The organism is Aggregatibacter segnis ATCC 33393, from assembly GCF_000185305.1.
Lineage (GTDB): Bacteria > Pseudomonadota > Gammaproteobacteria > Enterobacterales > Pasteurellaceae > Aggregatibacter > Aggregatibacter segnis.
Map to the genome: position 1 here is coordinate 382,843 of NZ_GL622200.1, position 57,025 is coordinate 439,867.

The following is a 57,025-nucleotide window of genomic DNA, read 5'->3' on the forward strand; positions in this document are numbered from 1 at the left end:
CCAGCTATTACAACCATGAAACGATTTTTCGCGTTAATTTTTTTATTGATCAGTGTCAATGCCATTGCTGAAATGGTGGATACCTTTGAATTTCATAACCAGGCGGATCGTACTCGCGCCGTGGAATTGGCGAAATCTTTACGTTGCCCACAATGTCAAAATCAGAATTTAGTCGAGTCTAATTCACCGATTGCCTACGATTTGCGCATCGAGGTGTATAACATGGTGAATGAAGGTAAAACCAATCAGCAAATTATTGATTCCATGACATCGCGTTTCGGTAACTTCGTCAATTATAAGCCACCGTTCCAATGGAATACCGCATTGCTTTGGTTATTGCCGATAGGCTTGTTGCTCGCAGCATTTGGGTTGATTTGGTATTCCAGTCGCAGTTCATCACCGCTTGAACCGGAAAAACAGGCGGAAAATCGACCGCGCTTTCAATCCTTAAAAGAGAAAAGTGCGGTCAAATTTGAGCTTAAATCGACGCTCCTGGTTTTCGCTTTATTGCTTGTTATTCCTTTAGCCTATTATTTTTCTTTGGAACGTTTTTCCCGCGCACAGCAAGGTGAGCAGGAACAAATTACACAACATAATCAGCAACTCGAAACGCCGGAAGAAAATAAAACCGAGGCGATTATCGGCAAAATTCAGGATAAATTACGTCAAGATCCGAATAGCGCGGAAAATTGGATTAAGCTGGGTGACGCCTATATGCAGAATAACGATTTTGACAGCGCCCTTGTTTGTTATGGCAATGCCGAAAGAATTGACGGTCGTAAGCCGACGACGCAAGGCTTGATGGCCATGGCATTGTATCTCCAGGCACATCAACAGATTACGCCACAGGTGCAACAATTCTTGGCAGAGGCGTTAGCGCAAGATTCAAAAGAAGTCTCCGCGTTATCTTTGTTGGCGGCAGAAGCCTTAAAAACACGTGATTATTCCACCGCTCTTGACTATTGGCAGCAAATCTTAGATTCAGGTAACTCCGCGGTGGATCGTCGTGCCACTATTCAGAAAATGAAAATGGTCGGTTTCATGCAAAAGGGAGAGTTGCAGTGAGCAACCATGCCATTGAAACACTCATTATCGGTGCCGGGGCGGCAGGCTTATTTTGTGCGTCGCAATTGGCAAAGTGCGGTGGCAAAGTCAGAATTTTAGATAACGGCAAAAAAGTCGGACGGAAAATTTTAATGTCCGGCGGTGGTTTTTGTAATTTCACCAATATGGAACTTTCTTCAGGTCGTTATCTCAGCCAAAATCCCCATTTTGTGAAATCTGCCTTAAAACGCTTTACCCAATGGGATTTTATCGGTTTAGTGGCAGAGTACGACATTCCTTATCACGAAAAAGAGCTCGGTCAGTTGTTTTGCGATAACGGTGCGGAAGATATCGTCAATATGCTACTGGCGGAATGTAAAAAATACGGCGTAGAGATTGCCTTAAGACAAAGCATTTCTGCTGTGGCAAAAACGGAAAACGGATTTTCTGTCGTGGCAAACGGCGAAACGTTGTATTGCACTCATTTAGTTGTCGCAACGGGCGGTTTGTCTATGCCGGGTTTAGGGGCGACGCCTTTCGGTTATCAAATTGCCGAGCAATTCGGCATTAGTGTGATTGCGCCACGGGCAAGTTTGGTGCCTTTTACTTGGCGTGAGTGCGATAAGTTTTATGCCGTGTTATCCGGCATTTCCTTGGATGTCGCTGCGACCAATCAACACAAAACCTTTACCCACCAAATGCTGTTTACTCATCGCGGTTTATCCGGACCGGCGATTTTGCAAATTTCCAACTATTGGCAACCGGGTGAAAGTATTCATCTTGATTTATTGCCTTATAACGATATTCGTCATCATTTAAACGAACTGCGCCAATCTTCACCGAAATTACAGTTAAAAACCGTATTAAGCCGTTTATTACCCAAAAAATTGGTAGAATTATGGCTTGCTCAGGGGTTTATACAAGACGAAGCCATTGCCCAATTAAGTAAAGTGCGGTTAGAAAATTTGGTGAATTTAATCCACCACTGGCAGTTTGTGCCGAATGGCACGGAAGGGTATCGCACCGCAGAAGTGACTATGGGGGGCGTGGATACCCATGAAATTTCGTCCAAAACCATGGAAAGCAATAAAGTACAAGGCTTGTATTTTATCGGGGAAGTGTTAGACGTTGCCGGCTGGCTTGGCGGCTACAACTTCCAGTGGGCATGGAGTTCCGCTTATGCTTGTGCGCAGGGGATTGCGGCAAAATTAACAGAATAAGCTTGTGCCATTTCAAGTACGGTCATAAAAAACAATGTTTTTGAATTTCGTAACATTCATCATCAGCGTTTCTGAATAGGTTTGAATGTTTATTCATGGATAAATTTTCACCTCAGTTTCTCTCATCAAAAATAATCTTAGATTGCATTGAGCTTCTTCCTGAAATTCATTGGCATAGCTTTCGTTCACTTCGGTGGATTTATGTTAAGTTTAACTTCCAATCTAATTTAAGGAGTCTTCTGGATGAAGCATCTTATCGCGACTGCGGTGCTTTCTTGCAGCGCAATGGCTTATGCCAACACCTCTTTACCTAATTACAATACTGATTCTCATCTGTATGAATTCACCCAAACTTACGACTTAATTGCGCCGAAAGGTTCACAAGGTCAAGCAAATTTGTGGGTGCCGTTACCATTTAACGGAGAGTATCAACAAGTCAAATCCATTCAATTTGAAGGCAATTATTTGGATGCCTATGTGACATAAAACAACAAATACGGTGCGAAAACCTTGTTTGCTACATGGGATAAAGACGCGCAAAAACGTGATTTGAAAGTGACCATGGTGATTGAAACCAAAGATCGCGAACCGATGGTAAAAGGCGCTTTGGATAACTACATGCCACCGAAAGACATTCAGTATTCCGTCGATGTACACATAAATTAAATTACACGGCAGAAATCGTTCGATAAAAATAAAGGGCTATTTTAAATAGCCTTTTTGTTCTTGTTATTTCTATAAGCAGCGAGTTAATTCACTGTGAATTACAACCGCTCTTTTTCTCCGCCGAAATCGTGCAATAGATTTTCTGTGAGTTGACTTAAAATACCGGTCATTAATACAAAATCCGCATCGAAACGTTGGGCATAGTCTTCTTTCAAAATATCGTCATTTTTTTCTCGAATCTGATCGGCAAATTTTAAGCGTTTCAGGCTGCAATCTTCGTTTAACACAAATGACAGACGCTCTTCCCATTCCAGTGCCAGTTTGGTGACGAACTTTGAATGGACTAAAGAGAGAATCTCTTCGCTATCTAACGCTTGCTGTTTGCAACGAATCACAGCGTTCGTTTGGCTATCGCGTAATTCAGCTTCTTCCAATGGCACAAGCCATTCCGGCGTATTTTCTTGGGCGATCCAGTTTTGCATGATAAGTGCCGGTTCATTGGCGAAAGTCAGTGGCACCACAGGCAGCGAACCCAATGATTTACGTAACATCGCAAGCACCTCTTCAGCGCGTTTAGCCGAGGCTGCATCCACATAAATCAAATTATTTTCTGTATCAATCCAAATCGCAGTTTGTTGATATTTACTGAATGCGCGAGGTAATAAGGTTGCAATCACATCGTCTTTTAAGGTTTGTTTTTCTACTTTTTTCAGCTTACGATTTTCCGCCTGTTCGAGTTTTTCCACACGTGCGTCTAATTCACGTTTTACCACATGAGAGGGTAAAATTTTCTCTTCTTTTTGGGCGAGCAATAAAATCTGCTTCCCGACAGCAAAATATAAAAGTTCGCTGCCTTTGAGCGGTTTAGACCAACCAAATTTGCTTTGTTCCGATTGGTGGCAAGGGTGATATTGATTGTTTCCAAGGGCGGTGGAGAGGGTTTGTGCCGACCAATCAAGGGATTTAGTTAGGCGGTAAATCATGGCGTTTTTGAACCAAAATTGAAATCTATAATTCATGATAATTCATCCTGTATAATTTTCATCTTAAATCAATAATTTACTTATTTTTTGACACTGTTTATAATTCATAGTGTATCATCATATTTCAAAATTTTAGTAACCATAATAGTAACTCATTGCAAAAAGGATAAAATTTTTGGTTACTAAAATACATTAATGTTCATTTTCTATACGTAAATGGTGTGTTATGGCTAAAAAAGTAAAACCACTCGTTGATACAGAAATCAAAAAAGCAAAAGCATCTGATAAACCATATACATTAACAGATGGCTATGGGTTATTTTTAATCATTTCACCAACAGGCTCAAAATCTTGGCGATTCAATTATTATAGACCTTTAACAAAAAAACGAGCAAAAATTGCTTTAGGCGTATATCCAGCAATCACATTATCAAAAGCAAGAGAATTACGAGAACAATATCGTCAATTACTTGCTCTCAAGATTGATCCCCAAGAACACATAAAACAAAACGAGTTGTTGCAACTACAGCGACAACAAAACACATTTTTTGCTATTGCAACACAATGGAAGCAAAAAAAAGTTTCTGAAATCAAGGAAGCAACACTTAAAAGCCGTTGGCGAACAATTGAAAAATATGTATTTCCATATTTAGGTGATAATCCTATTGCTGACATTACACCACAACAGTTACATGATATTGCTATGCCATTATTTGAACGCGGTGTTTCTCATACCGGGAAGCTTGTAATTGCACTTGTAAATGAAATTATGGGCTTTGCTGTTAATAAAGGTGTAATTGAATTTAATAAATGCGTAAACGTATCAAAAGCGTTCAATGTAAATAGAACAACGCATCATCCAACAATTCGCCCAGAACAACTTCCCGAATTTATGTCTGCGTTACGTAATTCTCATATAGATCTAATGGTGAAATATCTAATTGAGTTTTCACTTTTGACGATGACAAGACCAAGTGAAGCTGCAAATGCACTATGGGATGAAATTGATTTTGAAAAATCATTATGGAATATTCCTGCTGAGCGCATGAAAATGAAAAAAGCCTTTACTGTTCCGTTGTCGCCACAAGTGCTTAAAATACTTAATAAGCTAAAAAATATTTCAGGTCGTAGTCGTTTTATTTTTCAAAGCCAACGTTACCCTGAAAGATCATTACATTCAAGCTCTGCAAATGCAGCAATTAAACGAGTCGGTTATAAAGATCAATTAACATCACATGGATTACGTTCTATCGCAAGCACCTATCTTAGCGAAACATTTACCGAAATGAATCTAGAAATTCTTGAAGCTTGTCTTTCTCATCAAAGCAAAAACCAAGTTCGTAATGCCTACAATCGCTCAACCTATCTTGAACAACGGAAACTATTAATGAATGCTTGGGGAAATTTTGTTGAGGAATGTATGAAAAAAAGTATCTAAAAATAAAGGGAATCAACATTGATTCCCTTTATTTACCTACCCTTTCTTCAATAACGCTACCATTTCTCTAAGTAGCTTTATTTCATTATCTTTTTGCTCTACTAACTTGTTCAAAAAGCCTTCTTTTTCTTCCAATAATTGCTGACAATGCGATAACGATAATTTGAGTTTTTCAATCTCAATCAATAGAGATTTCTCATTGTCTCCCTGAAATGATGAACCAAAATGAGAATTCTCATTGAATTGAACGAAGACATTTCGTTCACCAGAATTAATCAATTCAACAATATCTATATCTAAAATCTGTGCAATTTGCTCTAACTTATCCAGATGTAATTTCGTTTCGCCACGTTCAATTTTTGCATAGCCATTCAATGACATACTCATTTTTTCAGCCATTTCTTCTTGTGACCAATGCTTGGTTTCACGCAGTTTTCTAATTTTTTCATGTACGTTCATGCTCAATACCTACAATTTGGTGTAAATTACACACTAACATTAGTTAACAATATACACTGTTCGTTACTACACATCAAATATTCGACAATATATTATCATCACGTTTCACACATTCTGTGTGCTTATAAACCTAATGAAATCAATGACTAGTAGGAGACTAACATGAAAGCTCTTTCAATCGTAGCATTAATTTTTGCTGCTATTTCTATCTTTATTCCTGTAATTGGCTTGTACATTGCTATTCTTTGCAGCTTACTCGCTTTAATATCCTTTTATTCCCAACCTACATTATCAGGAATAACAATTGGTATTAATATTTTAAGCACTATTTTCTTATCTCCTAGTTTAGCATTACAAGCTGGCATGGCTGAGGGAAATACTTCAGGTGGTGGTTCTCAAATTCTTGGGTTTTACATAGGAATTCATGTAATATGTCTAGTTGTTGGATTCTTATTGATTATTTTGAGAAAAATATTCTCTAAGAAAAAAGTGATAACAGAATAATATACTACATTATATTTATGAGGATGAAATATGATTAAAACCGTTTTCTCAATGCTTGTTTTAATGACCAACATTGCATACGCAGGAATACGAACTATTGAACTACCACCTGAACAATCAGGCTCAATACCAATGAAATGCGGTGATTATATTTATTTTGGAGAGAAACGCTCTCCATATGATGTATGCATGATTACAGGGCTTTTAAAAACATATGAAAAAGGTCAATGTATTTCTCGTGATGAATACAAACTTTTGAACAAAGCGTGCAGCACTAAACCTGACAATGTTTCACAAGCCTACAAAATGAGAGATTCATCTTACTATGTTGAATACTCACCGGAAACTGATGGTTTTGTGCCAATGAGTGGTGAAAACTAAAATCATCATAAAGAGCTCTAAAATGAGCTCTTTTTCATTTTATGTATTACTAATAGGTTCTATCATTTCAATAAACTAAATGCATCTAGACATCATTTAGGATCATTCTAGCTTAAATTAAATACCTATATACATTGATCAAGCATGATGAACTTAAAAATGATGAAAAAATTTCCAAATTTTAAACCGCACTCTGATGCAGAAACTGAAGAATTACTTAGCTTGCTATTTAGAAAACTTGACGTTGATGAACTCATCTTTCTGTTACGTGTTTTACAACGTGATATCCGTGAAAAATATACACTAACAAAAATAATAAAAAAAATTGTCAATTTAAAGTTAGATTTATAAATTTCTGTGTTAAGCTCCTAAAAAATATGTATAAAATAGGAGATCATAATGCAAATATCAGATAATGTCGGCTACTACTTTACAATTAAAGAACTTCAAGAACGTTTACGTGTAAGTCGTTCAACCATTTTACGTTTAATCGAATCTAAAAAATTATCATCTATTAAATTCGGAAGACAAGTTCGCATTCCAGAATCTTAGATTCTAAGTTATCTTGAAACTTGTAAAGTATAAAAAATAAGCCACCAAAATTGGTGGCTTTTTGTTTATGATTTATGATATCGCTTAAAACACATCTTTGCACTACCTTCCGATATTGATAATTGCTTTGATATTTCTCGCCATTTAAGACCTTTTGATCTTAATAACACAATTTGTTGATATTTACTTTCTAAATCTTTTTTAGAGCTCGTCCAACCAAATTCTTTAGCCCAACGATTTAAAGTGCTTAAACTAATACCAAATTGTTCAGCAATTTGCTTTAATGTCATGTCGGGTTTATTATTAGCAAACTGATTAAATAAAGTATCTTTAATCAATTGTTGTTTCCGCCATCGTTTTTTAGAACGATTTGACTGAATTTGTTTGAATTCTGATTCAGAGAATCTTTCCCAAATCCACCGAGATGAACTTTTAGCAATCCCTTTCAATTCTCGATACGGCAATGGTGGCTGCTGACATTGATTCAATTGCACTAATAATGAAAATAAATACTGATTAAATTGTTCTAGATTTTTATTTGAACGCTTAAATTGTAATACATAGCGATAACCAATTCGCTTAATCTTATTAAACAAATCACAGTTTCTACCTTCAGCATTATCATCAGCTTCTGTATTAAACAAAGAATAATCTGATAAATTAACAAAATCAGCTAAATAATCTAAACTATATGCAGGTACATTAAATACTATTGTTCGCCAAAAATTTGAATTAGGATTTTTTGTAAATATACCTACGTAATGTTTGTCCTATTTCAATTTCTTAACATAGGCTCGCTGTATCTTTTTAAAATAACTTATTGGCTTAAATCGAGCATTTTTCGTATTACAAATCGGCGTTTCTAATGCATAAATGTAGTGACATCGACCATTTTCTGTATTTTGTACAACAATATTTGGGCTCGGAAGCCCTAAAAAGTCCCAGTCCATTGCTGAATTCTCTCGATCTAAATCAAACACCATAAACTTAATGAATAAATCATTAAATTGAATATACTTATGTGTTAATGCTACATCTTTATGATTTAACCATGTGCCGTTATTAAAATCATCTGTCTACTTGAGCTGAGCAGCTAAACTTTGATTAAAATCATCTAATGTATAAATTTTACGATTCAACATATTTTCCCCTTAATCTGAATAACATTCATGCTATGCCATATCAGATACTATTAATAATTAGTAAAATATAACTAAGTAACAAAATATTATCCCATATCAGATATTAATGATTTAGAAATAATTATAGAATGAAATAACATAATGTTTGATTACGTATAGCTACATATGATTGATGTTCAATGTTTAATGTTCAATGTTCAATGTTCAATCAAAAACCAGTTTACAATAAGATTTTGATTTAATAAGTTCAAATTGAAATTTTTTTAGATACATTCGATGATTTTTGGTGTATTGTGCAAAGTAGTCATAACAATACACATATCAATGATCAATTCTTAAACAGCTACAATGAGCATATCTTATTATGGTAACCATTTTAGTAACCAATAAACACCATCACCTATAATGAACCCATTGTTTGCAATGGTTTGATACGGGCTATTAAATTTTTGAACCAAACATGGTAGATCCTTATGCTTATTCAGGTAAAATGTGCGCTATTGTAACTTACTTGAAGGTGAAATATGCAACATAAATTGGTGTGCTTTATCGGTGGCGGCAATATGGCGCAAGCTATTGTGTTTGGCTTATTAAAACAAGCTTATCCTGCCGATAAAATTATCGTGTGCGATCCGAATGAAGAAAAGCGTGATTTATTTGCACAAAAAGGCGTACGCACCTCAACGGATAATGTCGCCGCCGTCTCACAAGCGGATGTTGTGTTGTTAGCCGTCAAACCGCAAGTGTTAGCAGAGGTTTGCTCACCTTTAAGTGCGGTGGATTTTTCCGATAAATTACTTATTTCGATTGCTGCCGGCATTTCAGTGGCAAGATTGACCGCATTTTTACCGACAGCGACGTCTATTGTACGTGTGATGCCAAATACGCCGGCCTTAGTAGGTGAGGGGATGGCGGGGTTATTTGCCGGCCAAAACACCTCAGAAAATGACCGCACTTTTGCGCAAGATTTGTTGTCTGCCGTAGGCAAAACCCTTTGGGTGGCGTCGGAAGAACACATGCATGCCGTCACAGCCGCGTCTGGCAGTAGCCCAGCGTATTTTTTTCAATTTTTAGAAGCCATGCAACAAGGCCTAATTGATATGGGATTGTCTGCAGACAACGCTCGTGAATTGGTTCAGCAAGCGATGTTAGGTTCGGCCAAAATGGTGGTGGAAAATCCGCAGCTAGATTTATCGACATTGCGCCAAAATGTGACCTCCAAAGGCGGCACAACGGCGGCTGCGCTGAATGTGTTGAATCAACATCAATTTAATGACATCGTGCAACACGCTATGCAAGCTTGTGTAGCACGTTCAAAAGAAATGGAAACGTTATTTTAATGCTTGTTCGTCCTTTTACTTGGCTCGCTTTGAGCTTTTTCGGTTATTACTGCGCGTATGGCGTTTTTATCCCCTTTTTCCCGGTGTGGTTGAAATCGCAACACTATGGGGAAGAGCTGATTGGCATGGTGTTGGCAAGTGCTTATGTCTTTCGCTTTGTCGGCGGTTTGTTTTTTTCAGGTTTAATTAAACGCGCTTCACAGTTGATCAATTCTTTGCGTGTGTTGGCGCTTGCCAGTGCATTGATTATGGCCGGTTTAAGTGTTGTCGCAGAGAATTTTTGGTTGCTGTTTTCTGCTATCGGCTTATTTGCCATGGTCAATGCGGCAGGTATGCCGATTACAGATTCTTTAGCAAGCACTTGGCAACGACAAATTCAGTTGGATTACGGTAAGGCTCGGTTAATCGGATCTGTTGCTTTTGTGGTTGGCGTCACTTTATTTGGCAATGTTATCGGCTTTTTCGGTGAGCAAAATATCGTTTGGATTTTGACCGCACTTTTATTAGCGTATTCGGTGATGCAGTGCGTGACACCGACGATTCCCCCGCAAGATGAATCTTCGGAAGAGTCCGGCACCGATGTGGGGTATTGGGCTTTATTAAAAAACAACACAACCTTGCGGGTTTTGTTGGCGTCGTCTTTAATTCAGGGCTCACACGCCGCCTATTATGTTTATAGTGTGTTGTATTGGACCAGTCTGGGGATTTCCGTTTCGCAGACCAGCTTGCTATGGGGCTTGGGGGTGATTGCCGAAATTTTGTTGTTTTTCTTTTCCCGCCGTTTACTGCAAAACTGGAAGGTCAGCACCCTTTTTCATTTGGCGACCTTGGCGTGCATTGTGCGTTGGGTAGGCCTTGCTGCCACAAGTGAGGTTTGGCTCATCGGGCTTTTGCAATTACTTCACAGTCTAACGTACGCGGTGGCGCATTACGGCATGGTGCGCTATATCACAACCCAACCGCAGTCCCACATTTCCAAATTGCAAGCGTTGTATAACGGCATATCAAACAGCGCAATGGTGGCGATTTTGACCGCACTTGGCGGTGTGATTTACCCGTATTCGGCATCAATGACGTTCGTCTTAATGGCCATCATTGCGGCGTTGGCGTTCGTGGTGACGCCACCTAAAGTTGAAGCCTTTTTACTTCATCGAGACTAAACATGAATGATCTTACTTTGCTCGATTTATTTCTAAATGAATTATGGATAGGCAAAGGCTTGTCGCCTAATACTGTGCAATCTTATCGTTTGGATCTCACCGCACTTTGCGATTGGCTTAGTGAGCGCAAACTGTCATTGCTCGATTTGGATTCGGTCGATCTTCAAACTTTTCTTGGTGAGCGGGTAGAGCAAGGGTATAAAGCCACCAGTACGGCAAGATTATTGAGTGCTATTCGAAAGCTTTTCCAATATTTATATCAAGAAAAATACCGCACCGACGATCCAAGTGCGGTGTTAAGTTCGCCTAAATTACCCAGCCGTTTGCCGAAGTATTTAACCGAACAGCAAGTCACGGATTTGTTGAATGTGCAAAGTTTGGAACAGCCGATTGAACTACGCGATAAGGCGATGTTGGAGCTATTGTATGCCACGGGATTGCGGGTGACGGAATTGGTTTCATTACATACCGATAGCATTAGCCTAAATCAAGGCGTCGTGCGGGTCATCGGCAAAGGCAATAAAGAACGTATTGTGCCGATGGGAGAGGAGGCCACCCATTGGGTGAAACAATTTATGCTGTTTGCCCGACCGATTTTATTGAATGGACAAAGTTCCGACGTGCTATTTCCTAGCCGTCGCGGTACGCAAATGACACGGCAGACTTTTTGGCATCGGATTAAACATTATGCGGTGCTGGCGGAAATTGATAGTAATATGTTGTCACCACACGTTTTGCGTCACGCGTTTGCTACCCATTTGGTAAATCATGGTGCGGATTTACGGGTGGTGCAAATGCTGTTAGGACACAGTGATTTATCAACGACACAAATTTATACCCATGTGGCGAAAGAACGCTTGAAACGTTTGCACGAACGCTATCATCCACGTGGTTAATTTTGTGTAGATAAATCGAGCGTTTTTTAATCAATTATGCGCTTTTATCGTGCATTTCCTCGACTGAAAGGCTTTGTCCCGTTATAATTCATCGTCTTATTTTCTATTAATAACGTGTTCGGTGTGAGCATTCGCCGAGTGCATCAATTTGAGGTAACATCATAATGTCATTAAATATTGAAACGACTCAAGGTTTAGAGCGTCGTGTAACCATCACCGTTCCGGCTGAAACCGTTGTTCAAGCTATCCGCGAAGAATTAAAACGCGTTGCTAAAAACGCACGTGTTGACGGCTTCCGTAAAGGTAAAGTCCCTCCACACATCATTGAAAAACGTTTCGGCGCTTCTGTTCGTCAAGACATTTTAGGTGATTTATTACAAAACCATTTCTTCCAAGCGGTTATCGAAAACAAAATTAACCTAGCAGGTCGTCCAAGTTTCACTGTTGAACAATTTGAAGAAGGCAAAGAATTAAAATTCAGCGCAACCTTTGAAGTGTACCCTGAAGTTGAGTTAAAAGGCTTAGAAAATATTAAAGTAGAAAAACCGATTGTTGAAATCTCTGAAGCAGATGTTGACAAGATGGTTGAAGTGTTACGCAAACAACAAGCAACTTGGACTGAAAGCCAAGACGCAGCGAAAGCTGAAGATCGCGTAACTATTGACTTCGTGGGTTCTGTTGACGGCGAAGAATTTGAAGGCGGCAAAGCATCCGATTTCGTTTTATTCATGGGTCAAGGCCGTATGATCCCAGGCTTTGAAGAGGGCATCGTTGGCCACAAAGCGGGCGACAAATTCACTATTGATGTGACCTTCCCGGAAGAATATCACGTTGAAAACTTAAAAGGTAAAGCAGCGAAATTTGACATTACGTTGAAGAAAGTTGAAGTGATGGTATTACCGGAATTAACCGATGAGTTCGTTGCAAAATTTGGTCCGAACACAAAATCTGTTGCAGATTTACGCAATGAAATTCGTAAAAACATGCAACGTGAATTGAAAAATGCGTTGACGACTCGTGTGAAAACTCAAGTGATTGACGGTTTAGTACAGCAAAACCAAATTGATGTGCCAAGTTCTGCAGTTGAACAAGAAATTGATGTATTGCGTCAACAAGCAGCACAACGCTTTGGCGGTAATGCACAACAAGCAGCACAATTACCACGCGAATTGTTTGAAGAACAAGCTAAACGTCGCGTATTAGTAGGTCTATTATTAGCACAGGTTATTGCTTCTAACGAATTAAAAGCAGATGAAGAACGTGCTAAAGCAATGATCGAAGAAATCGCGTCTGCTTACGAACAACCGGCAGACGTGGTTGAATACTACAGCAAAAACAACGAATTAATGAATAACATTCGTAACGTAGTATTAGAAGAACAGGCTGTTGATGCGGTATTGGCGAAAGCGCAAGTCACTGAAAAAGCAGCAACCTTCGATGAGATCATGAATCCACAAGCTTAATGATTCTCCGCGAAGTGCGGTTAATCTTTTAAGTGTTTTTTAGCTGAATACCTCAATGAAAATCGGGGTATTTTTTTGCCTTGTGAATATTCCCATGAGGCTTTGCTAGGCAATAAAAAAGGGTATCTGAAGATACCCTTTTTTCTATTAGAACGTTACTTACTTGGAGATTGCATAAAGCGGAAGAAATCGCTGTCCGGTTTTAAAATCAACAAGTTATCAGAATTAGAGAAGCTGCTTTCATAGGCTTTAAGACTACGAATGAAGCTATAAAATTCCGGTTCTTTACCAAAGGCATCAGCAAAGATCTTCGCTGCAGTAGCATCGCCCTCACCGCGTAATTCTTGCGCTGTTTTTTCTGCATTCGCAATGATTAACGTCACTTTACGATCAACATCTGCCTGAATAAATGCGGCTTTTTCTTTACCTTGTGAACGGTGTTCGCGAGCAACTGCATCACGTTCTGCACGCATACGTTGGTAAATAGAAGAAGACACTTCATCCGGCAAGTTAATTTGCTTGATACGTACGTCTAATACTTCAATTCCCAATTCAGCAGTGCTGTCTTGTCCACTATTGAGCGCATTTTTAGCCCCGGCCATGAGTTCACCACGTGTACCTGAAACGATGTCTTTAATAGTGCGGGAACCGATTTCAGAACGCAAACGGTCGTTAACTTTGCGGCGTAATAAATTGGCTGCTTGTGCGTAGTCGCCACCACCGGTGGTAGTAAAGAAACGACCGAAATCGTTAATACGCCATTTCACGTAGGAATCCACCAAAAGGTCTTTTTTCTCTACGGTGACAAAACGATCTGCTTGTCCGTCTAAGGTTTGAATACGAGCATCTAACGCTTTCAAATTATCAATAAAGGGAATTTTGAAATGTAATCCCGGCGTATAAATTGCCACTTTATTATCGGCATCGCGTTGCACTTTGCCAAAGCGTAACATAATGCCACGCGTACCTTCACTGACAACCACAATACTGGAATAAAGCACTGCGATAAGCACGAAAATAACAGGTAATAAAAATTTACGCATTAGTTAATTCTCCCTTGGCGACCATTGTCGGTACGCGATTCCATTGGTCTAAGTGGTGCTGTTTGCTCATGCGTGCGTGAAACAGGCAAAGAAGTTACCGCACTTTGTTGTGTTTCATTGGATTCACTTACATTAGCACTACCGTTCGAGCCAGTGGACTTTTTACCTTTTAACAATTGTTCTAAAGGCAACACGGTTAAGTTATTTCCATTGCCGGAATCCAACATGACTTTTGGTGTATTTGCCATGACTTTTTCCATGGACTGAATATATAAGCGTTCACGGAAGACGGTTGGTGCCGCTTTAAACTCAGGTAAGAGCGGTTGGAAACGTTCTACTTCCCCTTTAGCATCTAACACTACGCGATCTTTATAAGCGGTTGCTTCTTCTAAAATACGTTGTGCATTACCACGAGCAATCGGCTCTTTCTCACGCGCATAGGCTTCTGCTTCACGAATATAGCGTTGTTCGTCTTCTTGCGCTTTAATCGCATCATCAAAGGCTTCTTTCACTTCTTCCGGCGGACGTGCAGATTGGAAGTTCACATCAATCACTTCTAACCCCATATCATATGGTTCAATAATTTGATTTAACGCTTTCCAGGTGTTTTCACGAACAACGGAACGACCTGTCGTCAAAATATCGTTCATCGACATGTGGCCGATAACATAGCGTAATGCACTGTCGGTAGCCTGATTCAAGCTGTCATTGGCATTGATTGCACTGAACAGGTATTTTTCAGGGTTTTGGATGCGATACTGCACGGTCATTTCTACTTTCACCATGTTTTCATCTTGGGTGAGCATGGAACCTTGCGTTCTTAATTCAAGTACACGTTCTACGTTGACCGGAATCACTCGATCAATAAAAGTCGGTTTCCAGTTTAAGCCTGGTTGTTGAATGGAATGGAATTGTCCTAAACGTAGCACGACGCCACGTTCTGCTTCTTTGATGGTATAGAAACCGCTGGCGCCCCATATAATCACGCCGGCTGCAATTACAATCGGTAATAATTTACCTAAGCCGGAAGGCAGGTTAGATGCACCGGAGTGATTGTTTTTAGCTCCTTTACCGCCCATTTTTTTCAATAAATTATTGAAAACCTCTTCTAAATCCGGTGGTGATTGTTCGTTCTTTTTTTGTGAATTGGAAGAACGATCCCAGTTAGACTGACCTTCATTTTTACCGGAATCCTGATTACCCGAGGATTGTCCGTTTTGCTTTGGTTTGCCCCAAGGATCTTGATCTGAACCATTTAAAGACATTGCTTTCTCCATTTGTCAAAAAATTGTTGCAAGTCTAAACAAAATCGCGTGTTAAGTCTAACGAATAATGGGAAAGTCTATCGATTTTAAAGGGTTAATTATTCACGTTGTAGTGAATTTTATGCACAAGCCTTTGAGGTTGAAGATGGTCTCCGTCCCACGCCCAAAAACAGGGCGATTTTATAGGTGTTTGGTTAACAAAATAGGCGAGATAAAAGGGAAGCTCCTCGGTAAAACACAGCTGTCCACGGGGGCAATGCGCCGAGAAAATGTGTAAGGTTTCGGGATGATGTGTCACTTCTGATAATTTTGCGATGCCCACGCCTTGGGATTTCAGCACGGCTTCACGTAAACACCAAATACGATAAAAAGCGGATTGGGATTCAGTTTGTTGTTGAAACCAGTCGATTTCTTCCGCGCTTGCAAAGTGTTCCAACAGGGCTAAATAAGGACGTTCTTTACTAGGCGATTCAATGTCGATTCCAACCGCACTTTTTTCGCCTGGTGGACTGATATGTAAAATCACTGCCACCCAATCACCAGAATGGCTGATATTAAAATCAAGTTCAGAAGGAGGAAATTGCGGACGGTCGCTTTTTGTTCGCGAAATTTGCCCTAAAAGTGCGGTCGGTTTTTCTGCTGTTTTGAGTAATTGCCACAGCAAGAAATGCGCTAAACGACGACATTGCCAACGTTGTTGCATACGCGGGTTGCCGTGGCTTGACGTCAGTAAATTTGCCGGAATCAGGTCGGCTGGGATGTCATGAAAAGGGAAGGGGGTGTGAATATTTCCCCAAGCGATTAGCGTTGTCATCGTGATAAGAAAAGTGCGGTTAAAATTCGTTGAATTTTGTCACCGCACTTTGTCGCCTTATTTCAATAAATAAGCTCTTAACTGCGCAAAATCGTTTTCCATTTCATCGGATAACAACGGCAGTTTGTTGTGTTTATCCAACGCTTCCGGTAGCGGCAGCGTTAAATCCAGAATACGTTCGACGGATTCTTTAAATTTTGCCGGATGCGCAGTGCACAGGAATAAGCCGGTTTCGCCTGGTTGTAAATCCTGTTTTAACACTTCATAAGCTACCGCGCCGTGTGGTTCGCACAAATAACCCAGTTGGTTCATGGCGCGTAACGTGTCTTCTGTTTGTGCATCGGAAATTGCAGCCGAATGTAACTCAGTCAATGCCCAACCGTTACGTTTGAACAATTCTTCTACGCGAGGCCAGTTGTTTGGACGAGAAACGTCCATGGCGTTGGAAAGGGTGGCCACGGTTGCATTTGGTGACCAGTTTCCGCTGTGTAAATAACGCGGCACGGTGTCGTTGGCGTTGGTGGCTGCGATAAAACGTTTAATTGGTAAGCCGAGGGTTTTAGCGATTAATCCGGCAGTGAGGTTGCCGAAGTTGCCGCTTGGCACAGAAACCACCAAGTTTTCACGTTGTTCTTTTGGTAATTGTGCCGCCGCTTCAAAGTAATAGCATACCTGTGCCAATAAACGGCTGATATTGATGGAGTTCGCCGAATTTAAGCCGATGGCTTGGCGTAGTTCTGCATCATCAAAGGCTTGTTTGACTAACGCTTGGCAGGCATCGAAATCGGCATTGATCGCGATGGTGCGAATATTACCGCCAAGGGTGCAGAAGAGTTTTTCTTGTAACGGGCTGATTTTACCTTTCGGGTATAAAATCACCACATCGATATTTTCTAAGCCATAGAATGCATGAGCAACAGCTGCGCCAGTGTCACCGGATGTCGCGGTTAAAATCGTGATTTTGCCGTCACCGCGTACGGTTGCAAGCGCTTGCGCCATAAAGCGTCCGCCGAAGTCTTTAAAGGCAAGGGTCGGACCATGGAACAATTCCAATGCATAAATATTGTCTTCCACTTTGGCAATCGGTGCCGGGAAAGTGAAGGCGTTGCGCACCATTTGTTCAAGCTGTGCTTGAGGGATTTCCTCACCGATTAAGGCACCAAGGATTTTTTGACTGCGCTTAACCAGTGGCAATGCCAATAGCTCATCGATATTGCTTAAGTGCGGTATGTTTTCAGGGAAAAATAAGCCCTGATCTTTGCCTAGCCCTTGGCGTACGGCTTGGGCAAAATTGACCTGTTCTTCGGGGTGTTTGATGTTGTATAAATTCATGTGAAACCTGTTCTTTTGTTTGGCACCTTTAAGACAAAAGTGCGGTGATTTTTTCCGGTGTTTTAATCAAGTTCTCTTGCGCCGGCATTATCGACTTTGCAAATGTGCACAAAGCCTTCGTTGTTTTGTAAATAATGATTTTCAAGGTAAGTGGCAAGTTTGCCGGCAATATGTAAATCCGGTGCGATGGAAAAGATCGTCGGGCCGGACCCCGAAATTCCGGTAGCTAACGCACCTAAATCGCGCGTCGCTTGTTTGACCTCAGCAAAGTTAGGTAACAAGGCTTCACGATAAGGTTCGGCAATGACATCTTTCATCATCATGGCGGCTAAGTTTTCCTGTTGTGTGTGGCAAGCGTGCACGAAACCACCGAGATGGCGACCATGTGCGATAACATCTTGACGCGTATAGCTTTTCGGTAAAATTGCTCGGGCTTCCGCCGTGGAGACTTCAATACCCGGATACGCCAAGACCCAATACCAATGATCAAAAAACGGCAAGGTTTGGCAAATGTTGCCGAGTGATTGCACCATAAACTGCACGCCACCCAAGTAGCAAGGGGCCACATTATCGTAATGAATGGAGCCGGAAATGCGTCCTTCCAACTCGCCCATCATTTCTAACAATTCCATTTTAGAAAACGGTTCGTCATGGAATTTATTCAGCGCGACCAAGGCGGCAACAATAGAGCAGGCACTGGAGCCCAAGCCTGAACCGATAGGCATATTTTTCTCTAAGGTTAAGCGTAGCGGTTTGACTTTTGTGTTACGTAATTTGAGTTGTTCACTGAATAACACATAGGCTTGATAAACGATATTTTTTTGCGGTTCTTTTGGTAATTTACGCACAAAATAACCCGCACTTTCTAACTCAAAGCCGGCGGCGATAGGTTCGATTTGCACCACATCGCCTAATAATGAGCCGTTAATCGGGGAAATTGCCGCACCTAAGGTATCGAAACCGACGCTGATATTGGCACTGGAGGCCGGCGCATAGACTCTTAGCATAACATTCTCCGTTTAGTGCTTTAAGGTTCTTAAAATATCGGCAAAAATGCCGGCAGCAGTGACAGCATTGCCCGCGCCGTAACCGCGTAATAATAGCGGAATCGGTTGGTAATAACGAGTGTAAAATGCCAACGCATTCTCACCGTTTTTCACCTTGTATAGCGGATCATCTTTGCCCACGGCAACAATAGACACTTTGCATTTGCCGTTTTCAATTTGTCCAACGTAACGTAAAACTTTTTCTTCCGCTTCGGCTTTTTCGACACGTGCAGCAAATTCGGTATCCAATTGCGGCAACATCGCCATAAATTCTTCGGTAGATTTGCCCTCGGCAAAACCTTTTGGAAGAACGCCTTCGACTTCGACATCTGACAACTCTAGTTCTAAGCCGCTTTCACGAGCAAGAATTAACAATTTGCGGGCAACGTCCTGACCGGATAAGTCATCGCGCGGATCCGGTTCAGTGAAGCCTTTTTCGCGGGCAAGTGCGGTCGCTTGAGAAAGGCTTAAACCTTCTTCCAATTTACCGAAAATAAAAGAAAGGGAACCGGATAAAATCCCGTCAAAACGTTCCACTTCATCGCCGGCGGCTAATAAGTTTTGTAAGTTCTCAATGACCGGTAAACCTGCACCGACGTTGGTTTCGTATAAGAATTTACGTTGGTTTTTATGGGCTAGTTCACGCAGTTTGTGGTAGTAAGTTAAGTCGCGAGTATTGGCTTTTTTATTTGGGGTTACCACATGGAAACCTTCTGCCAATGCACGTTCATACAAACTCGCTAAGGATTCAGCCGATGTACAATCTACAAAGACCGGGTTCACAACGTGATGTAATTTAATGAAAGATAACAACACGTCAAAATCAGATGGCTGGGTGGCATTTTCCAAATCTGCTTGCCAATGGTCTAAACTTAAGCCGTTTTCATTCAGCAACATTTTATTGGAGTTGGCTAATGCACAGACACGGATTTCAATGTCCTTCTTTGCTAAATACTCTTTTTGCTGTTTGATTTGTTCGATTAATTCACCGCCGACACCGCCAACGCCCACGAGAAAAACTTCCACGATTTTTTTGTTATTAAATAAGGCTTGATGTGTTGCTTTTACCGCTTCAATCGCTTTATTTTGTGGTACCACAGCGGAGATGGAACGCTCGGAAGAACCTTGCGCAATGGCATTAATACTGATGTTGGCTTGAGCTAAGGCTGAGAAGAAACGTGCGGCAATGCCTTTGGCTTGGCGCATTCCATCACCCACCACCGAAATGATGGAAAGGTCTTTAATCGTTTCGATAGGATCTAATTGGTGGGCTTTTAATTCTTGCTCAAATTCCGTTTCTAATGCTTTGAGTGCAACCTCCAAAGATTTTACCGGCACACAGAAACTGATGCTGTATTCGGAAGAAGATTGAGTGATTAAAATCACCGATACATTGGCGTTAGACATGGCAGAGAATACGCGTGATGCCATACCGACCATGCCTTGCATTCCCGGACCGGAAACGTTGAACATGGCAACATTATCTAAATTGGTGATGCCTTTGACTTGCAACTCTTCGGATTTGATATTGCCGGCAATAATGGAACCTGGTGCGGTTGGATTACCGGTATTTTTAATTAAGCATGGAATATTCGGACGTATTAACGGGCCGATAGTGCGTGGATGAATCACTTTTGCACCAAAGTAGGAAAGCTCCATGGCTTCGCGATAAGACAGGCTTGGCAACAAACGTGCATCCAATACTAAACGAGGGTCGCAAGTATAAACGCCGTCAACATCGGTCCAAATTTCACAGACGCTAGCGCCTAAACAGGCCGCCAAACAGGCAGCGGAATAGTCGGAACCATTACGGCCTAACAAGACCAACTCACCTTTATCATTGCCGGCAGTAAAGCCTGCCATTAACACAACTTTCTCTTTGGCGATGGCGCCTGCATTCACACGTTTGGTGGATTCTTCAATATCTACGGAGGATTCTAAATAACTGCCTTGAGCCAATAATTGTTGAACCGGGTCAACAACGTGTACGCTATATCCATTGGCTTCAAACCAGGCTTTCATCATCGCAATAGAGAGTTTTTCGCCGCGGCAATCAATGGTCGCCTTTACCGCATCTTCCACTTTACCGGCTTCACGAATTTGTTCTAATAAAGAGGCAATTTGTTGGAATTCTTGATCAATCAGTTGTTTGGTGCCAGCAAGGTCAAACTTATTGTTTTTGGCATGTAAGCCGTTAATGATGGTATAGAAAATATCTAATGCTTCGTTGAAATGGGAATCGGTAGGTTGATTTAAGCTGGCTTTTTCGGAAAGGGCAACAAGATGATTGGTGATTTTGGCCGGTGCCGATAGCACGCCTGCCGCCTGCTCCTCTAAATGGGCTTTCTCAATAAGCTCGGCAGCCTGCAAAAACCGTTCCGGATTGGCGAGTGATGTGCCGCCAAATTTTAATACGCGCATGATATTCTCCTGAGTATGATATATAAAAATGTTTGCATAAAAAAACCCGCTTTATAGAGGAAGCGGGTTTATGAATCTTATTCTTAACGCACTAGCCCGCCCCATTAATCATCGTAATGGTAATCATGGAGGTTGACATAATAATAGTGCGGTTAAGTTGACGCATAATTTATTTTACATGGTGAAAAATTGGATATAGAAATACCGAAATTTCATATCCTTGTCAAACGGAAATCGGAGAATTTTGCATTATTTTCTAACTTTTTTAGTTGGTGTAAAATAAATTACCATTTTTATTACAAGGACGCCTTATGATTGCGCAAAATCTTGCTCATATTCAGGAACAAATTACACAATGCGAATGCCATTCTGAGACTCAAAGTGCGGTCAAATTACTTGCCGTTTCTAAAACTAAACCGATTGAAGATATTTTAACCGCGTACGAAGCGGGTCAAATGGCATTTGGCGAAAACTATGTGCAAGAGGGCGTTGAAAAAATTCAATTTTGCCAACAACAGCAGATTGAATTGGAATGGCATTTTATCGGGCCATTACAATCTAACAAAACCCGCTTGGTGGCGGAATATTTTGACTGGATGCAAACTCTTGAGCGTGCAAAAATCGCTGACCGTTTAAATGAACAACGCCCACCGCACAAGGCACCATTAAATGTGTTAATTCAAGTGAATATCAGCAATGAAGCCAGTAAATCCGGCGTGCAACCCGATGATATTTTGCCTTTAGCAAAACACGTGGAAAATCTACCGCACTTACGTTTACGCGGTTTAATGGCGATTCCTGAACCTACCGATGATGTGGTGCAACAGGAACAAACGTTTCGTCAAATGCATACCTTGTTTGAAGGATTGCAGCAGGCTTTGCCTCATGCCCAAATTGATACTTTATCCATGGGCATGACCGACGATATGCAAAGCGCCATTAAATGCGGTTCTACGATGGTGCGCGTAGGCACCGCGATTTTCGGGAAGCGAGTGTAATTTGCATAAAAGTGCGGTCGTTTTTGGCCGCGTTTTTTATTTTAAAGGAAAGCAAAACGCCACATTCAATTGAACGTGGCGTTTTGTGTGAACTGGTTAATTATCTTGCTAAGACGTTTTGTAACGCTTGATAAATAATCTGTGCTTGTTTTCCGGAAAGTGCGGTTTTCTTTTCATCGGAAATAACCACCGCACTTTGTTTGCCGGCGGTAGAAAGTTGCATTTGGTAATCCCCTTTTTCTAGTTCAGGAAGTTGTGTGCCGATGCGCAACCATTCTTCTTGAGATAAAGGTTTATAAGTTAATTCCCGAATGCCTCGTGCGCCTTGTTCTTCGCTGATTTCAAATCCTAAGATTGGTAATGCAGAAGCTAAACGGTGCCATGCTTTTTCAAACGGTGCATTTAAAACCAAAGCGATACGACCATTAGAATCTGTTGCAATGGCGGATTGAATTGGTGAGGATTGTACCCCTCTTAGTTCTTGCTGTTGTTTTTGATATGCGCTGTTAAGCTCTCCAACGAATTGATTTAATCGGTCAGAAGCATAACGTTGTTTATCCGCAAGGTTTGGCGTGAAAACCGTGTCATCGCGTTTCATTTGCAGCACTGAAACCGTTAATGCATTGGCTTGGCGGGCATTCACTTCTTCAATTTGATAGCGTATTTGGGTATTTTTTAAGTCATCCACGCGTCCGGTCTCTGTCCAATCAGTCACTAATTTCTTACCTTCTAAGTGATAACCAATCTCTTGTTCTTTCAGTAAACGTTCAATTTGTTTTAGGTTATACACCTGTTTTTTATTGGATTCATAAACGATCAATGCACGTTCACCGTCAAATTGGGTGATAGAACCATTGATAATGGCTAATGGAATTGATGGAGGACGAATATCCACGTTTTCTGTTTTCGCAATTTTGACTTGAGGTAATTGATATTCTGCGCTTTGTGTCGGTAACTTGACGCCGCCACTGGCGAGTGGAGCGAAAAATGGCAATTCGGGGTTTGATTTTTGATAGTTATCTCCCGCTTGTTGTTTACTTTCATTGCTGGCAGAACAGGCACTTAATAGGGCAACCATTGCTGCAGTCAGTAACCATTTTTTCATAACATATCCTTTTGGCGTGTAATCAAGAGTGAGAAAGTCTGTTTTCGACAGAAGAGAAAGAGAAAAGTTCGGGATCTATGTGTAGATCCCGATATCAATTTAAAGTAGTCCGGCAAGTTTTAGGGCTTCTAATACAGACGGTTGTGCTTTTTCACTGAGTACGGTGAGAGGCAAACGAAGAGTAGGCTCTTGAATAAGTCCGAGTTTATAGCAGGCCCATTTTACTGGGATAGGGTTGGATTCAATAAAGAGATTTTTATGTAGCGGCATTAAACGTTGGTTAATTTTTTCAGCTTCTTCAAATTTACCTTCACGAGCTAAATGGCACATTTTCGCCATCTCTACAGGCGCAATGTTATTTGTGACTGAAATCACGCCTTCCGCACCTAGTTTCATAGCTTCTAAACTGGTCGCATCATCGCCGCTTAATACGATGAAATCATTCCCGGCAAGTTGTTTGATTTTTTGTACGCGGGAAACATCACCGGTGGCTTCTTTAATCCCTATAATATTTTTGATTTTGGCTAAACGACCAACCGTTTCCGGTTGCAAATCACTTCCGGTACGTCCTGGTACGTTATACAGGATTTGCGGAATATCGGTACATTCAGCAATGGCTTTGAAGTGTTGATACATGCCTTCTTGCGTAGGTTTGTTGTAATAAGGGACAACGGATAAACAACCGGAAATGCCGCTATTATTTAATAATTTTGTCATGGTAATGGCTTCGCTGGTGGCATTGGCGCCGGTACCGGCAATAACCGGGATTCTGCCGGCGGCAAACTCAACGGTCTTTAAGATGGCTTTTACATTTTCGTCAATGCTTAGGGTGGCGGATTCACCGGTTGTCCCAACAGAAACAATTGCATCCGTGCCGGCATTAATGTGAAATTCAACCAGCTTTTTCAAATTTTCAAAATCCACTTCGCCATGGCTATCCATTGGTGTCACTAATGCAACGATGCTTCCCTGAAATAAAGGGTGATTTGACATAAAAGCCTCCATTTTTTGTTATTGGATTCCGGTTTAAATAAGAAATTACATTGCCGGAAAAAAGAGTTGTGTTTGCTTGCTAATGGTCGTTTAAGATCGCTAAAATACCCTGAATTTGCAAGAAATTTTTTATTTTTTTAAGAGGATTTTTAAATGAATACATTAAAAGTCGGCGAAAACGCACCGCACTTTTCTTTACTGAATCAAAATGGCGAATTAGTTTCTTTGGAACAGTTTAAAGGTAAAAAAGTGTTGGTTTATTTTTACCCAAAAGCGTTAACCCCTGGCTGCACGACACAAGCCTGTGGTTTACGGGATAGTAAATCGGAATTGGAAAACTTAGGCGTGGTGATTTTAGGAATTAGCCCAGATAGCCCGAAAAAATTAGCGCAGTTTATCGAAAAGAAAGCGCTAAATTTCACTTTGTTATCCGATGAAGATCATCAAGTCGCCGAGCAATTTGGCGTGTGGGGGGAAAAGAAATTTATGGGACGCACTTTTGATGGTATTCACCGAATCAGTTTTCTTATTGATGAAAACGGTAAAATTGCGCAGGTGTTTGATAAATTTAAAACAACAGAACATCATCAGGTTGTGTTGGATTATTTGAAAAAGTGATTTTTTATAACATTAAAATAAAACGACCGCATGAAGTGATCTATATCCCAAAAGTGCGGTCCATTTTTGACCTGTTTTTACTCAAGAAATCAGGCGGCGCTTTTCTGATAAGCAATGCCATGCATAAAAAGCTGTAACACATCTTTAAAGAGTTGCTGTTCTTTGCCGGCATAATGTTGTTGCAAAACAGAAGAATGAATCATTTCATCCATTTTTTGAATCAACACATCAATTAAAATCACAGGAAAATCATCACGCACACTTTTGCGTTGTTGTAACGTACTGAAAAAATAGTGCATATAGAGATATTTTTCCTGTGCCATTTGCCGAAAAAAAGCCTGTAAGGTTTCATCTTGATCATGATTTAAATCATGTAATACGGCGGTGGAATACAGAGTAGTCATGGATTCTTGCTGCATCGTCAAAATCTGCTGGATCACCGTGGCTAAATCTGCCTCTGTGGCTAACAGTCTATCAAATTCCTGCCGCATATTATTTTTTTGTTCTTCGAAAATACATTTCACTAAATCTTGCTTGGTGGGGAAATATTTATAAAACGTCACCCGACTCACCCCCGCCGCCCGACAAATTTCTGCGACAGACGTTAATCTCCAACCTTGTTGATAAAACAGTTCAGTGGCAACCTGTTTCAAAAAAATATCTTTTTTCATGGTTCGCTCCTTAAGGGGCAATAACATAGCCGAAAGCCTTTAATTGTCAAATGTCAAATTTGAGAAAAATTCTTATTTACTTTCGTATTGTGATTGTGCTAGGTTTACATTATTAATCATTTAATGCAAAAAGTGTAAACTTTAACTCAAAATGAAGCCTAGGAGAACCTATGAACAAGTTATCCTCACGACTCAGCCTCATTAGCCTTTGCCTGATGAGTGCCTATTCTTTTTCTACTCATGCTGAAGAAAGTCAGCAGACCACGGTACTAGACGAAATCACTGTCACCGGTGAAAAATTCCAACGTAGTCAATCATCTACTGGTTCAAGCACATCCGTGGTAACCGCCACTCAACTCAAACGAGAAGCCAATTTACTGTCCGCTACCCAATTATTAAAACGCGATGTGAATATTTTAGACACCGGTTTGGGCAATGACTTACCTACTGTGCGTGGCGTTGACGGGTCCGGCCCGGCGGTAGGTGCGGTGGCATTTTTTGCCGGTTCACGCCCACGACTAAATATGCAAATCGATGGCAGAACCTCCAGTTATAACGAACTGGCGTTCGGTACAAAATCCCTCTGGGATATGAAACAGGTAGAAATTTATCGTGGCGCGCAAAGCTATGCCCAAGGGCGTAACGCCATTGCCGGTGCAGTAGTCATGACCAGCAATGACCCAACGCAAGAATGGGAGGGCGCAGCGAAATTGAATATGGGGAATCATCGATTGGCACAAACAGCCGCCCTGATTTCAGGCCCTGTGGTGAAAGACGAATTAGCGTTTCGTTTAAGCGTAGATCATCAACAACGCGAAACGGCTGTGGATTTACCTCATTATGATCCAGTTGGTAACCCACGTTGGTTTAAAGCCACTAACACCCGCGCCAAATTACTGTGGACACCGTCAGCCTTGCCGGATCTCTATAGCCGTTTAACGTTCAATCATTTAAATGCAAGAGCGCCACAAAGCGAAACAGAGTTACAACCTAATTCAGCACGTTACACGCCGGAACGCCCGGTATTCCAAACACGCTCTGCCAGCACTATTTGGGACATTAGCTATCAACTCTCAGAGCATTGGAAATGGGAAAATAAATTGGTTTATACCCACTTTATTCACGATAGAAAAACGACTTCGCCATTCAACACTGCATTGCCGCCAAATCGTCGAGGTGTTCCGGCTCGCGTTGATGGCAATGAATTCCAAATTGAACCCATTGTAAAATACGAAAACGAAAAATACCGTGGGTTATTCGGTTTGTTCTATTTCAATGCGAAACAAGATGAAAGTGTTACGATGCTCAACGGACGCATTGCTCGCACGCCGATTACGACAAATTTTAATGATAAAACGAAAACCAAGGCGGTCTTTGGTGAAATTACCTTTACGCCTGATATTCCGTTTGAATTGACGCTTTCTGCTCGCTATGAACAGGAACATCATCAGCGTAAAGGCAAAAGTGCGATGTTTTTCATCAATCGGGATAAAAAATACAATGTCTTCCTGCCAAAAGCAGACATTGCATGGAAAATTAACGATGATCAACGCTTAGGCTTTAAAGTAGGCAAAGGTTACAACCCGGGCGGTGCCGGTGTGACTTTTGGTGTGCCGTACACCAGCTATGAATATGACGCGGAATATGTCTGGAACTACGAACTTTATCATCGTTGGACATCCGCAGATAAACGCCTACGCATTAACAGCAACCTATTCTATAACGACTACAAAGACATGCAGTTACCGTTCACTCTTGGCCCAAATTCCATCGTGATCCGCAATGCTGATAAAGTCGTCACCTATGGTGCGGAAATCAATACCGAATGGCAAGCCACCGAGAAACTGGCGTTAAATGCCGGAATCGGTATATTGAAAACCGACATCAAACGTTATCCGAACAGCAACATTGAAGGGAATAAACTTGCTCGCGCACCAAATTTCAGCGGAAAACTGGGCGCGCATTATAGCCTGCTTGATCATTGGGAAATCGGTGCAAATTACAGCTACAATAGCAGTTATTATTCCACTGCCGACAACTTAGCCAATGGTAAAGTAGGGCATTATGACCAACTTGATGTTTATTTAGCGTACGACTTTAAGCACGCCAGAATCACGCTTTATGCCGACAACGTGCTTAACTCACGCAAAGATATCTTACTCGTACCGCGCTCTGGCGACATTACTCGTCAGCCGGAACGTCAAATTGGACTATCCACCGAGTTAAGATTTTAAGCAATGAGTCAGCAACACCAACAAATTTGCCAACCTGTTGCCGCGCAATTACGCGCCTCAATGTGGTTGGCAACCTTCGCGCAAGGCTTAAAAATCGGGATTTGGCTTTTGATGATCCACATTGTGTTCACCGTCAGCCAATCTCTTACGTTTCCTTATTGGCAGATTTTCGCGCTGCTTGCCACGTCCATTTTGTATTACACCTGCAAAATTAAAGCGCACGACAGATCTCATTATGCGGCCTTTGAATTGGAAAAAATGCTACGCCAACAGCTTGCGAAAAAAATCAGTCAATTATCGTTAGGCAAAGTCAATGAAATCGGTTCAGACGGTTTAACCAAAGTGCTGTGCGATGACGTAAACGAATTGCACACCTTTGTTGCCGATGCGCCTCCCCTTAAAGCAGAGGCTTATTCCACACCGCTTTTCGTGTTGGCAGCATTGTTTTGGTTAAATTGGCAAATGGCATTGGCTGTGGTGATTTTCCTTGTCGTGTTGTTTACGATTCTGCAACATTTAATGCAAAAAAGTCGGTTGAATTATCGTGATTACGGTGCTGCCGTGAGCAGAATCAACAGTGCTATTATTGAATATATTCAAGGCATGAGCACGATTCGTACCTTTGATGCGGGACAAAGTTCGTACAGCCGTTTTAGTACCTCATTGGAAAATTTTAATCAGGTTATATTCGCTTTTTTAGCCAAAGTGGGCGCACCAACACGCCTTGGTCGTTCGCTTTTTACACCAATGCCGATTATGCTGTTTTTGATCGTGTTGGGCGTGTATTTACACTCGCTTGCGCTGTTTTCCACTTTTGGCTTTTTTGCCTTTTTAGTATTAGCCGCCGGGTTAATTGAAACCATGCATCCATACATGGGACTGTTTCATTTGTTGGAACGTTCCCGCGCCGCCATTGAACGCATTAACGAAATCAAAACGTTGGAAAATGCCACCGCACTTTTACCGCTACAAACGCCAAAGGGGTATGCTGTTCAATTTGAACAGGTCAATTTCAGCTATGATGCCGACAAAGCAACACTGAAAAATATCGACTTCAGCGTACCGCAAAATAGTTTTACTGCCATTATTGGCCCTTCAGGCTCCGGCAAAACCACCTTACTCAATTTGCTGTTGCGCTTTTGGGATGTCGATAGCGGAAAAATCACCTTAGGTGGTGCGGATATTCGTCATATGGAACAGGATCAACTTATGAAATATTGTTCGGTCGTATTTCAGGATAATTTCTTATTTTCTTGCTCTATTGCCGAAAACATCGCTTACGGCATAGAAAATGTGACGGAGGAAGCGATTATCAATGCCGCCAAACAAGCCCGTATTCATGACTTTATTATGACCTTGCCGGAGCAATATCAAACGAAAGTGGGTGAACGCGGACAATTATTGTCAGGCGGACAAAAACAACGTATCAGTATAGCCCGCGCTTTTTTACAAAATCGTCCGATTTTATTGCTAGACGAACCCACGGCTTTTTCTGATGCGAAAAACGAGGCAGATTTAATGCAGGCATTTCATGCGCTGATGCAAAATAAAACAGTGATCATGGTGGCGCATCGCCTGTCTAGCATTACCCAAGCCGATCAAATTATTTATTTAGAGAACGGCAAAATCATCGCTCAAGGCAACCACCAAGCCTTGTTGCAAACCAATGTTGCCTATCAAACCCTTTGGGCGGAATATCAACAGGCAAAATCTTGGACGATACATTAGAGAATGTTATGCAATCTTACTTTAATCCTGAAACTCAACGCGTAAAAAGCCTGTGGCAAACTTATCACGCCTTATTTGCCGCCGCCCAACAGCAACAAAGCGCATTCTTACGCTGTCTCGCTTTTGCAGCACTGTCTGCAACCTTATTCGGCGTGGCTATCGGCTTGCTGTATCCGCTGCTTTTGGCATTAGAACAAACTGAAGCAGGGCAAAGTGCGGTCATTTTTTGGAGTGTTTTATGTGGCGTGCTTTTAATCGTCAGCCTCCTTTTCCGCATTTGGGCGGAATACTATGACACCAAAGGCGATTCATTTTTGGCGACATATCAATTAAGACGTCAACTGGGCGAAAAACTTCGCCGCGTATCTCTTGCCGTCCTCAGTGGATTTCGTGCAGGGGAACTCAGTGCCGTTGCCATCCAAAGTATTAATGAAGCGACGAATTACGCTTTCAGTTTAATCAGTATTCTAATTTACGGCATCGTAACACCGGTGTCTGCCGCCCTTTGTCTTTGTTTCTTTGATTACCGCTTTGGGCTACTGATCTTCATTATTTTTCCGCTTATCGTGCCACTTTATTTATGGCGGAGAAAAGCTTTCCGTCGTGGATTTAGTATTTTGGCAGAAGCTAATCAGCGACTTAAAGGCGAAACCATTGAGTTTGTGCAAGGTTTGGAAATTCTGAAATCAACAGGGCAGACTGAAAACAAACAACATATTTTCAACCGTGTGATTGAAGATGTGGCAAACATTCAACGCATCGGCACAAAAAAAGGCGAACGTCCGAATTTGATTATTACCTCAAGCATTCAATTCAGCCTGATTGCCGTATTAATTGTTGGCACATTTTGGGTGATTTCCGGTAGCGCCCATTGGGTATTGTTAGCCACGGTACTGATTTTAATTGCGCGAATTTCAGATGTATTGAACTTCTTTGTGCAAATGTCTTCGCTCTTAGAAATTTTTGTGATTAGCTGTGAAAAATTTGAAAAACTGATGGCATTGCCTGAATTGGCGGAAAATCATGGCAGCAGATTACCCACAGATTATCGTATTCGCTATGAGCATGTCCGCTTTGGTTATAATGCTGAAAAAACCATCCTAAACGACATTAATCTGGACATAAAACCTAACAGCCTCAATGCTTTTGTGGGCACCAGCGGTTGTGGTAAAACAACATTACTCCGCTTGTTATTGCGTTATGCTGATCCACAATCAGGGCAAATTACGATCGGCGGTGTCGATATTCGGGATATTAGCCAAGAACAGCTCATGCGCTTAATTTCTGTGGTGTTTCAAGACGTTTATTTATTCCAAGACAGCGTATTAAATAACATCCGAATGGCAAAACCCAATGCCACCGATGAAGAGGTGATTCACGCCTGTAAACTTGCCCAATGCCACGATTTTATTCAGGCATTACCACAAGGCTATCAAACGCAAGTTAATGAAATTGGGAGTAATTTTTCCGGTGGTGAAAAGCAACGACTTGCGATTGCCCGCGCGATTTTAAAAGACGCACCGATTCTCATTTTAGATGAACCGACAGCATCGTTGGATACTCGCAATGAGCTGGCAGTGCAAAAAGCGTTGGATCAGCTGGTTAAAGACAAAACCGTGTTGATTATTGCTCACCGACTTTCCACCATTGTGGGCGCGCATTGCATTTATGTGTTGGAAAACGGCAACATTGCCGAACAAGGCACGCATCAAACACTCTTAGAACAAAAAGGACGTTATGCAGCGTTTTGGCAATGCCAACAAGGCAACATTACTTACTAAGCAGGATTGGGCAATCCTTGCCACGACTGCCGGTTTTAAATTCTGCATAGTGGCATTTTATATGATTGGTCTCATCACCATGTTAAAAGAGATGGGGTTCGATCTTAAACAGCTTAGTTGGTTCTATTTGTTTGGTGGAATGGAAATGGCGAAATTCATCGTCTCGCCGTTAATTGAACGCTATCGTCTCAAGCGTATCGGGCAATTTCGCGGTTGGCTATGCCTTTCCTCGCTAATCATTTTTATTGCCTTATTTATGTTGCATTTCATCCAACCGCAACGGGATTTTACACTGCTTATGGTGGCGTGTGTGCTATTGAACCTAAGCAGTCTATTTTTCGGTTGTGCGGCGTTGGGGCTGACGTGTGCCATCCTACCTTTTGAGCAACGTGGCTTTGGCGGTGTCATTCAGGTGATCGCAGGACGCGTGGGTAAAATGCTTGGCGGCGGTTTGGTGTTACTGATTTATCATCATTATGGCTGGCAAAGTGCGGTGGATTTAATCAGTGTTTTTGCACTACTATTGATTCTGCAAATTAGCCTATATTCCGAACCTACAGTTGCCGCTGAACCGCAAAATCCGTCATTGCGTTTTTTATTCACACGCTTTTTCTACTTTTGGCAACAACCGCACATTTCATTTCGTTGGTTGATTTTATTGTTATTTGTGTTTATTCCCAGCGGCATGGTGGTCAGTAGTTTCATTCCGCGTCTAAATGCCTTGGGCTGGAGCAGCCAACACATTGGGCTATTACTTTCAGTATTCGAACCCCTTTGTGCTATCGCCTTTGCTCCGCTCAGTGGTCTATTACTCAAAAAATATTCTCGGGTTTCTGTCACCCAATGGGTATTATTTAGCCAAATTTTTGCCTTCTGCTTATTTATTTTATTTGAATATGTCGGCACGGATTTTCCTTATCTTATCGCCGTACCAATCTTATTATTAAGTATGACTTACGCATTACTTGTGCCGTGCTTGCTCGCCATGATTATGGACAAATCCACTCAAACTTACGCCACGCTCGACAGCGCATTGCAATTCTCCGTTGCCCTCTTCGGCGCTTACCTAGCAGGCTTTGTCTCTCTCCGTCTCGCGCATGCCTTTGGCTATCTCACAGTTTACCTCGCCGCCACCTTCATTGCTGTTGGAATATGGCGATTTTGGGGATGCCGAAAAGAAGAACTATCATAAATTTACAAAGCTCCATGACAAAAAGCTCAGTTACTTTGTTCTATTTTATTGATGTGCTAACAAATGGTTCTCTTCATTATCGTGCTATAAGGTTCGATGTCAGGGATAGTTTTCATGTCTTTGGCTGAAAGTTCTACTTAAGCTCTGTTGCCTCGCCGCCATGGTTTGAGCTTTCACCATCTCTTTTTCTGAGCGATTTTTACGGGCAGTAACGGTATTAAATTTTTCTAATAAGCGATTAAAATCGTCAATGTTCTTATTTAAATCCTGTTGTAATTCCAGGCTATCCTTTCCGATGCGCGCAGATAAAAAGTAAAATAAGGCAAAGTAAGCCAAATGACATGACGAAGCATAATTTGGTTGGAGAATTGTTATGTCAATGCTGTGATAGCGAGTGCCTTTAACACCTTAAAATCATTCCAGCCAGTTCAATAATATTGATGAATTAGAGCAGGTATACATGGCTATATTCGTTATTATAACGAGGTATGCCTTAAACTCAGATTAAAAAATTTGAGCTCTGTGCAGGACAGAGCTCAATATTTAATATCAGTCCAAGTTTTGGGACAGGTTAAAGTGCGGTCGTTTTTTTAGGTGTTTTACCAACTATAGTTGAGTTTTACCCCAAATTGGTTCTGTTTCTCTTTGTTTTTACCTCGGCTATTGCCAGCATACATTGAGACTTTCCAAGGTTTATAACCAAAGCTGAGGTTTGCCTCATGGTAAGTATAATGACCAAATGTTTGCTCAAATTCTTGCTCATTAATACGTTGGCTATAAGATTTATTTCCTGTAGAAACGTAGTAAGTTGAGATCTCCGGTGTAATTTCCCAACCGTTGACGTTAAAGTGATAGCCTACTTTTACGCCTGTGTGGTAGGTCGGCAACTTGATTGCCGGGTTTTTCACAATAACGCCATTTAACTCGCCTTCGCTTGAACTGATTTGATGATAACGAACGCCGAGCATTGGTGTAATTTGCAGACTATTTATTATCACGTCATAAGCCATATTTAGACCGACATTTACGATATTGCGATCAAATTTATGCTCTCCATCAATTTTACTGCGCGACCAACCATAGCTTGTATCAATAGCCCAACTAAATCGATCGATTTGCTGTTTTGCATACAGGGTTGCTAAGGAGAGGGTGTTTTTACCATTTAATGATGAAAACTCATTATTGGTTTGTGCGTGGGTGACCATCGCCCCTAATACAACACCATTCGTCATTTCAGGTGTTTCCGCACCTAATGCAACCTGATTACTTTTACTGTGGAAGTTTTTGTAATCATCTGAATGATATTTATGATTACTATTGTTATAAGAAAGCCACATACCAGAACGTTGAGTCAAAATTGTTCGATCTAAGCGTGAAGCTAACTGAAGATTAAGTGCGGTCAACATCGCTGTATCAGATAGGACAGCATTGGTATTCGCACTGATAATCTCTTTTTGTTTGTATGTTACCGGTTTTGTTGTTGTATTACGTGGACGAGCTTCTTCGGCTAAACGAGCTTCCTCTTTTTCTTTCGCGATACGTTCTGCTTCAAGACGAGCTTGTTCTTCTTTCTCTTTAGCAATGCGTTTCTCTTCGAGACGCGCCAACTCACGTTGACGGGCTTCTTCCGCTAAACGAGCTTCCTCTTTTTCTTTCGCGATACGTTCTGCTTCGAGACGAGCTTGTTCTTCTTTCTCTTTGGCAATACGCTCCGCTTCGAGACGTGCTTGTTCCTCTTTCTCTTTAGCAATACGTTCCGCCTCTAAGCGAGCCAATTCATGTTGGCGGGCTTCTTCAGCTAAACGAGCCGCTTCTTTCTCTTTTGCGATGCGTTCTGCTTCAAGACGTGCTTGTTCCTCTTTCTCTTTAGCAATACGTTCCGCCTCTAAGCGTGCCAATTCACGTTGACGAGCTTCTTCGGCTAAACGAGCTTCCTCTTTTTCTTTCGCGATGCGCTCTGCTTCAAGGCGCGCTTGTTCTTCTTTCTCTTTAGCAATGCGTTCCGCTTCGAGACGCGCCAACTCACGTTGACGGGCTTCTTCCGCTAAACGCGCCTCTTCTTTTTCTTTCGCGATGCGTTCTGCTTCGAGACGAGCTTGCTCTTCTTTCTCTTTGGCAATACGCTCAGCTTCTAAACGTGCCAACTCACGTTGACGGGCTTCTTCCGCTAAACGAGCGTCTTCTTTTTCTTTCGCGATGCGCTCTGCTTCGAGACGAGCTTGTTCCTCTTTCTCTTTGGCAATACGCTCCGCTTCTAAGCGTGCTAATTCACGTTGGCGGGCTTCTTCAGCTAAACGAGCTGCTTCTTTTTCTTTCGCGATACGTTCTGCTTCAATTTTTTCGTTTTCTAACTTGGCATTATAGAGTCGGAAAATACCATCTTGTTCAATCAAACTATAAACGTAGGCACCAAGATCTACATGATTTCTAGCTAATGATACTTTTAATGCCGGATCTCTGATTGCTTTAGAGGCATCCAATAAATCAAGTTTTTCATATTTAGCTTCGCCACCACTGTCTTTAACATCTAGCACAAAATTACCGCTTGCCTGATGGGTTACAGTGACTTTATCGCCGCGTTGATTGGTAAGCGCGGAAGCATAATGAAATGTTCCTTCTCCGTTTAACGCATTAATTGTTAAGTGATTATAGACTGTAGGGTTTTCTTGGCTATTTAAGAAAATATGGCTTTTTTCTAGATTTAAGCGGGCAGTTTGGCTATCACCTGTCAGTGTCCAATTCGCATTTTCTGTCAATCTTACTAAGCTATTTCCTGTACCGTTAATCGTCCCGAATAAATGTGCTTTACCTAAGATCAGTTGGGCATGGTCAGTGAGTTGGGTATTGCCACGGATTTCAGTTGCCGTAAAGCTATTTAACGCTTTGGCTGAAATATCATCATTGCTACAAGTGACTTTGCCTGTGTAATCAGAGCGAATACAAACAGGATCACCGCTTTTATAGCCTAAATGTATTTGACCATTTTGGCTTGCATTGAAGTTGGCATTAACTTGTGCAACGTTACGGCTACTATAAAGGACAGAATTATTGTTTACATTAATGTTGTTGGCATTAAAAGTGCGGTTAATCCATTCATCATCAAAGACGACATCTTTCCCTTTGTTACCATTTAAATAATCATTGGCATGAGGAACAGGTCTGCCGGAGAATAACGCAATACCCTGATTTAATGTGACGTCACCGTTAAGCTGACTACCGCCGGTAAACAGGAAAGTTGATTGGTTGTTTACGGCATTGATATTAACGTTTAATTTTCCGTTATGGAGAGCGGCATTTGTTTCGCCTAAATAACCATCGAAAGCATTAATCGTCACATCTTTTCGTTGTATTTCCCTTTGGGTAACAATATTAATTGCTTCTTCACGATCCGTTGCTACGATTTCCCAATCCTCTGTACTGCCTTGATCCGGTTTGCAAGGGAATGACGCTTTCATATTGTCGTGTTTAGAGACAAAGTAACGATTTTCACAGCCGTTTTGCCAATGATATAAGTGATATCCTGCGGGGCGGTTTGAATTCTGAACTTCACGGATCGTAACTTGTTCCGGGAGAAATAAGTTTTGACCTGTTAGCGTAAGCGTTGATGCTTGATTTGCATTATGATTGACAATCATTGCGCCTTCATCAACGTTACGAATGCGCTTAAACGTTAAGTTATTCCCGTTAAGATCTAAACGACCGCCACGGAAACCAAAATAGATACGATCCGGATTGACTTGTTCAGCATCATTTAAAATAACTGTTGGGCGACCACTCACAATACCGACTTCTTTAAATGCCTGTTTATTGCCATTTTCGTCTGCTTTTTGGTTTAAAATAACGGTGCCATCACCAACGCTGATTTTACCGTCATTTTTCCCGGTTCCATTAACGTGCAATGTACCGCTGCCAATTTTAGATAAAATGTCGTTATTGCGAATTTGCCAATTAACTTGTTTTCCCTCAGCAATGGATATTCCTGCACCAGTCCATGTGGTGTTTGCATTTTGTCCGCTGACGGTATAATTTCCGTTAAAATAAAGCCCTCCAGCGCCTTGATTGATGTCGCCTTTGAGTTTTAATAAACCATTATTTCCGTTTAAATAAGCGGTTTTACCATAGTTAAGTTGTTCTTCTGCTGTTTTTAAAGAAGCATCAATTAAATCAACGACTAAGGTTTTATTGTTATTTCTTGTACTACGAATCGTACTGGTTTTATCTGCTGCTTCCCAAATGAACTCTTCATTGTTATCTGCAGAAATTTGACCCGCAATATCTTCAGCATATCGCTGTTGATTAAAATCATTGCGATAAATAATGTATTCCTGCCAAGTGGTGTTTTTATACCCACCCCAATAGGTATAAGTGCCTAAAAAGACCCATTTATTTTGTTGCTTATCAAAGGTAAAAATCGGTGAGCCGCTGTCTCCTGGAACAGCATAGTTGGTAAGCGGTTTATCAAATAAATTGCCGTATAGATCGAGGAATCCCTGTTTTTTAGGCTGTAAGTCATAGGATTGTCCACCGATGGCGTAGTTATAAGCACCTTGTAATTCTTCACGGTCTTTATCTGCGCTTTCACGGAATTGTGTTCCTGCTCCGACCCTGAGCATATAAGGGAAACGGGCTGTATCCATATAAGTATTCGGATCTGTTCCTGCCGTTGTTGTTGGCATTGGAATAACTTCAGTGACAAAACGGTGTAAGCGAGGAGAATGGTAGTCTTCATGACGACGATCGTATTTCCACCAAATATCTGGAGGGCCATCGTTATTTCTGTCCACTAATCTGTAAGTGTCATCAGGAATGTCGCTATGACCGGTTTTTATACCAAAGCGAACATTTTTGTAACCGCTGTTATGTTTTACGCTCACGACATACTGTGGATCAACGAGGGTTGCCACACGCATTTGTACATCAACAGGGCTAAAATCGATCATCGGTAAATTAGGCAAAATAGTACCTAATGCATTGCCGTTTTTATCCCGGATTTCCACATTTGTTGCGCCGACATGGAATTTACCTTTGTTTTCGGCAAAATCACGGAAGATTTGGTAATCCACATCGCTGCGTACTATGGCAGCAAAAGCGGATTGATGTAATGCCAGAGCAATAGAGGATGCTGTAAGCGTGCGACAAAGTGGTTTTAATAATTTTTTCATAAAGACCTTAGATATCAATTTAATAATGCTTTACGTTTTTATATGAGAAAATTTAGGGGGTTACATATAAAAGTGCGGTGCGTTTTACAAAACTTTTGAAAAACGCACCGCACTTTTTAGATTTTAAACGAATTAATGTGTGCTCGTGCTGGTTGTTGTTCTATTGGCACGTTTACGATCCGTTTCCGTTAATAATTTTTTACGAATACGGATAGATTGTGGGGTGATTTCCACCAATTCGTCATCATCAATAAATTCAATGGCTTGTTCAAGGCTCAATTTAATTGGTGTGGTTAACGCAATGGCGTCATCCTTACCGGAAGCGCGCATATTGGTGAGTTTTTTCCCTTGTAAGCAGTTCACAGTTAAGTCGTTAGAACGGCTGTGAATACCGATGATTTGACCTTCGTACACTTCGGCGCCGTGATCGATCATCAGTTTGCCGCGCTCTTGCAAGCCCCATAACGCGTAAGCCAAGGCTTTACCTGTCGCATTGGAAATCAATACACCATTTTTACGCTGACCGATTTCGCCCGGTTTCACATCATCGTAATGACTGAAACTAGAGTAGAGCAATCCGGTACCGGAAGTCATGGTCATGAATTCATTACGGAAACCGATTAAGCCACGGCTTGGGATCACATATTCTAAACGTGTACGTCCTTTACCATCCGGCACCATGTCTTTTACTTCACCTTTGCGGATACCAAGAGCTTCCATTACCGCGCCTTGGTGTTGCTCTTCAATGTCGATGGTGACTTGTTCAAACGGTTCTTGTTTGTGTCCATCCACTTCTTTAAAGATGACTTTTGGGCGGGAGACAGCTAATTCGTAGCCTTCGCGACGCATATTTTCGATTAACACGGATAAATGCAATTCACCACGACCGGAAACACGGAATTCATCCGGGTTTGGGGTTTCTTCTACGCGCAATGCTACGTTATGCACAAGCTCTTTGTTTAAGCGCTCTAAAATCTGACGAGATGTCACGTATTTCCCTTCTTTACCGCAGAAAGGTGAGGTGTTAACGCAGAAGAACATGGTGACGGTTGGTTCATCAACGGTTAATGCCGGCAAGGCTTCTACGTTGTTGATGTCGCAAATGGTATCGGAAATGTTGAGCTCACCAAGGCCGGTAATCGCCACGATGTCGCCTGCGCTGGCAATGTCTTCTTCATAGCGTTGTAATCCAAGGTGACCTAACACTTGTCCGATTTTACCGTTGCGGGCTTTTCCGAAACTGTCGATGATAGTCACGCTTTGGTTTGGTTTTACCGTACCACGTTTAATACGACCAACACCGATAACACCAACATAGCTGTTGTAGTCTAATTGGGAGATTTGCATTTGGAACGGGGCGTTGAGTTCCACTTTCGGTGGTTCAACGTATTTGACGATGGCTTCAAATAAAGGGGTCATGTCAGCAGCTAAATCGTCGTGTTCCAAACCGGCAACGCCGTTTAAGGCGGAGGCGTAAATAATTGGGAAGTCTAACTGTTCGTCAGTGGCGCCAAGATTGTCGAATAAATCGAATACTTGATCTACTACCCAGTCAGGGCGTGCGCCCGGGCGGTCAACTTTGTTGATGACCACGATCGGTTTTAAGCCGTGGGCAAAGGCTTTTTGCGTCACGAAACGGGTTTGTGGCATCGGGCCGTCAAAGGCATCTACCACTAATAATACGCAGTCCACCATGGATAAGACGCGTTCTACTTCGCCACCGAAGTCCGCGTGTCCCGGGGTGTCCACAATGTTAATACGGTAGCCGTTCCAATTAATGGCGGTATTTTTTGCCAAAATGGTAATGCCGCGTTCTCTTTCGATATCGTTAGAGTCCATCACGCGCTCATCCGCATCGCCGCGGGTGGCATCGAAGGTACCGGATTGTTGTAATAATTTATCGACTAATGTGGTTTTGCCATGGTCAACGTGGGCAATGATTGCGATATTACGCAATTTGTTAATGTCTATTTGATCTGTCATTGAGAATTCTTAAGCCTAAGCTAATAATAAAAAAAGAGATAATTTTCTGACCGCACTTTTAGTGCCAAAAATGCGAAAGGCGCAGATTATACAACTTTTTATGAGGGTCTGCTATGAATAAATGGGAGAAAATTTGAACAATAAAAAGTTGGTTTTATAAAAAATAAAAAAAGGCTTTTGATGAAGAAAATTCAAGTGAATGAATCAAATACTTTTATGAAATTAGGCCAGAATATGCTATTTTTATACGCATTCTTTTTCCCCATTTTATCTTAATTAACTCACGTCTTAGAGGATTTACTAGTATGTCTAACGCGATTGACAATGTGTTTAAACTCATTGAAGAAAATGACATCAAATTTGTGTTACTTCGTTTTACCGATATTCAAGGCAAAGAACATGGTGTTTCTTTACCTGTGAGTTTGGTTGACGAGGATTTATTTGAAGACGGCAAAATGTTTGACGGTTCCTCTGTAGAGGGTTGGAAAGCGATTAATAAGGCTGATATGTTATTAATGCCGATTGCCGAAACTGCCGTTGTCGATCCTTTCGCGCAGATTTCAACGTTGTCTCTCCGTTGTAGTATTGCGGAACCGACAACGATGCAAAGCTATGATCGTGACCCGCGTTCAATCGCACTTCGCGCAGAAAATTATATGCGCTCCACCGGCGTGGCGGATCAAGCGTTCTTCGGGCCAGAACCGGAATTTTTCCTCTTTGATGATGTGCGTTTTGATGTGTCAATGAACGGCAATTCTTATCAAGTGGATGATGTTGAAGCCGCATGGAACACCAACAAGCGTTATGAAAACGGCAACAATGCCTATCGTCCGCTGAAAAAAGGCGGCTACTGCGCGGTGGCACCGATTGATACGGCACATGATATTCGCTCCGAGATGTGTTTATTAATGGAAGAAATGGGCTTGGTGATTGAGGCGCACCACCACGAAGTGGCTACCGCAGGACAAAATGAAATTGCCACGAAGTTCAACACCTTAACCTTGAAAGCGGATGAAACCCAAATTTATAAATACATCGTGCATAACGTGGCAAAAGAATATGGCAAAACCGCCTGTTTCATGCCAAAACCGATTACCGGTGATAATGGTTCGGGGATGCACTGTAATATGTCCTTGAGCAAAGACGGCAAAAATATTTTCCAAGGGGATAAATATGCAGGGCTTTCAGAGACCGCACTTTATTACATCGGTGGTATCATCAAACATGCGAAAGCGTTAAATGCCTTCACCAACCCAAGTACCAACTCTTATAAACGTTTGGTACCGGGCTTTGAAGCGCCGGTGTTGTTGGCGTATTCCGCAAGCAACCGTTCGGCGTCGATTCGTATTCCTGCCGTGACCAGCCCGAAAGCCATTCGTGTGGAAGCACGTTTCCCGGATCCGTTGGCTAACCCTTATTTAGCCTTTGCGGCGTTATTAATGGCGGGCTTGGATGGTGTGGTGAATAAAATTCATCCGGGCGATGCGATGGACAAAAACCTTTATGATTTACCACCGGAAGAATTGAAAGATATTCCTTCTGTCGCCGGTTCTTTAGAAGAAGCGTTAAATGCCTTAGAAAACGATTTTGAATTCTTAACACAAGGCAATGTGTTTACTAAAGAATTTGTACAGGCATTTATTAGCGTAAAACGCAAAGAAGTGACACGTTTAAATATGACACCACATCCGGTGGAATTTGAAATGTATTACTAATAGCGAGAGAAAAGAAAAGGCGGTTTGATACCGCCTTTATTTTTGCTTAAAAAGTGCGGTCAAAAAAACAAATGAATTTTCGACCGCACTTAGATGGTTTAAAGTTCCATGCCTAAGCGTTTACGCATTTTTGTATTCAACACTTCCACAAAGACGGAAAAGCCCATGGCGAAGTAAATATAAGCTTTCGGTACATGGAAACCGAAGCTTTCGATAATTAACGTAATACCGATTAGAATCAGAAAGGCGAGTGCTAAAATTTTGAACGTCGGGTGGCTTTCTACAAAATCACCAATTGGTTTGGCGGCAAACATCATCATGCCGACAGCAACAATAATCGCCGTGACCATAATTTCAATTTGATTCACCATGCCCACTGCGGTAATGACGGAATCCAGTGAGAACACGATATCAAGCAAGGCAATTTGAATTAACACACCGATAAAACTCACTTTTTTGCTGATTTCATGGTGTTCTTCTTCTGTATGAGGTGTCATGGCTTCACGAATTTCATTGGTACTTTTAACGATTAAGAACAAACCGCCGAAAAACAGAATTAAATCTCGGCCGGAAACACCTTTACCAAAGAGCTCAAACAGAGGCTCTGTTAGATGCATCATCCAAGAAAGGGTCAATAGAAGTAAAATTCGAGTGCCCATGGCAAGGCTTAAGCCGATAATACGTCCCGGTTGTCGTTGTTTGGGAGGCAACTTAGCAACGAGAATGCTGATTAAAATGATGTTGTCGATACCCAACACAATTTCCAGTGCAGTGAGGGTAAATAAGGCGACTAACGCCTCAGGGCTTAATAGCCATTCAAACATAATGTTTCCTTAAAGTACAAATGGGTGCGCGATCATATAGCTTTGACGATGAAATGAAAAGAGGCTAAGTGTTCTGCTGCACAAATTGTTGCAGAATTTCGTGGGTAAATGCTTTACGCAAGTAAAAACCGAGAGGAAGCGTATCGATAATTTCCCCATTTTTACCAATACCTTTGGTTAACGACTTACTGTTAGCTCCTTTCGGGCGGAGTTGCAAGACTTCACCTAAACACGCATTAATTTTATCCAGTTGACCTAGCACAATGTAATCCATGAGTTCTTCCCAGTCTCGTTGTAGTTGGCGTTCTTGCTGTTCGCTAGGTTGCCAGAGAATCGGCGTACCGATGTGTCGTTCTGCCAAGGGAATAGAACGGCTTCCTTCTATGGGAATCCAAAGCACGCGGGACAACTTATGGCGCACATGGGAATTTTGCCAATTCACACCACTATTTTGGATGAGAGGGGCAAGACTCACGAACGTGGTTTCCAAAGGATAGCCTTGAGCATTAATAGGGATCGTTTTTAACTCAATACCTAAATGGCGGAAGTCCTGTTCCGCTTTGCTGCCTGCCGTTGCACCCAGTGCTGTTTCAAGCAGCATACCCACCCAGCCTTTATCACGTTTTAAATCCGGAGGCACGGGAATGCCGAGTTGTGTCGCTAACTCGCCAAAACTGAGTCCGGCAATGGCTTGCGCGCGGGAAAGAAGTTCTTCAGTCGTTTTTGGGATCATTGGTGATATTTCTTGAAAAAACGAGGCTTAACGGTTTCTTTGCCTTTATCAATGTAAGGGATATTTTCCAGCTGAAGCAGAAAACGTTTAGCGACTAAGCCGCCACCGAATCCGGTCAGCGTTCCGTCTTTGCCTAAAATACGATGGCAAGGAATAATAATACTAATCGGGTTGCTCCCGACTGCGCCACCCACCGCACGCACCGCATTGGGGTTCTCAATGCGTTTGGCTAACTCGCCATAACTTGTGGTTTCTCCATGGCCGATTTGGCGTAGAGCCTGCCAAATGCGTTGCTGAAATGGTGTGCCTTGTGGTGCTAGTGGAATGTCATCAAAACGTTCCGGTTCTCCGTTGAAATACCGCTCAAGAGCGGAACACACCTGCGTAAACAGGGGTAAATCGTTGTTTTCCTGCCATTTGGGATTGGGCGCAAATTGTTCCAGCTCAAAATCCAAATGGGTTAAATACGTGCCATCGGATAGCATCAGCAATTTGCCTACAGGCGATGGGTAATAACGGTAAAAAAGTGCGGTCATATTTTTCTCTATTTTACAAAAATAAAAGCGTACCGAAGTACGCTTTATATTATGCGGAATTTTTATGCCGATTAGAAACGGTAATTGAGGTTTAAACCGTAAAGGTTGGCAGATGCTTTTGTGGTGTAATCTGCTTCAACAACGAGCAAGCCTTTAATATTTTGTGTTTCAACAAAGTGTTTTTTCTTGCCACGTAAATGAGAAAAACCAACATCAACAGATAAATCCGGTGTGAATTTATAGGTTGCACCTAAGCTATACCACATACGATCCGTGTCAGGAATTGACGCAGATAAATGTTGTTTACTTGCAGCTTGATCGTATGCTAAACCGGCACGTAAAGTGAGCGCATCACTGAAGTTATAGGTTGTACCAACAGCGAAGCGAGAATTGTTTTTGTATTCTTCTTTCTTCGCAAAAGCTTCATAGCCGGAGCCATCTTGGTATGTACCACGTAATTCTTTGAAACGGTTCCATTCCGTATATTTATAGCTATAGTGAACCGCCCAGTGATCGGTTAGTTGATGGAAACCGGAGAATTCCCAGTAGGCTGGTAATTTCAAGGTTAAGCTACCTTCAGCGACATAAGGCGTTAATGCACCTTGATGTTGTTGTAAGCTAAGTGCATTGCGATCGGTAAAGTCAATATCGATTTTGGAATGATAAGCTAAACCAAGGCGGTTATCTTGGTTAAATTCATACATTAAACCGGCATTCCAACCAAATCCCCAAGCATTATCTTTTAAATGTACGAGGGAGTCCTGTTTATCTAAGCTTTTTAAGTTATTGATGGTTTTTTGGGCTAAAGCATCAGCGACTGCTTGTGGAACAGTTGGATTTTTAGCGCGGATTGCCCCACTTAATCGGCTTTTTACATTGCTTTCGCCCATGACTGCGAGCATATTTTTAACGCCGGTAATGGCAATCCCTGCGGTACGTTCAACTTCAGCTTTGGCATAAACACCATTAATTCCTAGACCGGCAGTTAAATTATCAGTGATTTTGTATGAGCCGCTTAGGTTTAAGTTAATTGTTGTTAAATCGGTTACCCCACCGAAAATGCCGGCATCGTAGTCACGAGAGTATTCACTTTTTAAACCAAAGTTAACATTCATTCCCGCGCCTAAAGCAAATTTGTCATTGAGCGGAGAAACAAAATACATGTTAGGGATAAAGGCACCTGGAACAACGCTATTTGCATTTGCGTTTCCGGTCGCAAGCTTTAATCCGCTTGCGGTGGTAGCCGTTACCGGACCATACATGTGAATGCGTGAGTCTACATAAACACCGCCTGCAGAAAATTCTTTTTGTTTGAAGAGGCTCATTAATGCCGGGTTAGTGGCGACTACAGAGGCGTTATCGGCCATTGCCGCTTCACCTGCATAAGCGCGGCCTAAACCAGAGGTAGAAACCTCCGCTAATTGGAATGCGGCAGCGGATGCACCGGTTGCAGCACCAAGAAGAAGAGTAGAGAGTAGTGTTTTTGTCAATTTGCTCGTTGTCATTTTGTTACCTTTTTCTGCGCCTGCCCGAAGGTGACGTCTGATCAAAGTTTATTGATTGTTATTTAAAAGTTGGTCATTCTAAGAAAGGCAGGGAGGCGGAGCAACGTTCTTTTCGGTTTTTATAAAGTGTTCAGACCAGTCAGACAGGAAAAGTGCGGTCAAATTTTGTATTGTATTTTAATAATGTTAAAATAATTGAAAGTTTCAACTGATTTTATAAAGGAGAGAATATGAGTTCGTTAAAATGCCAAGCAGAAGAAGCCAAAGTGTGTTGTTGTGTTGATGTTGGCACCGTCATTGATGGTTCTGATTGCACCATTGATTTTGAACAGGTTTATGCAACAGAAGCGCAGGCAAAAGAAGCATTAGCCTATTTAACTGAAAAAGCGAGAGCGGCAGAAAGCGAACCGTGCAATATTAACAGTGAAATAAGTGCGGTGGAAAATGGTTTTAAATTGAAAGCAACATTTGAATTTAGCTGCCAAGCAGAATCGATGATTTTCCAGCTTTCTACTCGATAATTTATCGTGTAAAAAAAAGAAAGGCTTAAGTTTGAAGACTTAAGCCTTTCTTTTTTAGGTTTTCAAATTACACTTCTTCAGTTTCTTCTGAAAAGCGTTCAATTCTCGCGCCTAAGCCACGCAGTTTTTCCTCAATACGTTCATAACCACGATCAATGTGATAGATACGATCGACGATAGTTTCACCTGTGGCAATACAGCCTGCAAGGACAAGGCTAATGGAGGCACGTAAATCGGTTGCCATGACTTCAGCGCCAGACAAGTGAGCAACACCGTGACAAATCGCCGTATTGCCTTCAATTTCTGCTTTCCCTCCCATACGAATCAATTCAGGGATGTGCATGAAACGATTTTCAAAAATAGTTTCGGTGATGATACTGGTGCCGTTTGCCACCATATTTAATAAGGTGAACTGTGCTTGCATATCCGTTGGAAAACCTGGATAAGGTGCGGTGCGAATATTGACCGCTTTTGGACGATTACCAAGCATATCTAGGGTGATTGTGTCTTCAGTGACATCAACTTGGGCACCGGCTTCACGTAATTTATCGATTACAGCATCTAAGGTGTTGGCTTTGGTGTTTTTACAAACAATACGTCCACCAGAAATTGCTGCAGCGACTAAGAATGTTCCGGTTTCAATACGATCCGGCGCAACACTGTGCTCACAACCGGTTAAGCGATCTACACCTTCGATAGTAATGGCGTCTGAACCTGCACCGCTGATTTTTGCACCCATTTTATTTAGGAATTCTGCCGTATCTGCAATTTCCGGTTCACGAGCAGCGTTTTCAATAACGGTTGTCCCTTTAGCTAAGGTTGCGGCAATCATGATGGAAAGGGTTGCACCCACGCTGACTTTTTCCATCACGATACGAGTCCCGATTAAACGGCTATCGACATAGGCTTTTACATAGCCATCTTCAAGTACAATTTTGGCACCAAGGCGTTCTAAACCGCTGATGTGTAAATCTACCGGACGAGCCCCAATGGAGCAGCCACCCGGTAAAGAAACTTGGCCTTGATTGAAACGTGCAACTAATGGTGCTAACGCCCAAATTGAGGCGCGCATGGTTTTTACCAATTCGTATGGTGCAATGAAATGATTGATTTTGGAGGCATCTAAACGTACGACACCTTGTGCGTTACGCTCAACCTCAACACCTAATTGGCGTAAGATTTTTAGTGTTGTTTCAATGTCTTTAAGATCCGGAACGTTGGTTAACGTAACAGGCTCGGTAGCCAGAATTGCTGCGAAAAGAATTGGTAATGCAGCATTTTTAGCACCAGAAATATCAACGGTACCTTTCAAACATGATTGTCCATAAACACGAAATTTTTGCATGAGAATATCCTGTGGAAATTAAGCCGGGTGATTAAGTAAGCGTTCGCGTTTCCATTTTTCAACGGTATAAGTGCGGATAGAAAGCGCGTGGATTTCATTGCTGGATATGTGGTTTAGAAGCGGGGCGTAAATCATTTGTTGTTGTTTGACTTTGGAGAGCCCTTCAAACTGATCACTGACAGCGATGACACCATAATGTGCGTTTTCACCTTGTACATACACTTCATCAAGATTAAGCGCTTCTTTTAAAATTCTTTCGATTTCTTGAGTTTCCATTAAATATTTCCATCTTGTGGGATAAATTGAGTAAGCCAATCGGATAGGCCGAAAAGATCTGCCAATGTCAGTAATTCCGAAGGTGGGCACTGTAAAACTTGTACACGACCTTTAAGCAATTGGGTTTGGTTGTGTTGTAAAAAGTCACACAATAAAGCAAAACCGGCAGAATCTATGCGAGTAACCTGGCTTAAGTCCCAATAGATATTTTGTTCTGCCGATGCTTTTCCCAATAAAAAAGAAGCACGTTGCTGCCATAGTGGCAACAACGTGTTACGAGATAACTCTCCTGATAATTGGAGCGTTATTCTATCATTATTTACTTGTGATGCCCAACGTAAACTTTGTGTCTGTTGCATGGCTTATTTGCTCAGTGTAATTGGCGTATCAGCAGCTTTTTGTAGTTGCGCGCTGAGGGCATCCAATCCTTGTTTGCGAATGATCGGGCTCCATTCTTGTTGCTTAGTATTTACCATGCTCGCACCGCCTGCGGTCATGTCATACACCTGCCATTGTCCTGTTTTGCTGTTTTTATACCAATAGAAATCCACATTTAACGGTGGTTGATTATTCGGCTGTGCCACTTTGACATTCACAATCGCAAGGCTACCGGATTCTTCTTTCATTTTGCCGATTTGGATACTTTGATCGCTATACATGGTTAATACTTGGGCATAAACCTGTTCAATGTATTTGTCCAATACAGCGAAATAACGATCTCGTTGTTCTTGCGTAACGGTTTGATAGTTTTGGCCCAAAATTTTAGAACCGGCATATTTCACATGAACGTAAGGCATTAAATCTTGACGCACGATGGTTTTTAAATAATTCGGATCTTGTTTAATTTTGTGTTGATTGCTTTTGATATCATTAAACAACTTATTGGATACTTTCTGCGTTAAATCATAGGGTGTATCTTCCGCGATGGCTTGTTGTACAGCAAAAAGTGCGGTGAAAATAACTAATGTTTTTGCTAACCAGTATTTTACATTTTTCAACATTGAGAGTTTCTCCTATCACGTTATTTATTCGTCGCTTCCGAGGTTTCGGTAGCTTCTTTTTTCTCTTTATCGCCATATAAGAATTGACCAATCAAATCTTCTAATACCATGGCAGACTTCGTATCGACGATTTTATCGCCGTCTTTCAACATTGCAATTTCGCCATCATCAAAGCCAATGCTGAGGGCAATATATTGCTCACCCAATAAGCCGGCTGTTTTAATGGATAACGAGCTGGTTTCTGGGATCTTATTGTATTCTTGGTTAATAGCAATGGTCACTTTGGGCAAATAGCTTTGCGGATCCAATTCAATTTCGGAGACACGCCCCACAACAACACCACCTACTTTAAGCGGAGCGCGGACTTTAAGACCACCGATATTATCAAAAGTCGCATATATACGATACGATTTGGTTTCGCTGAAGCCTTGCACATTAGCCACTTTTAAACCTAAAAAAATCAGTGAACCGATACCGAGCAGTAAAAATAAACCCACCCAAAATTCATATTTAATAGTTTGTCGCATAAGATTTCCTTACAAACAGAGATTAATTTGCGCCGAACATAATGGCAGTCAGCACAAAGTCTAAACCGAGGACGACTAATGAAGCATGCACTACCGTTCTGGTGGTGGCTTTGCTGATGCCTTCGGAGGTTGGAATACAATCGTAGCCGTTAAATAACGCGATCCAAACGACCGCAATGGCGAAAAATACACTTTTGATCGTGCCGTTTAAAATATCATGGCTCCAAGTTACCGAGCTTTGCATTACGGACCAGAAACTGCCCGCATCTACGCCTTTCCAATCGACACCGACTAAAGAACCACCCCAAATACCGATGGCAATAAAGATGATAGAAAGAATTGGCATGGCAATAATTCCCGCCCAAAAACGTGGGGCAATGACACGACGTAATGGATCAACTGCCATCATTTCCAAGCTAGATAATTGTTCCGTGGCTTTCATTAAACCAATTTCGGCGGTTAATGCGGAACCTGCTCGTCCGGCGAATAAAAGTGCGGTCACAACCGGGCCTAATTCTCGAAGCAGGGATAAAGCGACCAATTGCCCTAAACTGGTTTCCGCGGAGAAATCCACTAATACCACATACCCTTGTAAACCAAGCACCATACCGATAAATAAACCGGAAAGCATGATGATTAATAAAGACTGTACGCCAAGCACATGTAATTGTTTAATAAACAAAGGAAAATGCTTGCGAACTTGTGGTTTGCCAATTAATGCGCCGAACAGTAAAAAACCGGCACGTCCAAGTGCTCGTCCAAAATTAATGGCGTGACGGCCAAACGTTGAAATCAAATTTTCTAACATTTGAACAGCTCCTCAAGGTAATTGGGTGCCGGATAATGAAAATGCACCGGGCCATCAGCATGTCCTTGCAAGAATTGGGTAACTTGCGGGTCTTGGCTTGCCAGTAATTGGGCAGATGTTCCTTCGGCAATCACATGTTTATCCGCAATGATGTAGGCATAATCCGCAATGCTCAAAAGCTCCTGCACATCATGAGAAACCACGATAGACGTGAGATTTAAGGCCTCGTTCAAGCGTTTGATTAAACTAATAATGACGCCCATGCTAATTGGGTCTTGTCCGGTAAACGGTTCATCAAACATGATTAAATCCGGATCTAATGCAATCGCGCGGGCAAGTGCGGCTCGGCGAGCCATTCCTCCGGAAAGTTCGGACGGCATTAAATCGGCAGCACCGCGTAATCCTACCGCTTCTAATTTCATTAATACTATTTGACGAATTAATGAAGGCGGCAGATTCGTGTGTTCACGAATGGCAAAGGCCACATTATCGAAGGTGGAAATATCGGTAAATAACGCACCGGATTGGAATAGCATGCCCATGCGTTTACGCACTTCATAAAGTTCGCTGTTAGACAGTTTGCAAATATCTTGCCCGTCAAACAGGATTTCCCCTTCATCAGGGATGAGTTGTCCACCAATCAGTTTTAATAACGTGGTTTTACCAATGCCGGAAGGGCCCATAATGGCCGTGATTTTACCGCGTGGTACACGCAAGTTGAGATCGCGATAAATCACACGTTCGCCACGTTTAAACGTCAGGTGTTTAACTTCGATTAAAGCGTCGTTCATAAAACCTTAATTATGAGAAGGCTTGAGCGCCTTGAGTGAATAAAAATGAGTTGCGATAGTCTATGAAATCCACGTGAATGTCAAATAGAATTACGTAGCATTCATGCCCCGCCTTGGACTCCGTTTTAGTAAAAATGTTCCCATTAAAACGTGCTGAAATCTGACCGCACTTTTAGATTTTTTCAATAAAGTTGTGCTATTATTGCGCCCTATTATTAATTGTTATGGCTTAAAATAGAGTTATGAATATTCGTTGGAATATTGTGTTGGCGGTAATCGCATTCGGATTATTAGCTTGGTTTTATAGCTTGAATCAAGAAGATGACGGGCTGAATGCGCTTGTTAAGACGGCAGACGCGCCGGAATATGTCGGGCAGAAAATGAATACGGTGGTGTATGCACCGACCGGCAAAAAACAGTATTTGGCCACATCCGACAAAGTGGAGTATTACACCTCGGATGGGCATACGAATTTTATAAATCCGACGGTGCGTTTATTGGCGCTCGAAATTCCAGGTTCTGGTACGGATAACGCTGACACGGAAAGTTGGGAGTTAAGTGCGAATAAAGCCACTTTAACGAAGAACAACATGTTGTATTTAGAAGGTAATGTCGTGGCACAAAGCCTTTCTGCACAATCTCGTTTACAACGTATTGAAACCGAAAGTGCGGTAGTAAATTTAACCACGCAAGACATTACTTCCGATAACATGGTGAAATTAAACGGGCAGGATTTTAGTTCGACAGGTTTAAAATTGACAGGCAACTTACAACAACAAGTGGCCACTTTAAAAGAACAGGTAAAAACACATTATGAAATTAATAAGCAGTAAAATTGTGCTTGCTTCTACATTGGTTTTTATGTCTTTTTCCGCCTTGGCGCTAAAAGAAGATACCAATCAACCGATTAACATCGTGTCCGATAATCAATCTTTGGATATGAATAATCGTGTCGTTACTTTCACGGATAACGTGGTGATTACACAGGGTTCCATTATCGTCAAAGCGAGCAAAGTGGTGATTACCCGTCCGGAAGAGAATTCTAAACAAAAAGATAAAGTGGAAGCGTTTGGCAATCCGGTGACCTTTCATCAAGTCATGGATGATGGCAAGCCGGTTGATGGTAAAGCAAATAAAGTAGTTTATGACCTCGGTACCGAATTTTTAACGTTGACTGGTGATGCAGAATTAAAACAACTGGATAGCAAAATTAACGGTAGTGTTATTACCTATGATGTAGCCAAGCAGCAACTGAAGGCGAATGCGAATTCTGGCGCACGCGTAAAAACCGTATTGATTCCCACCCAATTAAATCGTGCGAATGGTAAATAGGATAAAAAAATGGCGATTCTGTATGCTGAAAATTTAGCGAAAAGCTATAAAAACCGCCAAGTGGTTTCTGATGTCAGTTTAACGGTGCATTCAGGCGAAATTGTTGGCTTATTAGGCCCGAATGGTGCCGGTAAAACCACAACCTTCTATATGGTGGTGGGATTAGTGAATCATGATCAAGGCAAGATTCGCATTGATGATGAGGATATCAGTCTGTTGCCAATGCATAACCGCGCACAAAAAGGTGTTGGTTACTTGCCACAAGAAGCCTCTATTTTTCGCCGTTTAAGTGTGTATGAGAATTTGATGGCGGTATTGGAAATACGTAAAGATTTGACCGCACTTCAACGCCAAGAAAAAGCAGATGAGCTGATTGAAGAATTTAATATCGGACATATTCGCGATAGTTTGGGGCAATCTTTATCCGGTGGTGAACGTCGCCGCGTAGAAATCGCACGTGCTTTAGCCGCCAATCCCAAATTCATTTTGTTGGATGAACCTTTTGCCGGCGTCGATCCAATTTCCGTGATTGATATTAAGAAAATTATTAAAGATTTACGCGATCGTGGTCTTGGCGTGTTAATTACCGACCATAACGTACGTGAAACCTTAGATGTGTGCGAGCGGGCTTACATTGTAAGTTCAGGCAAGATGATTGCAACCGGTACACCAACTGAAATTATGAATAACAAATTGGTTAAAGACGTTTATTTAGGCGCCGATTTCCAGCTGTAACCTATGAAATTTACTGAGTTATTAACGCCGGAAACCATTCGTCAAGGAATGATTTCTTCCAGCAAAAAACGAGTTTTTGAGTCCATTGCGCGTATCGTGGAAGAACAATTACACATGGAAAATGGCGAGCAATGCTGTTTTGATTGTTTGTTTACCCGTGAGAAATTAGGCAATTCCGGTTTAGGTGGTGGGGTTGCCATGCCAAAAGGGAGACTGCCTAATGGTGGCAAGCCGATAGGTGTATTTATTCAATTAGAAAGCCCTATTGATTATGATGCCGCAGATAAACGTGAAGTCGATTTAATTTTCGCAGTATTGGTCCCGGAAAATATGTGTGGTGATTACGTTCAGTATTTGCCAACGTTGGCTGAGAATTTAGTGGATAAATCTTTGTGTAAACAACTGCGGGCGGCAAAAAGTGCGGACGAAATTTGGGGCGTTTTTTCACATTATGATCAATGCGAGTCGGAAGAAATAGAGGCTGATGAGGAAGATTCTCCTTCATTAGCACCGGAATCCGGTTCTGAAGAATAAAGAAAAATGGTTTAACGGGGGAGTTATGGAAATTATCATTATTAGCGGTCGTTCCGGTGGCGGAAAATCCGTTGCATTAAGAGCCTTAGAAGATATGGGGTACTATTGCGTCGATAATTTGCCATTAGATTTGGTGCCACAATTAATCAATATTCTTTCTGTTAATCAACATGCTGTTGCGATTAGTTTGGATATTCGTAATTTGCCAACGTCACCTGCAGTATTGGAAAAGACGATTGCGCATATTCAACAAGAACATAACGTTAAAATCATCTTTTTGGATTCCGATAAAACGACGTTAGTTCGTCGTTATAGCGACTCTCGCCGTTTACACCCCTTATCTACGCAAGATCTTTCTCTGGAAGCCGCTATCGACGAAGAAAGTAAACATCTTGATCCCCTGATTCAACAGGCAAATATCATCATTGATACAGGCTCATTGTCCACACATGAATTGGCCGAGCGTTTACGCGAATTTTTGCGCGGGCATTCCGATACGGAATTGAAAATTGTAGTGGAGTCCTTTGGTTTTAAATACGGCATTCCGTTGGATGCGGATTATGTTTTTGATGTCCGTTTTTTACCTAATCCCCATTGGAATCATGCACTAAGACCAATGACAGGTTTGGATCAGCCGGTGGTAGAATTTCTCGAAAAACACAATGAAGTGCATCAATTTATCTATTTAACCCGTTCTTATATTGAAACTTGGTTGCCGATGTTGGAGCAGAATAACCGCAGTTATTTGACCATTGCGATTGGTTGTACCGGTGGTAAACATCGTTCCGTCTATGTTGCCGAACAATTGGGCAAGTATTTCCAAGATAAAGGCAAAAACGTCAGTATTTTGCACCGCTCTTTGGAAAAGCATAAAAAACAATAAGTTATTTTTTCTCGATTTGGCTGATTTGGCTGATGATTTCACCATCAGTCAAACGTGTTCTTATTTGCTCCCCAATCTTGACCTCATTAATCGATTTAATCGTGCCATACTTGGCGTTTTGCGTAATGGAGTAGCCACGCGCCAACACTTTCAATGGACTTAAACTGTCTAATTTTCCACATAAATGGGCTAGCTGTTTTTGTTGAAGTCCCAGCTTCAAATTCATTTCAGAATTTAACCGCACTTTGAGTTGCGCTACTCGCTGTTCGTGCTGTTGTATCCGTAGTGGCAGCGGATTTTTATATAATCGTGCAGAAAGTGCGGTCAGATTTTCCGCCGTTTTTTGCCAACGATGGTACAAGCTTTGTTGTAAACGATGGCGTAATTGTGTGATTAATTGTTGTTGAATGCGGAGCTGTGATTGCGGATGACGATGCTGTAAACGCAAGGAGAGGTGTTGTAATTGTTGCTTCTTCTCGGCAAAGATTCGATCTAAAGCAATTTCAATCCGTTGCTGACGATATTGTAATTGTTGTATCAATTCTGCTTGGTTGCGACTGACGAGCTCTGCTGCAGCGGAAGGCGTCGGGGCACGTAAGTCGGCAACGAAATCAGCGATAGTCACATCAGTTTCATGCCCTACTGCACTGATGATGGGAATGGCGGAATGGAAAATGGCGCGCGCCACTTTTTCTTCGTTGAAACACCATAAATCCTCTAAGGAGCCACCACCGCGTCCAACAATCAGCACATCGACTTCTTGCCGTTGATTAGCAAGTTGAATCATCTGCGTAATTTCAGTTGCCGCATCTTTACCTTGTACCGCTGTTGGATAAATGATGACTTTCAGACTTGGGTCACGACGCTGCAAAATATGTAAGATATCTTGCAGTGCCGCGCCGGTTTGAGAGGTAATAATGCCTACCGCTTTACTAAAGTGCGGTAGGTTTTTTTTGTGATTTTGAGCGAATAATCCTTCTGCCGCGAGCTTTACTTTTAATGCTTCAAACTGCTGCATAAGCAAGCCATCGCCGGCGAGATGCATACTTTCGATAATCAGTTGATAATCACCGCGTGGCTCATACAAACTGACGGAAGCACGCACCAACACTTGCATGCCATTGGTTGGACGAAAACCCACGCGCAGATTTTTCATGCGGAACATGGCGCAACGCACTTGGGCATTTTCGTCTTTTAAACTTAAATACCAATGACCGGAAACCGGCTGGGTAAAATTAGAAATTTCCCCGGTAAGCCAAACCTGCCCAAGTTGATTTTCTAACATCAAGCGTACAGATTGGTTTAGCTGACTGACGGAATAAATATTATCGCTCATTCTCTTTATTGTTTTTTAGTGCTCGTGCAATAATGCCCAGCCGTCATCCAGCCAGTTACAAATGCTGTCAAAGAGCGCATGAAGAGAAAGCTCTCCGTCTTTTTCAATCAATTGAGTTAAGAAAGCGTAATCAACGTTTTCGCCATCGGCTAATTTTTTCAATATTTCAGCCTCAGCCTGATTTAACTCATCAAGCAATTCGCCATTCGCGTAAATACGCAACGGGTTTTCTGTATAAACTAATTTGCAGTTGTTATCTTGTTGTAGTTTTCCGCCTAACTCAAAGATTTCGGCGACATCATCAAGATCAGTGAATTCACCAACATCTAGTAATTCATAACGTCTTTGACTTACCGTGGTTGCCAACGCATGTTGGAACAGTTGATCAAATTGTTTGGATTGAGACAGTTGTTGCAAGAATTGGCGTTTTAATTCTTGCATTGTTGCTGTGTCGAGTTTACCCGTATTTTGGACTTCAGGTGTTAAACGGAATGGGATATTCAGCTCACTCACGTCTAGATTTGGATGACAAAGGTTACGTTCTAAGTTGTCAATTAATTCACTCGTGTTTGGGTAACGTAAACCGAAAGAAACTGTTAAACAATCATCTTGTGCTACACCGTAATGGGAGAGTCTGGAAGGCACATAAAGTACATCTCCCGGCGCCATTACTTCATCTAAAATTAATTCACCCATATCATCAAAAATACGAATAGGTTGATTAGGTTTAAATTCAGTTGTTGGTTCGCACCATTTACCTAATTGCCAGCGGCGATGCCCGTAAGCCTGCACGAGGAAAACATCGTATTCATCGTAATGTTTCCCTACGGATCCGCCTTGCGGCGCAAATGACACCATAATGTCATCGCGTTGCCATTGTGGAATAAAACCGAATTTATTCCACAAACTACCAAGTTGTGGTGACCATTGTTCCAAGTTTTGGACTAAAACGGACCATTTCTCCGGCATGTTTTTAAAGTCTTCATCGGATAACGGACTGGTGAACAGTTCCCAATTATCTTCGCTATGTTGCTTGATTAAACGAGCGACGACTTCTTCTGTTTGGGCAAGTTCTAAAATGTCATCAGGTTCTAATTGACCTACAATTTCTGGCAATCCGCCACGAATTAAGAGTGGTTTTTTTTGCCAGTAATCACGTAAGAAAATTTCTGGGGTAATATCTTGGGGTAAGCAGAATTTGCTCATATACATTCCTTCTTTGTGTTGTGCTATTTTTTCTTGGCCTGTTCTTCTGCACGTTTGCGCCGAATTTCTTTTGGATCAGCTAAAAGCGGACGATAAATTTCAATGCGATCTCCCTCTTTTAATTGATCGTTTAATTTCACAGGGCGGCTAAAAATACCAATTTTATTGGTGCGTAAATCAATGTCATTGAATTGTTGCAAAATACCGGATTGCACAATCGCTGTTTGTACCATCGTGCCCTCATCAACGCTAAATGTTTTTAGATAATGATGATCGGGGAAGGCATAGGTAATTTGAATATTAATTTTATTAGCCATAAATTTATTTTGCTCTTGGTTTTAAGATATCAATCATTATAGATAAATGGGTGAAAATTTGACCGAAAGAAAATGTTACTGACGGAGTTGAAAATTCGATCATGTGGAAATTAATTTTTTCATTCTATGTTACTGGGGCTTTTTGCTTTATGGCAAATTCAAATGATGGTCAATTCACTGCATTTTATTGATTGATTTTCCTCCATTGTATTACAGGTCGTAAACTTTTGTCGAATGTCCACGGTGTCTATTTCCAATTCACTGCCAAATTTCACCGCACTTTAATGTGACATGTGTTCGTTGATGTTATTGAAGCAGTAATTTGAGAAGATATCAATTGTCTATAACGCAATAAATTTCTTGTGTCATGAATGCCTAGAAATTAACAAGAATTATTAGGAAAAATTGGTATATAAAAAAAGACACTATATTATAGGCGGAGTATTGATAAAACATGAGGGAATTG

The 57,025-nt window shown here is 41.6% G+C and carries 54 protein-coding genes and 3 pseudogenes (1 of these 57 cut by a window edge); 27 read left to right on the top strand and 30 right to left on the bottom strand.

The window, feature by feature from the left end:
* The 4 genes and pseudogenes from HMPREF9064_RS07435 to HMPREF9064_RS09610 all read left to right on the top strand — a co-directional run.
* Nucleotides 1–19: the end of a DsbE family thiol:disulfide interchange protein gene (locus tag HMPREF9064_RS07435; RefSeq protein WP_006717160.1), read on the top strand. 512 nt of this gene lie to the left of the window's left edge; 19 of the gene's 531 nt are visible here — the last part of the coding sequence; its start codon lies off the left edge, out of view; it ends in the stop codon at nucleotides 17–19.
* On the top strand, nucleotides 16–1,065 hold the full coding sequence (gene nrfF, locus HMPREF9064_RS07430) for a heme lyase NrfEFG subunit NrfF (RefSeq protein ID WP_006717162.1): 1,050 nt from the start codon (nucleotides 16–18) through the stop codon (nucleotides 1,063–1,065). The genes HMPREF9064_RS07435 and nrfF overlap by 4 nt, the downstream gene beginning before the upstream one ends.
* A complete protein-coding gene (locus HMPREF9064_RS07425; protein WP_006717164.1) occupies nucleotides 1,062–2,264 on the top strand; it encodes a BaiN/RdsA family NAD(P)/FAD-dependent oxidoreductase in 1,203 nt (400 codons plus the stop codon). Before nrfF ends, HMPREF9064_RS07425 begins: the two co-directional genes overlap by 4 nt.
* A 243-nt stretch (nucleotides 2,265–2,507) precedes the next feature.
* A pseudogene (locus HMPREF9064_RS09610) lies at nucleotides 2,508–2,918 on the top strand (transglutaminase family protein); the annotation flags it as partial.
* A 110-nt stretch (nucleotides 2,919–3,028) separates the two neighbouring features.
* Here the strand turns inward: HMPREF9064_RS09610 and rdgC are convergent.
* A complete protein-coding gene (gene rdgC / locus HMPREF9064_RS07420; RefSeq protein ID WP_006717171.1) occupies nucleotides 3,029–3,949 on the bottom strand; it encodes a recombination-associated protein RdgC in 921 nt (306 codons plus the stop codon).
* Nucleotides 3,950–4,139: 190 nt separating this feature from the next.
* Here rdgC and HMPREF9064_RS07415 point away from each other — a divergent pair, with 190 nt between their 5' ends.
* The gene (locus HMPREF9064_RS07415; RefSeq protein ID WP_006717173.1) at nucleotides 4,140–5,351 is read left to right on the top strand and encodes a tyrosine-type recombinase/integrase; all 1,212 of its coding nucleotides are present in this window, start codon (nucleotides 4,140–4,142) and stop codon (nucleotides 5,349–5,351) included.
* A gap of 36 nt (nucleotides 5,352–5,387) precedes the next feature.
* Here the strand turns inward: HMPREF9064_RS07415 and HMPREF9064_RS07410 are convergent, their stop codons facing one another.
* Nucleotides 5,388–5,810, bottom strand: a complete 423-nt coding sequence (locus HMPREF9064_RS07410) for a helix-turn-helix domain-containing protein (protein ID WP_006717175.1) — start codon at nucleotides 5,808–5,810, stop codon at nucleotides 5,388–5,390.
* A 162-nt stretch (nucleotides 5,811–5,972) separates the two neighbouring features.
* Here HMPREF9064_RS07410 and HMPREF9064_RS07405 point away from each other — a divergent pair, with 162 nt between their 5' ends.
* The 4 genes from HMPREF9064_RS07405 to HMPREF9064_RS09735 all read left to right on the top strand — a co-directional run bounded on the left by HMPREF9064_RS07405 (nucleotide 5,973) and on the right by HMPREF9064_RS09735 (nucleotide 7,247).
* On the top strand, nucleotides 5,973–6,314 hold the full coding sequence (locus HMPREF9064_RS07405; protein WP_006717177.1) for a hypothetical protein: 342 nt from the start codon (nucleotides 5,973–5,975) through the stop codon (nucleotides 6,312–6,314).
* Between the two features lie 30 nt (nucleotides 6,315–6,344).
* Nucleotides 6,345–6,695: a hypothetical protein gene (locus HMPREF9064_RS07400; RefSeq protein ID WP_006717179.1), complete on the top strand. Its 351-nt coding sequence runs from the start codon at nucleotides 6,345–6,347 to the stop codon at nucleotides 6,693–6,695.
* A 144-nt stretch (nucleotides 6,696–6,839) separates the two neighbouring features.
* Nucleotides 6,840–7,046, top strand: a complete 207-nt coding sequence (locus tag HMPREF9064_RS07395; RefSeq protein WP_006717182.1) for a hypothetical protein — start codon at nucleotides 6,840–6,842, stop codon at nucleotides 7,044–7,046.
* Nucleotides 7,047–7,094: 48 nt separating this feature from the next.
* Entirely contained in the window at nucleotides 7,095–7,247 is a 153-nt protein-coding gene (locus HMPREF9064_RS09735) for a helix-turn-helix domain-containing protein (protein ID WP_006717184.1), read from the top strand.
* 65 nt (nucleotides 7,248–7,312) lie between these two features.
* Here the strand turns inward: HMPREF9064_RS09735 and HMPREF9064_RS10045 are convergent, their stop codons facing one another.
* Both HMPREF9064_RS10045 and HMPREF9064_RS10050 read right to left on the bottom strand, forming a co-directional pair.
* Nucleotides 7,313–7,891, bottom strand: a complete 579-nt coding sequence (locus HMPREF9064_RS10045) for a primase C-terminal domain-containing protein (protein ID WP_006717186.1) — start codon at nucleotides 7,889–7,891, stop codon at nucleotides 7,313–7,315.
* A gap of 126 nt (nucleotides 7,892–8,017) precedes the next feature.
* A pseudogene (locus HMPREF9064_RS10050) lies at nucleotides 8,018–8,281 on the bottom strand (replication initiation protein); the annotation flags it as partial.
* A 632-nt stretch (nucleotides 8,282–8,913) separates the two neighbouring features.
* Between HMPREF9064_RS10050 and proC the strand changes: the two are divergent.
* The 4 genes from proC (at nucleotide 8,914) to tig (ending at nucleotide 13,248) form a co-directional block, all read left to right on the top strand.
* Entirely contained in the window at nucleotides 8,914–9,729 is an 816-nt protein-coding gene (proC, locus tag HMPREF9064_RS07385) for a pyrroline-5-carboxylate reductase (RefSeq protein ID WP_006717190.1), read from the top strand.
* Nucleotides 9,729–10,889: a 3-phenylpropionate MFS transporter gene (locus tag HMPREF9064_RS07380; protein WP_006717192.1), complete on the top strand. Its 1,161-nt coding sequence runs from the start codon at nucleotides 9,729–9,731 to the stop codon at nucleotides 10,887–10,889. Before proC ends, HMPREF9064_RS07380 begins: the two co-directional genes overlap by 1 nt.
* A gap of 2 nt (nucleotides 10,890–10,891) precedes the next feature.
* Nucleotides 10,892–11,785 (top strand): site-specific tyrosine recombinase XerD, encoded by an 894-nt coding sequence (xerD, locus tag HMPREF9064_RS07375; RefSeq protein WP_006717195.1) that lies wholly within the window; start codon nucleotides 10,892–10,894, stop codon nucleotides 11,783–11,785.
* Between the two features lie 164 nt (nucleotides 11,786–11,949).
* Entirely contained in the window at nucleotides 11,950–13,248 is a 1,299-nt protein-coding gene (gene tig, locus HMPREF9064_RS07370) for a trigger factor (RefSeq protein ID WP_006717197.1), read from the top strand.
* A gap of 155 nt (nucleotides 13,249–13,403) precedes the next feature.
* On the opposite strand, the gene hflC is transcribed toward tig, so the two are convergent.
* From hflC to thrA, 6 genes are all read right to left on the bottom strand, one after another.
* Nucleotides 13,404–14,291, bottom strand: a complete 888-nt coding sequence (hflC, locus tag HMPREF9064_RS07365) for a protease modulator HflC (RefSeq protein ID WP_006717199.1) — start codon at nucleotides 14,289–14,291, stop codon at nucleotides 13,404–13,406.
* A complete protein-coding gene (gene hflK / locus HMPREF9064_RS07360; RefSeq protein WP_032997771.1) occupies nucleotides 14,291–15,556 on the bottom strand; it encodes an FtsH protease activity modulator HflK in 1,266 nt (421 codons plus the stop codon). The genes hflC and hflK overlap by 1 nt, the downstream gene beginning before the upstream one ends.
* A gap of 94 nt (nucleotides 15,557–15,650) precedes the next feature.
* Entirely contained in the window at nucleotides 15,651–16,370 is a 720-nt protein-coding gene (locus HMPREF9064_RS07355) for a 4'-phosphopantetheinyl transferase family protein (RefSeq protein WP_006717202.1), read from the bottom strand.
* Between the two features lie 57 nt (nucleotides 16,371–16,427).
* Nucleotides 16,428–17,702: a threonine synthase gene (thrC, locus tag HMPREF9064_RS07350; RefSeq protein WP_006717204.1), complete on the bottom strand. Its 1,275-nt coding sequence runs from the start codon at nucleotides 17,700–17,702 to the stop codon at nucleotides 16,428–16,430.
* A gap of 62 nt (nucleotides 17,703–17,764) precedes the next feature.
* Nucleotides 17,765–18,709 (bottom strand): homoserine kinase, encoded by a 945-nt coding sequence (gene thrB / locus HMPREF9064_RS07345; RefSeq protein ID WP_006717206.1) that lies wholly within the window; start codon nucleotides 18,707–18,709, stop codon nucleotides 17,765–17,767.
* Nucleotides 18,710–18,721: 12 nt separating this feature from the next.
* The gene (thrA, locus tag HMPREF9064_RS07340) at nucleotides 18,722–21,169 is read right to left on the bottom strand and encodes a bifunctional aspartate kinase/homoserine dehydrogenase I (protein WP_006717209.1); all 2,448 of its coding nucleotides are present in this window, start codon (nucleotides 21,167–21,169) and stop codon (nucleotides 18,722–18,724) included.
* 311 nt (nucleotides 21,170–21,480) lie between these two features.
* Between thrA and HMPREF9064_RS07335 the strand changes: the two genes are divergently transcribed.
* The gene (locus tag HMPREF9064_RS07335; RefSeq protein WP_006717211.1) at nucleotides 21,481–22,167 is read left to right on the top strand and encodes a YggS family pyridoxal phosphate-dependent enzyme; all 687 of its coding nucleotides are present in this window, start codon (nucleotides 21,481–21,483) and stop codon (nucleotides 22,165–22,167) included.
* A gap of 100 nt (nucleotides 22,168–22,267) precedes the next feature.
* On the opposite strand, the gene bamC is transcribed toward HMPREF9064_RS07335, so the two are convergent.
* Nucleotides 22,268–23,272, bottom strand: coding sequence for an outer membrane protein assembly factor BamC (gene bamC, locus HMPREF9064_RS07330; RefSeq protein WP_006717213.1), 1,005 nt, complete (start codon nucleotides 23,270–23,272; stop codon nucleotides 22,268–22,270).
* A 99-nt stretch (nucleotides 23,273–23,371) separates the two neighbouring features.
* The gene (gene dapA, locus HMPREF9064_RS07325) at nucleotides 23,372–24,265 is read right to left on the bottom strand and encodes a 4-hydroxy-tetrahydrodipicolinate synthase (protein ID WP_032997772.1); all 894 of its coding nucleotides are present in this window, start codon (nucleotides 24,263–24,265) and stop codon (nucleotides 23,372–23,374) included.
* 153 nt (nucleotides 24,266–24,418) lie between these two features.
* Between dapA and bcp the strand changes: the two genes are divergently transcribed.
* Nucleotides 24,419–24,883: a thioredoxin-dependent thiol peroxidase gene (gene bcp / locus HMPREF9064_RS07320; protein WP_006717219.1), complete on the top strand. Its 465-nt coding sequence runs from the start codon at nucleotides 24,419–24,421 to the stop codon at nucleotides 24,881–24,883.
* Nucleotides 24,884–24,972: 89 nt separating this feature from the next.
* On the opposite strand, the gene HMPREF9064_RS07315 is transcribed toward bcp, so the two are convergent.
* On the bottom strand, nucleotides 24,973–25,554 hold the full coding sequence (locus HMPREF9064_RS07315) for a TetR/AcrR family transcriptional regulator (protein WP_032997773.1): 582 nt from the start codon (nucleotides 25,552–25,554) through the stop codon (nucleotides 24,973–24,975).
* Between the two features lie 170 nt (nucleotides 25,555–25,724).
* Between HMPREF9064_RS07315 and HMPREF9064_RS07310 the strand changes: the two genes are divergently transcribed.
* Genes HMPREF9064_RS07310 through HMPREF9064_RS07295 form a run of 4 tightly spaced genes read left to right on the top strand, consistent with a single transcriptional unit; the run spans nucleotide 25,725 to nucleotide 32,489 of the window.
* Nucleotides 25,725–27,788 carry a TonB-dependent receptor gene (locus HMPREF9064_RS07310; RefSeq protein ID WP_006717222.1) on the top strand — a complete coding sequence of 688 codons (2,064 nt, stop codon included), beginning with the start codon at nucleotides 25,725–25,727 and terminating at the stop codon, nucleotides 27,786–27,788.
* Nucleotides 27,789–27,791: 3 nt separating this feature from the next.
* Nucleotides 27,792–29,516, top strand: a complete 1,725-nt coding sequence (locus HMPREF9064_RS07305) for an ABC transporter ATP-binding protein (protein ID WP_006717224.1) — start codon at nucleotides 27,792–27,794, stop codon at nucleotides 29,514–29,516.
* Nucleotides 29,501–31,297 carry an ABC transporter ATP-binding protein gene (locus tag HMPREF9064_RS07300; RefSeq protein ID WP_006717226.1) on the top strand — a complete coding sequence of 599 codons (1,797 nt, stop codon included), beginning with the start codon at nucleotides 29,501–29,503 and terminating at the stop codon, nucleotides 31,295–31,297. The genes HMPREF9064_RS07305 and HMPREF9064_RS07300 overlap by 16 nt, the downstream gene beginning before the upstream one ends.
* Nucleotides 31,254–32,489: an MFS transporter gene (locus HMPREF9064_RS07295; RefSeq protein WP_006717228.1), complete on the top strand. Its 1,236-nt coding sequence runs from the start codon at nucleotides 31,254–31,256 to the stop codon at nucleotides 32,487–32,489. The genes HMPREF9064_RS07300 and HMPREF9064_RS07295 overlap by 44 nt, the downstream gene beginning before the upstream one ends.
* Nucleotides 32,490–32,645: 156 nt before the next feature.
* On the opposite strand, the pseudogene HMPREF9064_RS07290 reads toward HMPREF9064_RS07295, so the two are convergent.
* Nucleotides 32,646–32,832 (bottom strand): annotated as a pseudogene (locus HMPREF9064_RS07290) (DNA recombination protein RmuC); the annotation flags it as partial.
* A gap of 113 nt (nucleotides 32,833–32,945) precedes the next feature.
* Here HMPREF9064_RS07290 and HMPREF9064_RS10090 point away from each other — a divergent pair.
* Nucleotides 32,946–33,083, top strand: a complete 138-nt coding sequence (locus HMPREF9064_RS10090; protein ID WP_390879183.1) for a hypothetical protein — start codon at nucleotides 32,946–32,948, stop codon at nucleotides 33,081–33,083.
* 5 nt (nucleotides 33,084–33,088) lie between these two features.
* On the opposite strand, the gene HMPREF9064_RS0109400 is transcribed toward HMPREF9064_RS10090, so the two are convergent.
* On the bottom strand, nucleotides 33,089–37,651 hold the full coding sequence (locus tag HMPREF9064_RS0109400) for a S6 family peptidase (protein ID WP_006717233.1): 4,563 nt from the start codon (nucleotides 37,649–37,651) through the stop codon (nucleotides 33,089–33,091).
* 132 nt (nucleotides 37,652–37,783) lie between these two features.
* Nucleotides 37,784–39,634, bottom strand: a complete 1,851-nt coding sequence (typA, locus tag HMPREF9064_RS07285; RefSeq protein WP_006717235.1) for a translational GTPase TypA — start codon at nucleotides 39,632–39,634, stop codon at nucleotides 37,784–37,786.
* Between the two features lie 305 nt (nucleotides 39,635–39,939).
* On the opposite strand from typA, the gene glnA reads away from it, so the two are divergent.
* Nucleotides 39,940–41,349, top strand: a complete 1,410-nt coding sequence (gene glnA / locus HMPREF9064_RS07280) for a glutamate--ammonia ligase (RefSeq protein WP_006717237.1) — start codon at nucleotides 39,940–39,942, stop codon at nucleotides 41,347–41,349.
* Nucleotides 41,350–41,447: 98 nt separating this feature from the next.
* Here the strand turns inward: glnA and HMPREF9064_RS07275 are convergent, their stop codons facing one another.
* The 4 genes from HMPREF9064_RS07275 to HMPREF9064_RS07260 all read right to left on the bottom strand — a co-directional run bounded on the left by HMPREF9064_RS07275 (nucleotide 41,448) and on the right by HMPREF9064_RS07260 (nucleotide 44,947).
* A complete protein-coding gene (locus HMPREF9064_RS07275) occupies nucleotides 41,448–42,173 on the bottom strand; it encodes a TerC family protein (protein ID WP_006717238.1) in 726 nt (241 codons plus the stop codon).
* A gap of 64 nt (nucleotides 42,174–42,237) precedes the next feature.
* A complete protein-coding gene (gene mutH / locus HMPREF9064_RS07270) occupies nucleotides 42,238–42,906 on the bottom strand; it encodes a DNA mismatch repair endonuclease MutH (protein ID WP_006717240.1) in 669 nt (222 codons plus the stop codon).
* Nucleotides 42,903–43,442 (bottom strand): methylated-DNA--[protein]-cysteine S-methyltransferase, encoded by a 540-nt coding sequence (locus tag HMPREF9064_RS07265; protein WP_006717242.1) that lies wholly within the window; start codon nucleotides 43,440–43,442, stop codon nucleotides 42,903–42,905. Before HMPREF9064_RS07265 ends, mutH begins: the two co-directional genes overlap by 4 nt.
* A gap of 71 nt (nucleotides 43,443–43,513) precedes the next feature.
* The gene (locus HMPREF9064_RS07260; RefSeq protein ID WP_006717244.1) at nucleotides 43,514–44,947 is read right to left on the bottom strand and encodes an outer membrane protein transport protein; all 1,434 of its coding nucleotides are present in this window, start codon (nucleotides 44,945–44,947) and stop codon (nucleotides 43,514–43,516) included.
* Nucleotides 44,948–45,177: 230 nt separating this feature from the next.
* On the opposite strand from HMPREF9064_RS07260, the gene HMPREF9064_RS07255 reads away from it, so the two are divergent.
* Nucleotides 45,178–45,468, top strand: coding sequence for a YfcZ/YiiS family protein (locus HMPREF9064_RS07255; RefSeq protein WP_006717247.1), 291 nt, complete (start codon nucleotides 45,178–45,180; stop codon nucleotides 45,466–45,468).
* A gap of 67 nt (nucleotides 45,469–45,535) precedes the next feature.
* Here the strand turns inward: HMPREF9064_RS07255 and murA are convergent, their stop codons facing one another.
* The 7 genes from murA to mlaF are packed head-to-tail and all read right to left on the bottom strand — an operon-like array spanning nucleotide 45,536 to nucleotide 50,216.
* The gene (gene murA, locus HMPREF9064_RS07250) at nucleotides 45,536–46,813 is read right to left on the bottom strand and encodes a UDP-N-acetylglucosamine 1-carboxyvinyltransferase (protein ID WP_006717250.1); all 1,278 of its coding nucleotides are present in this window, start codon (nucleotides 46,811–46,813) and stop codon (nucleotides 45,536–45,538) included.
* Nucleotides 46,814–46,831: 18 nt separating this feature from the next.
* Nucleotides 46,832–47,089, bottom strand: a complete 258-nt coding sequence (locus HMPREF9064_RS07245; RefSeq protein WP_006717252.1) for a BolA family protein — start codon at nucleotides 47,087–47,089, stop codon at nucleotides 46,832–46,834.
* Complete coding sequence (locus HMPREF9064_RS07240; RefSeq protein WP_006717254.1) at nucleotides 47,089–47,448, bottom strand: STAS domain-containing protein; 360 nt, start codon at nucleotides 47,446–47,448, stop codon at nucleotides 47,089–47,091. Before HMPREF9064_RS07240 ends, HMPREF9064_RS07245 begins: the two co-directional genes overlap by 1 nt.
* A gap of 3 nt (nucleotides 47,449–47,451) precedes the next feature.
* Nucleotides 47,452–48,090, bottom strand: coding sequence for a phospholipid-binding protein MlaC (gene mlaC / locus HMPREF9064_RS07235; RefSeq protein WP_006717256.1), 639 nt, complete (start codon nucleotides 48,088–48,090; stop codon nucleotides 47,452–47,454).
* 20 nt (nucleotides 48,091–48,110) lie between these two features.
* Nucleotides 48,111–48,617, bottom strand: a complete 507-nt coding sequence (mlaD, locus tag HMPREF9064_RS07230; RefSeq protein ID WP_006717259.1) for an outer membrane lipid asymmetry maintenance protein MlaD — start codon at nucleotides 48,615–48,617, stop codon at nucleotides 48,111–48,113.
* A gap of 22 nt (nucleotides 48,618–48,639) precedes the next feature.
* Nucleotides 48,640–49,425 (bottom strand): lipid asymmetry maintenance ABC transporter permease subunit MlaE, encoded by a 786-nt coding sequence (gene mlaE / locus HMPREF9064_RS07225; RefSeq protein ID WP_006717260.1) that lies wholly within the window; start codon nucleotides 49,423–49,425, stop codon nucleotides 48,640–48,642.
* Complete coding sequence (gene mlaF, locus HMPREF9064_RS07220) at nucleotides 49,419–50,216, bottom strand: phospholipid ABC transporter ATP-binding protein MlaF (RefSeq protein WP_006717262.1); 798 nt, start codon at nucleotides 50,214–50,216, stop codon at nucleotides 49,419–49,421. The genes mlaE and mlaF overlap by 7 nt, the downstream gene beginning before the upstream one ends.
* 242 nt (nucleotides 50,217–50,458) lie before the next feature.
* Between mlaF and lptC the strand changes: the two genes are divergently transcribed.
* From lptC to rapZ, 5 genes are read left to right on the top strand one after another with little or no spacing between them, the layout of a single operon-like run.
* Nucleotides 50,459–51,049: an LPS export ABC transporter periplasmic protein LptC gene (lptC, locus tag HMPREF9064_RS07215; RefSeq protein ID WP_006717264.1), complete on the top strand. Its 591-nt coding sequence runs from the start codon at nucleotides 50,459–50,461 to the stop codon at nucleotides 51,047–51,049.
* The gene (gene lptA, locus HMPREF9064_RS07210; RefSeq protein WP_006717266.1) at nucleotides 51,030–51,548 is read left to right on the top strand and encodes a lipopolysaccharide transport periplasmic protein LptA; all 519 of its coding nucleotides are present in this window, start codon (nucleotides 51,030–51,032) and stop codon (nucleotides 51,546–51,548) included. Before lptC ends, lptA begins: the two co-directional genes overlap by 20 nt.
* Nucleotides 51,549–51,557: 9 nt before the next feature.
* Nucleotides 51,558–52,283, top strand: a complete 726-nt coding sequence (lptB, locus tag HMPREF9064_RS07205; RefSeq protein ID WP_006717267.1) for an LPS export ABC transporter ATP-binding protein — start codon at nucleotides 51,558–51,560, stop codon at nucleotides 52,281–52,283.
* Nucleotides 52,284–52,286: 3 nt separating this feature from the next.
* Nucleotides 52,287–52,817: a PTS IIA-like nitrogen regulatory protein PtsN gene (ptsN, locus tag HMPREF9064_RS07200; RefSeq protein WP_006717269.1), complete on the top strand. Its 531-nt coding sequence runs from the start codon at nucleotides 52,287–52,289 to the stop codon at nucleotides 52,815–52,817.
* Nucleotides 52,818–52,842: 25 nt separating this feature from the next.
* A complete protein-coding gene (gene rapZ, locus HMPREF9064_RS07195) occupies nucleotides 52,843–53,700 on the top strand; it encodes an RNase adapter RapZ (RefSeq protein WP_006717270.1) in 858 nt (285 codons plus the stop codon).
* Nucleotide 53,701: 1 nt separating this feature from the next.
* On the opposite strand, the gene xseA is transcribed toward rapZ, so the two are convergent.
* Genes xseA through HMPREF9064_RS07180 form a run of 3 tightly spaced genes read right to left on the bottom strand, consistent with a single transcriptional unit; the run spans nucleotide 53,702 to nucleotide 56,559 of the window.
* The gene (gene xseA / locus HMPREF9064_RS07190) at nucleotides 53,702–55,036 is read right to left on the bottom strand and encodes an exodeoxyribonuclease VII large subunit (RefSeq protein WP_006717272.1); all 1,335 of its coding nucleotides are present in this window, start codon (nucleotides 55,034–55,036) and stop codon (nucleotides 53,702–53,704) included.
* Nucleotides 55,037–55,051: 15 nt separating this feature from the next.
* Entirely contained in the window at nucleotides 55,052–56,242 is a 1,191-nt protein-coding gene (locus tag HMPREF9064_RS07185) for a ribosomal protein uL16 3-hydroxylase (protein WP_032997776.1), read from the bottom strand.
* Nucleotides 56,243–56,265: 23 nt separating this feature from the next.
* Nucleotides 56,266–56,559 carry an RnfH family protein gene (locus HMPREF9064_RS07180; protein ID WP_006717277.1) on the bottom strand — a complete coding sequence of 98 codons (294 nt, stop codon included), beginning with the start codon at nucleotides 56,557–56,559 and terminating at the stop codon, nucleotides 56,266–56,268.
* Nucleotides 56,560–57,025: the final 466 nt, after the last annotated feature.

What these genes read in the sequence shown, in the direction of transcription:
- HMPREF9064_RS07415 (WP_006717173.1), top strand. Translation starts at nt 4,140, where the DNA reads ATGGCTAAAAAAGTAAAACCACTCGTTGATACAGAAATCAAAAAAGCA.
- HMPREF9064_RS0109400 (WP_006717233.1), bottom strand. Translation starts at nt 37,651, where the DNA reads ATGAAAAAATTATTAAAACCACTTTGTCGCACGCTTACAGCATCCTCT.
- mlaF (WP_006717262.1), bottom strand. Translation starts at nt 50,216, where the DNA reads ATGAACGACGCTTTAATCGAAGTTAAACACCTGACGTTTAAACGTGGC.
- murA (WP_006717250.1), bottom strand. Translation starts at nt 46,813, where the DNA reads ATGCAAAAATTTCGTGTTTATGGACAATCATGTTTGAAAGGTACCGTT.
- rdgC (WP_006717171.1), bottom strand. Translation starts at nt 3,949, where the DNA reads ATGAATTATAGATTTCAATTTTGGTTCAAAAACGCCATGATTTACCGC.
- HMPREF9064_RS07405 (WP_006717177.1), top strand. Translation starts at nt 5,973, where the DNA reads ATGAAAGCTCTTTCAATCGTAGCATTAATTTTTGCTGCTATTTCTATC.
- HMPREF9064_RS07180 (WP_006717277.1), bottom strand. Translation starts at nt 56,559, where the DNA reads ATGGCTAATAAAATTAATATTCAAATTACCTATGCCTTCCCCGATCAT.
- HMPREF9064_RS07380 (WP_006717192.1), top strand. Translation starts at nt 9,729, where the DNA reads ATGCTTGTTCGTCCTTTTACTTGGCTCGCTTTGAGCTTTTTCGGTTAT.
- mlaE (WP_006717260.1), bottom strand. Translation starts at nt 49,425, where the DNA reads ATGTTAGAAAATTTGATTTCAACGTTTGGCCGTCACGCCATTAATTTT.
- HMPREF9064_RS07315 (WP_032997773.1), bottom strand. Translation starts at nt 25,554, where the DNA reads ATGAAAAAAGATATTTTTTTGAAACAGGTTGCCACTGAACTGTTTTAT.
- HMPREF9064_RS09735 (WP_006717184.1), top strand. Translation starts at nt 7,095, where the DNA reads ATGCAAATATCAGATAATGTCGGCTACTACTTTACAATTAAAGAACTT.
- HMPREF9064_RS07255 (WP_006717247.1), top strand. Translation starts at nt 45,178, where the DNA reads ATGAGTTCGTTAAAATGCCAAGCAGAAGAAGCCAAAGTGTGTTGTTGT.
- HMPREF9064_RS07400 (WP_006717179.1), top strand. Translation starts at nt 6,345, where the DNA reads ATGATTAAAACCGTTTTCTCAATGCTTGTTTTAATGACCAACATTGCA.
- HMPREF9064_RS07410 (WP_006717175.1), bottom strand. Translation starts at nt 5,810, where the DNA reads ATGAACGTACATGAAAAAATTAGAAAACTGCGTGAAACCAAGCATTGG.
- HMPREF9064_RS07310 (WP_006717222.1), top strand. Translation starts at nt 25,725, where the DNA reads ATGAACAAGTTATCCTCACGACTCAGCCTCATTAGCCTTTGCCTGATG.
- hflK (WP_032997771.1), bottom strand. Translation starts at nt 15,556, where the DNA reads ATGTCTTTAAATGGTTCAGATCAAGATCCTTGGGGCAAACCAAAGCAA.
- bcp (WP_006717219.1), top strand. Translation starts at nt 24,419, where the DNA reads ATGAATACATTAAAAGTCGGCGAAAACGCACCGCACTTTTCTTTACTG.
- HMPREF9064_RS07305 (WP_006717224.1), top strand. Translation starts at nt 27,792, where the DNA reads ATGAGTCAGCAACACCAACAAATTTGCCAACCTGTTGCCGCGCAATTA.
- HMPREF9064_RS07240 (WP_006717254.1), bottom strand. Translation starts at nt 47,448, where the DNA reads ATGCAACAGACACAAAGTTTACGTTGGGCATCACAAGTAAATAATGAT.
- dapA (WP_032997772.1), bottom strand. Translation starts at nt 24,265, where the DNA reads ATGTCAAATCACCCTTTATTTCAGGGAAGCATCGTTGCATTAGTGACA.
- HMPREF9064_RS07185 (WP_032997776.1), bottom strand. Translation starts at nt 56,242, where the DNA reads ATGAGCAAATTCTGCTTACCCCAAGATATTACCCCAGAAATTTTCTTA.
- thrA (WP_006717209.1), bottom strand. Translation starts at nt 21,169, where the DNA reads ATGCGCGTATTAAAATTTGGCGGCACATCACTCGCCAATCCGGAACGG.
- xseA (WP_006717272.1), bottom strand. Translation starts at nt 55,036, where the DNA reads ATGAGCGATAATATTTATTCCGTCAGTCAGCTAAACCAATCTGTACGC.
- HMPREF9064_RS07275 (WP_006717238.1), bottom strand. Translation starts at nt 42,173, where the DNA reads ATGTTTGAATGGCTATTAAGCCCTGAGGCGTTAGTCGCCTTATTTACC.
- mlaC (WP_006717256.1), bottom strand. Translation starts at nt 48,090, where the DNA reads ATGTTGAAAAATGTAAAATACTGGTTAGCAAAAACATTAGTTATTTTC.
- HMPREF9064_RS07355 (WP_006717202.1), bottom strand. Translation starts at nt 16,370, where the DNA reads ATGACAACGCTAATCGCTTGGGGAAATATTCACACCCCCTTCCCTTTT.
- thrC (WP_006717204.1), bottom strand. Translation starts at nt 17,702, where the DNA reads ATGAATTTATACAACATCAAACACCCCGAAGAACAGGTCAATTTTGCC.
- lptC (WP_006717264.1), top strand. Translation starts at nt 50,459, where the DNA reads ATGAATATTCGTTGGAATATTGTGTTGGCGGTAATCGCATTCGGATTA.
- proC (WP_006717190.1), top strand. Translation starts at nt 8,914, where the DNA reads ATGCAACATAAATTGGTGTGCTTTATCGGTGGCGGCAATATGGCGCAA.
- tig (WP_006717197.1), top strand. Translation starts at nt 11,950, where the DNA reads ATGTCATTAAATATTGAAACGACTCAAGGTTTAGAGCGTCGTGTAACC.
- HMPREF9064_RS07395 (WP_006717182.1), top strand. Translation starts at nt 6,840, where the DNA reads ATGATGAACTTAAAAATGATGAAAAAATTTCCAAATTTTAAACCGCAC.
- bamC (WP_006717213.1), bottom strand. Translation starts at nt 23,272, where the DNA reads ATGAAAAAATGGTTACTGACTGCAGCAATGGTTGCCCTATTAAGTGCC.
- mutH (WP_006717240.1), bottom strand. Translation starts at nt 42,906, where the DNA reads ATGATCCCAAAAACGACTGAAGAACTTCTTTCCCGCGCGCAAGCCATT.
- lptB (WP_006717267.1), top strand. Translation starts at nt 51,558, where the DNA reads ATGGCGATTCTGTATGCTGAAAATTTAGCGAAAAGCTATAAAAACCGC.
- typA (WP_006717235.1), bottom strand. Translation starts at nt 39,634, where the DNA reads ATGACAGATCAAATAGACATTAACAAATTGCGTAATATCGCAATCATT.
- xerD (WP_006717195.1), top strand. Translation starts at nt 10,892, where the DNA reads ATGAATGATCTTACTTTGCTCGATTTATTTCTAAATGAATTATGGATA.
- lptA (WP_006717266.1), top strand. Translation starts at nt 51,030, where the DNA reads ATGAAATTAATAAGCAGTAAAATTGTGCTTGCTTCTACATTGGTTTTT.
- ptsN (WP_006717269.1), top strand. Translation starts at nt 52,287, where the DNA reads ATGAAATTTACTGAGTTATTAACGCCGGAAACCATTCGTCAAGGAATG.
- HMPREF9064_RS07260 (WP_006717244.1), bottom strand. Translation starts at nt 44,947, where the DNA reads ATGACAACGAGCAAATTGACAAAAACACTACTCTCTACTCTTCTTCTT.
- HMPREF9064_RS07335 (WP_006717211.1), top strand. Translation starts at nt 21,481, where the DNA reads ATGATTGCGCAAAATCTTGCTCATATTCAGGAACAAATTACACAATGC.
- mlaD (WP_006717259.1), bottom strand. Translation starts at nt 48,617, where the DNA reads ATGCGACAAACTATTAAATATGAATTTTGGGTGGGTTTATTTTTACTG.
- HMPREF9064_RS07245 (WP_006717252.1), bottom strand. Translation starts at nt 47,089, where the DNA reads ATGGAAACTCAAGAAATCGAAAGAATTTTAAAAGAAGCGCTTAATCTT.
- rapZ (WP_006717270.1), top strand. Translation starts at nt 52,843, where the DNA reads ATGGAAATTATCATTATTAGCGGTCGTTCCGGTGGCGGAAAATCCGTT.
- HMPREF9064_RS07265 (WP_006717242.1), bottom strand. Translation starts at nt 43,442, where the DNA reads ATGACCGCACTTTTTTACCGTTATTACCCATCGCCTGTAGGCAAATTG.
- hflC (WP_006717199.1), bottom strand. Translation starts at nt 14,291, where the DNA reads ATGCGTAAATTTTTATTACCTGTTATTTTCGTGCTTATCGCAGTGCTT.
- glnA (WP_006717237.1), top strand. Translation starts at nt 39,940, where the DNA reads ATGTCTAACGCGATTGACAATGTGTTTAAACTCATTGAAGAAAATGAC.
- HMPREF9064_RS07295 (WP_006717228.1), top strand. Translation starts at nt 31,254, where the DNA reads ATGCAGCGTTTTGGCAATGCCAACAAGGCAACATTACTTACTAAGCAG.
- nrfF (WP_006717162.1), top strand. Translation starts at nt 16, where the DNA reads ATGAAACGATTTTTCGCGTTAATTTTTTTATTGATCAGTGTCAATGCC.
- thrB (WP_006717206.1), bottom strand. Translation starts at nt 18,709, where the DNA reads ATGCTAAGAGTCTATGCGCCGGCCTCCAGTGCCAATATCAGCGTCGGT.